54 protein-coding genes (2 of these 54 only partly in view) are annotated in these 56,119 nt (G+C 63.8%); 32 read left to right on the top strand and 22 right to left on the bottom strand.

The window, feature by feature from the left end:
* Positions 1–195, top strand: partial view of a type II secretion system inner membrane protein GspF gene (gspF, locus tag HDG39_RS02805; protein ID WP_184003034.1) — the 3' end only. The gene continues 1,023 nt to the left of window position 1, outside the view; 195 of the gene's 1,218 nt are visible here — the last part of the coding sequence; its start codon lies beyond the left edge, outside the window; it ends in the stop codon at positions 193–195.
* Positions 196–271: 76 nt separating this feature from the next.
* On the opposite strand, the gene HDG39_RS02800 is transcribed toward gspF, so the two are convergent.
* Positions 272–685 carry a type II secretion system protein N gene (locus HDG39_RS02800; protein WP_184003032.1) on the bottom strand — a complete coding sequence of 138 codons (414 nt, stop codon included), beginning with the start codon at positions 683–685 and terminating at the stop codon, positions 272–274.
* A gap of 135 nt (positions 686–820) precedes the next feature.
* Here HDG39_RS02800 and gspG point away from each other — a divergent pair, with 135 nt between their 5' ends.
* From gspG to HDG39_RS02760, 8 genes are all read left to right on the top strand, one after another.
* A complete protein-coding gene (gene gspG / locus HDG39_RS02795; protein ID WP_018418898.1) occupies positions 821–1,285 on the top strand; it encodes a type II secretion system major pseudopilin GspG in 465 nt (154 codons plus the stop codon).
* A 231-nt stretch (positions 1,286–1,516) separates the two neighbouring features.
* Entirely contained in the window at positions 1,517–2,002 is a 486-nt protein-coding gene (locus HDG39_RS02790; protein WP_260327490.1) for a GspH/FimT family pseudopilin, read from the top strand.
* Between the two features lie 52 nt (positions 2,003–2,054).
* Entirely contained in the window at positions 2,055–2,447 is a 393-nt protein-coding gene (gene gspI, locus HDG39_RS02785) for a type II secretion system minor pseudopilin GspI (RefSeq protein ID WP_184003227.1), read from the top strand.
* Complete coding sequence (locus HDG39_RS02780; RefSeq protein WP_184003028.1) at positions 2,425–3,099, top strand: PulJ/GspJ family protein; 675 nt, start codon at positions 2,425–2,427, stop codon at positions 3,097–3,099. Before gspI ends, HDG39_RS02780 begins: the two co-directional genes overlap by 23 nt.
* 1 nt (position 3,100) lies before the next feature.
* Positions 3,101–4,216: a type II secretion system minor pseudopilin GspK gene (gene gspK / locus HDG39_RS02775; RefSeq protein ID WP_184003026.1), complete on the top strand. Its 1,116-nt coding sequence runs from the start codon at positions 3,101–3,103 to the stop codon at positions 4,214–4,216.
* 28 nt (positions 4,217–4,244) lie between these two features.
* Positions 4,245–5,633 carry a type II secretion system protein GspL gene (gene gspL / locus HDG39_RS02770; RefSeq protein ID WP_184003024.1) on the top strand — a complete coding sequence of 463 codons (1,389 nt, stop codon included), beginning with the start codon at positions 4,245–4,247 and terminating at the stop codon, positions 5,631–5,633.
* A complete protein-coding gene (locus HDG39_RS02765) occupies positions 5,630–6,133 on the top strand; it encodes a type II secretion system protein M (protein WP_184003022.1) in 504 nt (167 codons plus the stop codon). The genes gspL and HDG39_RS02765 overlap by 4 nt, the downstream gene beginning before the upstream one ends.
* A gap of 28 nt (positions 6,134–6,161) precedes the next feature.
* A complete protein-coding gene (locus HDG39_RS02760) occupies positions 6,162–6,941 on the top strand; it encodes a type II secretion system protein N (protein ID WP_184003020.1) in 780 nt (259 codons plus the stop codon).
* A gap of 189 nt (positions 6,942–7,130) precedes the next feature.
* On the opposite strand, the gene HDG39_RS02755 is transcribed toward HDG39_RS02760, so the two are convergent.
* Positions 7,131–8,690, bottom strand: coding sequence for an efflux transporter outer membrane subunit (locus HDG39_RS02755; protein ID WP_184003018.1), 1,560 nt, complete (start codon positions 8,688–8,690; stop codon positions 7,131–7,133).
* A 782-nt stretch (positions 8,691–9,472) separates the two neighbouring features.
* Here HDG39_RS02755 and HDG39_RS02750 point away from each other — a divergent pair.
* Both HDG39_RS02750 and HDG39_RS02745 read left to right on the top strand, forming a co-directional pair.
* Positions 9,473–9,979, top strand: coding sequence for a MarR family winged helix-turn-helix transcriptional regulator (locus tag HDG39_RS02750; protein ID WP_184003016.1), 507 nt, complete (start codon positions 9,473–9,475; stop codon positions 9,977–9,979).
* A gap of 211 nt (positions 9,980–10,190) precedes the next feature.
* A complete protein-coding gene (locus HDG39_RS02745; RefSeq protein WP_184003014.1) occupies positions 10,191–11,753 on the top strand; it encodes a DHA2 family efflux MFS transporter permease subunit in 1,563 nt (520 codons plus the stop codon).
* Positions 11,754–11,804: 51 nt separating this feature from the next.
* Here the strand turns inward: HDG39_RS02745 and HDG39_RS02740 are convergent, their stop codons facing one another.
* The 4 genes from HDG39_RS02740 to ada form a co-directional block, all read right to left on the bottom strand.
* Complete coding sequence (locus tag HDG39_RS02740) at positions 11,805–12,320, bottom strand: hypothetical protein (protein ID WP_184003012.1); 516 nt, start codon at positions 12,318–12,320, stop codon at positions 11,805–11,807.
* Positions 12,321–12,543: 223 nt separating this feature from the next.
* Positions 12,544–14,160, bottom strand: coding sequence for a glutamate--cysteine ligase (gshA, locus tag HDG39_RS02735; protein WP_184003009.1), 1,617 nt, complete (start codon positions 14,158–14,160; stop codon positions 12,544–12,546).
* Between the two features lie 211 nt (positions 14,161–14,371).
* Positions 14,372–15,292: a DNA-3-methyladenine glycosylase family protein gene (locus tag HDG39_RS02730; RefSeq protein ID WP_184003007.1), complete on the bottom strand. Its 921-nt coding sequence runs from the start codon at positions 15,290–15,292 to the stop codon at positions 14,372–14,374.
* Positions 15,289–16,449: a bifunctional DNA-binding transcriptional regulator/O6-methylguanine-DNA methyltransferase Ada gene (ada, locus tag HDG39_RS02725; protein ID WP_184003225.1), complete on the bottom strand. Its 1,161-nt coding sequence runs from the start codon at positions 16,447–16,449 to the stop codon at positions 15,289–15,291. Before ada ends, HDG39_RS02730 begins: the two co-directional genes overlap by 4 nt.
* A 489-nt stretch (positions 16,450–16,938) precedes the next feature.
* On the opposite strand from ada, the gene HDG39_RS02720 reads away from it, so the two are divergent.
* Positions 16,939–17,364: a VOC family protein gene (locus HDG39_RS02720; RefSeq protein ID WP_184003005.1), complete on the top strand. Its 426-nt coding sequence runs from the start codon at positions 16,939–16,941 to the stop codon at positions 17,362–17,364.
* A 44-nt stretch (positions 17,365–17,408) separates the two neighbouring features.
* On the opposite strand, the gene HDG39_RS02715 is transcribed toward HDG39_RS02720, so the two are convergent.
* Together HDG39_RS02715 and HDG39_RS02710 are read right to left on the bottom strand one after the other, a co-directional pair.
* Positions 17,409–17,963 carry a YaeQ family protein gene (locus tag HDG39_RS02715; RefSeq protein ID WP_184003223.1) on the bottom strand — a complete coding sequence of 185 codons (555 nt, stop codon included), beginning with the start codon at positions 17,961–17,963 and terminating at the stop codon, positions 17,409–17,411.
* 142 nt (positions 17,964–18,105) lie between these two features.
* Positions 18,106–19,083: a LysR family transcriptional regulator gene (locus tag HDG39_RS02710; RefSeq protein ID WP_184003003.1), complete on the bottom strand. Its 978-nt coding sequence runs from the start codon at positions 19,081–19,083 to the stop codon at positions 18,106–18,108.
* A 173-nt stretch (positions 19,084–19,256) separates the two neighbouring features.
* Here HDG39_RS02710 and HDG39_RS02705 point away from each other — a divergent pair, with 173 nt between their 5' ends.
* The 5 genes from HDG39_RS02705 to HDG39_RS02685 all read left to right on the top strand — a co-directional run bounded on the left by HDG39_RS02705 (position 19,257) and on the right by HDG39_RS02685 (position 24,863).
* Complete coding sequence (locus tag HDG39_RS02705; protein WP_184003001.1) at positions 19,257–20,714, top strand: aldehyde dehydrogenase family protein; 1,458 nt, start codon at positions 19,257–19,259, stop codon at positions 20,712–20,714.
* 151 nt (positions 20,715–20,865) lie between these two features.
* Positions 20,866–21,870 carry an arabinose ABC transporter substrate-binding protein gene (locus HDG39_RS02700; protein ID WP_184002998.1) on the top strand — a complete coding sequence of 335 codons (1,005 nt, stop codon included), beginning with the start codon at positions 20,866–20,868 and terminating at the stop codon, positions 21,868–21,870.
* A gap of 91 nt (positions 21,871–21,961) precedes the next feature.
* The gene (gene araG, locus HDG39_RS02695; RefSeq protein WP_184002996.1) at positions 21,962–23,521 is read left to right on the top strand and encodes an L-arabinose ABC transporter ATP-binding protein AraG; all 1,560 of its coding nucleotides are present in this window, start codon (positions 21,962–21,964) and stop codon (positions 23,519–23,521) included.
* Between the two features lie 74 nt (positions 23,522–23,595).
* Positions 23,596–24,600, top strand: coding sequence for an L-arabinose ABC transporter permease AraH (gene araH, locus HDG39_RS02690; protein WP_184002994.1), 1,005 nt, complete (start codon positions 23,596–23,598; stop codon positions 24,598–24,600).
* A gap of 53 nt (positions 24,601–24,653) precedes the next feature.
* Positions 24,654–24,863: a hypothetical protein gene (locus HDG39_RS02685; protein ID WP_184002992.1), complete on the top strand. Its 210-nt coding sequence runs from the start codon at positions 24,654–24,656 to the stop codon at positions 24,861–24,863.
* On the opposite strand, the gene sap1 is transcribed toward HDG39_RS02685, so the two are convergent.
* The gene (gene sap1, locus HDG39_RS02680) at positions 24,853–25,191 is read right to left on the bottom strand and encodes a surface attachment protein Sap1 (RefSeq protein WP_018418921.1); all 339 of its coding nucleotides are present in this window, start codon (positions 25,189–25,191) and stop codon (positions 24,853–24,855) included. The two genes, HDG39_RS02685 and sap1, sit on opposite strands and share 11 nt — an antisense overlap.
* Positions 25,192–25,811: 620 nt before the next feature.
* Between sap1 and HDG39_RS02675 the strand changes: the two genes are divergently transcribed.
* A complete protein-coding gene (locus HDG39_RS02675) occupies positions 25,812–25,991 on the top strand; it encodes a hypothetical protein (protein ID WP_184002990.1) in 180 nt (59 codons plus the stop codon).
* Between the two features lie 204 nt (positions 25,992–26,195).
* Here HDG39_RS02675 and HDG39_RS02670 read toward each other — a convergent pair whose 3' ends face one another.
* A complete protein-coding gene (locus HDG39_RS02670; RefSeq protein ID WP_026225530.1) occupies positions 26,196–26,621 on the bottom strand; it encodes an HIT family protein in 426 nt (141 codons plus the stop codon).
* A 102-nt stretch (positions 26,622–26,723) separates the two neighbouring features.
* Positions 26,724–27,659: a GlxA family transcriptional regulator gene (locus HDG39_RS02665; protein WP_184002988.1), complete on the bottom strand. Its 936-nt coding sequence runs from the start codon at positions 27,657–27,659 to the stop codon at positions 26,724–26,726.
* A 175-nt stretch (positions 27,660–27,834) separates the two neighbouring features.
* Here HDG39_RS02665 and HDG39_RS02660 point away from each other — a divergent pair, with 175 nt between their 5' ends.
* The gene (locus HDG39_RS02660; protein WP_184002986.1) at positions 27,835–28,674 is read left to right on the top strand and encodes an SDR family NAD(P)-dependent oxidoreductase; all 840 of its coding nucleotides are present in this window, start codon (positions 27,835–27,837) and stop codon (positions 28,672–28,674) included.
* A 29-nt stretch (positions 28,675–28,703) separates the two neighbouring features.
* On the opposite strand, the gene HDG39_RS02655 is transcribed toward HDG39_RS02660, so the two are convergent.
* Complete coding sequence (locus tag HDG39_RS02655) at positions 28,704–29,819, bottom strand: GGDEF domain-containing response regulator (RefSeq protein WP_184002984.1); 1,116 nt, start codon at positions 29,817–29,819, stop codon at positions 28,704–28,706.
* A 285-nt stretch (positions 29,820–30,104) separates the two neighbouring features.
* Here HDG39_RS02655 and HDG39_RS02650 point away from each other — a divergent pair, with 285 nt between their 5' ends.
* On the top strand, positions 30,105–30,434 hold the full coding sequence (locus HDG39_RS02650; RefSeq protein ID WP_090802296.1) for an ecotin precursor: 330 nt from the start codon (positions 30,105–30,107) through the stop codon (positions 30,432–30,434).
* A 98-nt stretch (positions 30,435–30,532) separates the two neighbouring features.
* On the opposite strand, the gene HDG39_RS02645 is transcribed toward HDG39_RS02650, so the two are convergent.
* The 3 genes from HDG39_RS02645 to mnmE form a co-directional block, all read right to left on the bottom strand.
* Positions 30,533–30,694 carry a hypothetical protein gene (locus tag HDG39_RS02645; protein WP_184002982.1) on the bottom strand — a complete coding sequence of 54 codons (162 nt, stop codon included), beginning with the start codon at positions 30,692–30,694 and terminating at the stop codon, positions 30,533–30,535.
* A gap of 247 nt (positions 30,695–30,941) precedes the next feature.
* Entirely contained in the window at positions 30,942–32,132 is a 1,191-nt protein-coding gene (locus tag HDG39_RS02640) for a tyrosine-type recombinase/integrase (protein ID WP_184002980.1), read from the bottom strand.
* 181 nt (positions 32,133–32,313) lie between these two features.
* A complete protein-coding gene (mnmE, locus tag HDG39_RS02635; protein ID WP_184002978.1) occupies positions 32,314–33,708 on the bottom strand; it encodes a tRNA uridine-5-carboxymethylaminomethyl(34) synthesis GTPase MnmE in 1,395 nt (464 codons plus the stop codon).
* A gap of 383 nt (positions 33,709–34,091) precedes the next feature.
* Here mnmE and HDG39_RS02630 point away from each other — a divergent pair, with 383 nt between their 5' ends.
* On the top strand, positions 34,092–34,499 hold the full coding sequence (locus HDG39_RS02630; RefSeq protein WP_018418931.1) for a helix-turn-helix domain-containing protein: 408 nt from the start codon (positions 34,092–34,094) through the stop codon (positions 34,497–34,499).
* Positions 34,500–34,637: 138 nt separating this feature from the next.
* Here HDG39_RS02630 and yidC read toward each other — a convergent pair whose 3' ends face one another.
* The 4 genes from yidC to rpmH form a co-directional block, all read right to left on the bottom strand.
* A complete protein-coding gene (gene yidC, locus HDG39_RS02625) occupies positions 34,638–36,296 on the bottom strand; it encodes a membrane protein insertase YidC (protein ID WP_184002976.1) in 1,659 nt (552 codons plus the stop codon).
* A 30-nt stretch (positions 36,297–36,326) separates the two neighbouring features.
* Positions 36,327–36,557 carry a membrane protein insertion efficiency factor YidD gene (gene yidD / locus HDG39_RS02620; protein WP_167050029.1) on the bottom strand — a complete coding sequence of 77 codons (231 nt, stop codon included), beginning with the start codon at positions 36,555–36,557 and terminating at the stop codon, positions 36,327–36,329.
* Between the two features lie 112 nt (positions 36,558–36,669).
* The gene (gene rnpA / locus HDG39_RS02615; RefSeq protein WP_409259144.1) at positions 36,670–37,149 is read right to left on the bottom strand and encodes a ribonuclease P protein component; all 480 of its coding nucleotides are present in this window, start codon (positions 37,147–37,149) and stop codon (positions 36,670–36,672) included.
* A gap of 19 nt (positions 37,150–37,168) precedes the next feature.
* Positions 37,169–37,303: a 50S ribosomal protein L34 gene (gene rpmH, locus HDG39_RS02610; RefSeq protein WP_004198824.1), complete on the bottom strand. Its 135-nt coding sequence runs from the start codon at positions 37,301–37,303 to the stop codon at positions 37,169–37,171.
* Positions 37,304–37,686: 383 nt separating this feature from the next.
* On the opposite strand from rpmH, the gene dnaA reads away from it, so the two are divergent.
* From dnaA to HDG39_RS02590, 4 genes are all read left to right on the top strand, one after another.
* On the top strand, positions 37,687–39,285 hold the full coding sequence (gene dnaA, locus HDG39_RS02605; RefSeq protein ID WP_221305577.1) for a chromosomal replication initiator protein DnaA: 1,599 nt from the start codon (positions 37,687–37,689) through the stop codon (positions 39,283–39,285).
* Positions 39,286–39,816: 531 nt separating this feature from the next.
* A complete protein-coding gene (gene dnaN / locus HDG39_RS02600; protein ID WP_018418935.1) occupies positions 39,817–40,920 on the top strand; it encodes a DNA polymerase III subunit beta in 1,104 nt (367 codons plus the stop codon).
* Between the two features lie 114 nt (positions 40,921–41,034).
* A complete protein-coding gene (gyrB, locus tag HDG39_RS02595) occupies positions 41,035–43,506 on the top strand; it encodes a DNA topoisomerase (ATP-hydrolyzing) subunit B (protein ID WP_184002970.1) in 2,472 nt (823 codons plus the stop codon).
* Positions 43,507–44,024: 518 nt separating this feature from the next.
* Positions 44,025–45,020, top strand: a complete 996-nt coding sequence (locus tag HDG39_RS02590) for a dienelactone hydrolase family protein (RefSeq protein WP_018418937.1) — start codon at positions 44,025–44,027, stop codon at positions 45,018–45,020.
* Between the two features lie 698 nt (positions 45,021–45,718).
* Here HDG39_RS02590 and HDG39_RS35580 read toward each other — a convergent pair.
* Both HDG39_RS35580 and HDG39_RS35575 read right to left on the bottom strand, forming a co-directional pair.
* Entirely contained in the window at positions 45,719–46,069 is a 351-nt protein-coding gene (locus tag HDG39_RS35580) for an AraC family transcriptional regulator (protein ID WP_311664900.1), read from the bottom strand.
* Complete coding sequence (locus HDG39_RS35575) at positions 46,060–46,551, bottom strand: helix-turn-helix domain-containing protein (protein WP_311664898.1); 492 nt, start codon at positions 46,549–46,551, stop codon at positions 46,060–46,062. The genes HDG39_RS35580 and HDG39_RS35575 overlap by 10 nt, the downstream gene beginning before the upstream one ends.
* A gap of 366 nt (positions 46,552–46,917) precedes the next feature.
* Here HDG39_RS35575 and HDG39_RS02580 point away from each other — a divergent pair, with 366 nt between their 5' ends.
* Positions 46,918–48,312: an ethanolamine ammonia-lyase subunit EutB gene (locus HDG39_RS02580; protein WP_184002968.1), complete on the top strand. Its 1,395-nt coding sequence runs from the start codon at positions 46,918–46,920 to the stop codon at positions 48,310–48,312.
* Positions 48,309–49,100, top strand: a complete 792-nt coding sequence (eutC, locus tag HDG39_RS02575; RefSeq protein WP_184002966.1) for an ethanolamine ammonia-lyase subunit EutC — start codon at positions 48,309–48,311, stop codon at positions 49,098–49,100. Before HDG39_RS02580 ends, eutC begins: the two co-directional genes overlap by 4 nt.
* A gap of 31 nt (positions 49,101–49,131) precedes the next feature.
* On the opposite strand, the gene HDG39_RS02570 is transcribed toward eutC, so the two are convergent.
* Entirely contained in the window at positions 49,132–51,567 is a 2,436-nt protein-coding gene (locus HDG39_RS02570) for a heavy metal translocating P-type ATPase (protein WP_184002964.1), read from the bottom strand.
* Between the two features lie 81 nt (positions 51,568–51,648).
* Between HDG39_RS02570 and cadR the strand changes: the two genes are divergently transcribed.
* The 5 genes from cadR to HDG39_RS02545 all read left to right on the top strand — a co-directional run.
* Positions 51,649–52,080, top strand: coding sequence for a Cd(II)/Pb(II)-responsive transcriptional regulator (gene cadR, locus HDG39_RS02565; RefSeq protein WP_184002962.1), 432 nt, complete (start codon positions 51,649–51,651; stop codon positions 52,078–52,080).
* A 122-nt stretch (positions 52,081–52,202) separates the two neighbouring features.
* Positions 52,203–52,403, top strand: a complete 201-nt coding sequence (locus HDG39_RS02560; protein ID WP_018418946.1) for a hypothetical protein — start codon at positions 52,203–52,205, stop codon at positions 52,401–52,403.
* A 23-nt stretch (positions 52,404–52,426) separates the two neighbouring features.
* Complete coding sequence (gene dbpA, locus HDG39_RS02555; protein ID WP_184002960.1) at positions 52,427–53,830, top strand: ATP-dependent RNA helicase DbpA; 1,404 nt, start codon at positions 52,427–52,429, stop codon at positions 53,828–53,830.
* A 341-nt stretch (positions 53,831–54,171) separates the two neighbouring features.
* Positions 54,172–55,326 carry a pyridoxal phosphate-dependent aminotransferase gene (locus HDG39_RS02550; RefSeq protein WP_184002959.1) on the top strand — a complete coding sequence of 385 codons (1,155 nt, stop codon included), beginning with the start codon at positions 54,172–54,174 and terminating at the stop codon, positions 55,324–55,326.
* Positions 55,327–55,390: 64 nt separating this feature from the next.
* Positions 55,391–56,119: the 5' portion of an ABC transporter substrate-binding protein gene (locus tag HDG39_RS02545; protein ID WP_184002957.1), read on the top strand. The gene runs 66 nt beyond the window's last position; 729 of the gene's 795 nt are visible here — the first part of the coding sequence; the start codon lies at positions 55,391–55,393; the stop codon falls past the right edge of the window.

The following is a 56,119-nucleotide window of genomic DNA, read 5'->3' as shown; positions in this document are numbered from 1 at the left end:
GGCGAAGCGACCGGCGACGTGACGACGATGCTCGATCGCGCGGCCGATGGCGAAGCGCGCGAGCTGGAGCGTCGCACGATGTTCCTGACGAGCCTGCTGGAGCCGCTGCTGATTCTGGCGATGGGGGGCGTGGTGCTGGTGATCGTGCTCGCGGTGATGCTGCCGATCATCGAACTGAACAACCTCGTGCAGTAGTAGTCGTCGTAGCGCGAGGAAGGAAGAGAAAGGATTTGCGCGGCGTGCGGTATCAGCCGTGCAACCGCTTCGGGCTTCAGCGCACGTAAATGGTGGGACCGCTGGTGTTGGCGGGCAGGAAGATTTCCGAGTGGGCGCCGTTGCGGTCGATGATGATCGAGCGGGCGCGGACTTCGGAGAGCCTGGTGCCTTGCATCAGCGCGCTGCCGAGCGACACCGCGCGCGGCGGCTCGCCACCGACGCTGACGATCGCCGCGGCGCCTTCGCTCAACGCGAGGATGCCGAAGAGATGGATGTCCTGATTGACGTTGCGCGTGAGCTGTCCGCCGAACAGCGTCGCGGCCTGATCTGTCGAGACCTGCGCATGCGCTGCCGCAGCCGGCAACGGCGCGCCGGACATTGTGGTGAGCGTGATGACCCAGTAGGTCAGCGTCGCGCAGAAAGCGGCGAACAGCGCGAGCGACAGGAGGCGGATTTGGATGGCGTTCATGCGCACATTGTACGGACTATTGTGAAAATTGCGGTGGGTTGAAACCCTTCAACTGCATGACATTAAAATGACGGCCCGGTGTGTTCAATCTGATGACCCGGGCCGAAAATTTCACCTGAAAAGAGGTAGCAACCTATGCAACTGTCGACCATTCGCCGCGCTGACAACGCGGGTTCGCGCGGCCGTCGTCAACGCGGTTTCACGCTGATCGAAATCATGGTCGTGATCGCCATTCTCGGCATTCTCGCCGCGCTGATCGTGCCGAAGATCATGAGCCGTCCGGACGAAGCGCGGCGCGTCGCCGCGAAGCAGGACATCGGCACAGTGATGCAGGCGTTGAAGCTCTATCGCCTCGACAACGGCCGCTATCCGACCCAGGAGCAAGGCCTGCGCGCACTGATCGAAAAGCCGTCCACCGACCCGGTGCCGAACAACTGGAAGGACGGCGGCTATCTCGAGCGTCTGCCGAACGATCCGTGGGGCAATTCGTATCAGTACCTGAATCCGGGCGTGCACGGCGAGATCGATGTGTTCAGCTACGGCGCCGATGGCAAACCGGGCGGCGAAGGCAACGACTCCGACGTCGGGTCCTGGCAATGAACAGGCTGAACCTGGCATCCCGCCAGTCTCGATGATGTTCATGCACGCGCCCTCCTTGCCACCGGTTCGGCCGCTTGTTTCGCCAGGCGCCCTGCCCGCCACGCCGTTATGTTCGCGGCGCGTGCAAGTGTGCATGCTTCACCGATGCATTGCTGTATGAATTTCCGTTGATCGTCGATGGCCGGCACTATGCGCACGTCCGCTTGCAAGTCCCGTGTGGACACCCCGTGTATGGCTTCGCGGCCGCGCTCCCGACTGCTCCGCCGCCGCGCGGCAGGCTTCACGCTGCTCGAAATGATGGTCGTGCTCGTGATCGCGGGCCTGCTCGTGTCGCTGACCGCGGTCACGATGACCCGCAATCCGCGCACCGATCTGAACGAGGAAGCGCAGCGTCTCGCGCTGCTGTTCGAATCGGCTGGCGATGAAGCGCAGGTGCGCGCGCGGCCGATCGCGTGGCAGCCGTTCGAGGGCGGCTTCCGTTTCGATCAGCGCACCCAGGACGGCTGGCGTCCGCTGCGCGACGATCTGCTCGGACCGCGTCAGTGGGAAGGCGGCGTGACCAGTGTCGCGATCAGTTACCCGGGCTCGGATTCGCACGCCGATCGCATCGTGTTCGGTACCGAGGCGATCGACGTGCCGGTGCAGGTCACGTTGTTTTCGGCGGCCGGCCAGGCGACGATCGTCGGTACCGGCAATGGCCGCTACGAGGTGCGCTGAGATGCGGATGCTTCGCTATGGCAGGTCGGTCCGTGCCCCTTCCCTCTTCACGATGCGCGATGTCGGGTGCCGCAAGGAGCGCGGCTTCACGATGATCGAGGTGCTGGTCGCGCTCGCCATCATCGCGGTCGCGCTTGCCGCGTCGCTGCGCGCGGTCGGCAGTCTCGCGAGCGGCGAAGCCGATCTGCACCGGCGTCTGCTCGCCGGCTGGAGCGCGGACAACGCGCTCGCGGATCTTCATCTGAAGCATGCATGGCCCAACATCGGCTCAACGAGCTTCGATTGCTCGCAAGGCAATCTGCAACTGCGCTGTACCGAGCATGTGACGGCGACGCCGAATCCGGTGTTTCGCCGTGTCGAAGTGATGGTGACGATGCCTGGGCAGTCCGGCAATCTCGCGCAGATGGTCACGGTGGTCGCGAATGAAAACAACCGCTCGCTGTGAGCGCCGCCGCCGTTATGGCGAGCGCGGCTTCACGCTGATCGAACTGCTGGTCGCGATCGCGATCCTCGCGGTGATCGCCGTGCTGTCATGGCGCGGGCTCGATCAGATCATCCGCGGCCGCACGACGATCACGAACGCGATGGAAGACGAACGCGTGTTCGCGCAGCTGTTCGATCAGATGCGCATCGATGCGCGCCAGGCCGCCAGCGACGACGAATCCAGCCAGGCCGCGGTCTCGGTGTCCGGCAACGCGCTGCAGATCGTGCGGCACATGGTGCTGCCGGCCACCGCGCCGCGTCTGCAGGTGGTGCGCTATCAGATCTCGAACGGCCGCGTGGTGCGCTACGCGTCGCCGCCGCTCGGCAACGTCGGCGAATTGCGGCGCGCGTTGCACGGCAGCGACGAAGGCTGGAGCGCGGTGCCGCTGATGGCTGGCGTCGGCTCGATCTCGGCGCGCATGTACGTGCCGAAGCTCGGCTGGACCATACGGATGAACGACGTACAAACCGCGATGAACGAGGCCGTCAACAACCTGAAGGTGCCGCAGCTCGGCAACGCGCCGATGCCACGCTCGGTGACGGGGCTCGAGGTCAGCATCGGCGCAACATCGCTCGCGCGACCGGTCACGCGCGTTTTTCTGGTCGGAGAATGACATGACGTTCTCCTCGTCGTCGTCGAAAAAACCGGCATCCGTTTCGCGCGTGGCCGGCGCGCGGGAGCGCGGTGCGGCCATCATCAGCGCGCTGCTCGTGGTCGCGCTGTCGGCGATCCTCGTATCCGGCATGTTGTGGCGCCAGCAGGTACAAATCCGGCGCATCGAGAATCAGCGGCTGTTGTCGCAGGCGCAATGGGTCGCGCGTGGCGCGCTGGACTGGACCCGGCTGATTCTGCGCTCCGAAGGCGATACGTCGGCTGGCATCACGTATCTGGGAGGCTTGTGGGGCGTGCCGATCGCGAAAACCCGGCTGTCGGATTTTCTCGGCCAGATTGGCGAGGTACGCGCTGAACAAGGCGCGGCCACCTACCTGTCAGGCTCGATCGAGGACGCGCAGTCCCGATTCAATCTGCGCAATCTGGTCGCAAGTCCGGCGCCCGGCGTGACGCAAATCAGCGCCGAGCAGATGGCCGCGTATCAGCGCCTGCTGGTGTCGCTCGGCCTGAGCGGGCAGCTCGCCAAAGTGACCGCGCTGCACGTGCGCGCGGGGCTGTCGCAATCGGCGACGCGCTTTCAGACCGGGACGTCGATCAGCAGCACGCCGCAGGTGGGCGGCGGCGGCGGTATGACGGGCGGCAACTTCACGAACCAGCCCGGCATCGAGGACGGCGACGACAATGTGGCGGTCGCGCCGCTGCTGATGACGAGCGTCGATTCGCTGCTCGACATTCCGGGCTACACGCCGGAGATCGTCGCGAAGCTGCGGCCGTTCGTCACCGTGCTGCCTACGACCACCGCGATCAACATGAACACCGCGTCGGCCGAAGTGATCGCGGCGGTTGTGCCGGGCATGACCGTGTCGCAGGCGCAAGCACTCGTCGCGCGGCGCCAGACCGTGTTTTTCCGCAACGTCGGCGACGTGCAGCTCGCGCTGACCGCAGCCGGTGTGCAATCGGTGTCGATCGATCCGAATCAGTTCGACGTCAATTCGAGCTACTTTTTAGTCCACGGCAGTGTGCAGCACGAGCGCGCCGAAGTGGATCGCACGACGCTCGTCTATCGCGATCCACTGACTCACACCACGCGTATCGTGCGGGTACAAGACCAACTGTGAACAACGCAATCCATAGAGAGAGTGGCCTTTGAGCACGCTGATCGTCCTATTGCCGCCGCGTGATCCGGCGGTGCCCTCGCAGGAATGGCAACTGCCCGAGCTGCCGTTCGTGCTGCTCGACAAGACGGGGCGCACGCAGCGCGCCGGCCGCTCGGCGCTCGCGCTGCTGCCGCGCGCCGGCACGACGGTGCTGATGCTCGCCGCGCGCGACCTGCTGCTGATGCCCGCGACGCTGCCGCCGCTGCGTGGCCCGAAGCTGCGCCAGGCGCTGCCCAATATCGTCGAAGATCAACTGATTCAGGACCCGCAGACCTGCCATATCGCGGTCGATCCGCAGGGTCTTGGTGAGGGTCGGCACCTGCTCGCGGTCATTGATCGCGGCTGGTTCCGTTTCATCTATGAGGCGTTCACGGCGGCCGGTCATCGCAGTCTGCGCGCGGTGCCGGTCACGCGTTGCCTGCCGCTGGCGCCGGTGACCGAAATTGCCGCGAACGCCGATGAAACAGCCGAAGCGCGCGAGCCGGCGATGGCCGGCGCGGCGAGCGTCGCGCCGGTGGTCGCGCCCGTAGCGCCGTCCGTCGTGCCGATGGTGGCCGCGGTGCTCGGTGCGGTCGTGCAGACCGCACCCGCGCTGCTCATCGAAGGCGCGGTCGACAGCGGCGTGCCGCGCGTAGAACTGGCGATTGCACGCGGTGTCCAGGGCGAGGGTTTCGCGGCGCCGGCCGATGCGGTGAACGCGACGCTGTCCGCGCTAGCGGGTGCGGCGCCGGTGTCGCTGTACATGCTGACCGAGGTGCCCGGCAACGAGCCGAACCAATCCACGACGAGTCCCGCGCGGCTCGCCTCGCATATTCACGGCGCGAGTCCGCTGCCGTTCGAGCAGCTCGCGCGGCGCGCGCTCGAGTGCCGCTTCGACCTGTGCCAGTTCGAATTCGCGTCGCAGCCGTGGCGTCTCGATCGCGCGACGCTGCGGCGTCTGCGTCTGCCGATCGTGCTCGCGGTCGCCGCGCTCGTCGTCGCGATCATCGGCGCGAACGTGCAGTGGCTGATGCTTGCGCGTCAGCGAGACGCGATCAACACGCAGATGACGGAGCTGCTGCTCAACACGTTCCCGAAGACGACCGTCGTACTCGACGCGCCCGGTCAGATGGCGCGTCAAGTGCAACAGCTGCGCGTGGCGGCGGGCGAGCTGTCGCCGGAGGATTTCCTGTCGCTCGCCGACGGCCTCGCGCGCTCGCTGTCGCCGCTGCCGGTCAACGGCATTGCCGCGCTCGACTATCACGAGCACCGCCTGGACGTGACCTTCAAACCCGCGGTCAAGGTCGACCCCGACTTCGCCAAGCGCCTCGCGCGCAACGGCCTCACCGGCGCGATCGACAGCAGTACCGGCAAGTGGACCATCAGGAACGGACAATGAAAGCTGAACTCGCTCAAACATGGGCTGGCTTCTGGGACCAGCGCACCGATCGCGAAAAGGCGCTGCTGACGTGGGGCGGCGCCGCGCTCGCCGTGGCGATTGCCTGGTCGGTGCTGTGGGCGCCCGCGCAGGACGGCCGCGCGCACCTGCGTGAATCGCTGCCGAGCCTGCAGCGGCAGCTCGCGCAGATGACCGCGCAGTCGAACGAGGCGCGCTCGCTGTCGGCGGCCGCGCAAGGTGTCGCGCCGACCGGCGCGGCGCTGAAGGACGCGCTTTCCGCATCGCTCGGCGAACATGGCCTCGCCGCGACGCAGGTGCAGTTCGTCGGCAACGCGGTGCAGGTGCAAATGAAAAACGTGGCGTTTCCGGCCTGGACCGCGTGGGTCGATGACGTGCGCAAGCAGTTCAAGGTGCAGGTCTCCGAGGCGCACATCACCGCGTTGAAAGACGACGGCCAGGTCGATCTGACGGTCGCGCTGCAACCGTCGACCGCGAAATAGCAACGCCCCGCTCGCTACAGGATCTCGCATGAATTACTGGATGTGGCGCCTGCGTGCGGCGCTGCCGTGGCTGGTGGTCGCCGTTTTGTCGGTGGCGGCCGTGACGCTCGCGTTACTGCCGGCCGCCTGGATTACGCCGCAGTTCGCGCGGCAAACGCACGGGCACGTCAATCTCGTCGACGCCGAGGGCTCGCTGTGGCACGGCTCGGCGACCGTGATGCTGGCCGCCGGCGCCGATATGAGCGCGGCGACGCTGCTGCCTGGTCGGGTCGAATGGCGCACGGCGTTCTGGCCGCTTTTCACCGGACGCGTGCGCATGGTCATGCGCCATAGCGAGGCGATGCCCGACCCGGTCACGGTCGAAGCGACGCCGCGCGGCGCAACCGTCACGCCAGGCGTGCTCGCGGTGCCGGCGTCGCTGCTCGTGGGGCTTGGCGCGCCATTCAACACGCTCGATCTGCAGGGCAACGTGCAGCTGTCGTGGTCCGACTGGCGCAGTTTCAACGGCGAAGCGTTCGGCCAGCTGACGATGATGCTCGACGACGTCAGCTCGCGGGTGTCGCTCGTGAAGCCGCTCGGGTCGTACCGGGTCAGGTTTCAGGCGCAGGGTACGTCGTCGGCGCTCGATCTGAGCACGATCAAGGGTCCGTTGACGCTGACCGGCAGCGGCACGGTGTCGGCCGCATCGACGTCGTTTCGTGGCACGGCGAGCGCCGCGCCGGAACAGCACGATAACCTCGCCGGCCTGCTGAATCTGCTTGGCCGGCCTAGCGGGCCGGATACGGTGGCGCTGACGTTCGTGCACTGAGGTGTGGCTGACGTGCGCTGATGTGTGCCGAGGCGCGTGTTTCGCGCGCGTGGCGCGACGAAAAAAGAGGCATGGCCGCGAGTTGCGACCATGCCTCTTCTGTTTTGTGGCGTTGCTGCGCGGCGAGCGCAGCGGACATTATTTGCTCTGCACCCGCGCCTGCGGCGCGTCTGTGCCCGACGCGGTGCTCTATGCGATGGACGCCGCGCCGATTGACGTGGCCGCAGCCGTCGGCGCCGATGCGGGCAGCGGCGCGGGCGCCGCGGCATCGCCGGTCTCGCGATTCATCTGCGACGCGTCCCAGCCGCCGCCGAGCGCCTTCACGAGCCCCACCGACGACACCATCCGCTGCCCGGCGATATTCTCGAGCTTCTGTTCGGCCGTGAACGCCGTGGTCTGCGCGGTCAGCACATTGACGAAGCCGACCGTACCCGCCTTGTACTCGTTCGTCACGATGGCGAGCGCCTGGCGCGCCGAGTTGACCGCCTGCCGCTGCACGACGATTTCCTGTTCGAGGATGCGCAGCGATGCGAGGTTGTCCTCGACGTCCTGGAACGCGGCGAGCACCGTCTGCCGATAGGTCGCGACATCCGCGTCATAGGTGGCACGCGCGGCCTCGGTTTGCGCTTTGCGCAGGCCGGCGTCGAAGATCGTCCCGGCCAGTTGCGGGCCGAGCGTCCAGAAGCGCGACGGCAACGTCAACAATTGCGAGAACACCGAGTTCTCGAAGCCGCCGGTCGCCGACAGCGTCAGCGACGGGAAGAAGGCGGCGATCGCCACGCCGATCTGCTCGTTCGCCGCCGCGGCCTTGCGTTCCGCCGATGCGATATCCGGCCTGCGTTCGAGCAGCGCGGACGGCATCTGCGCAGGCACGGCGGGCGGTGTCGCGGTGAGCGGCATCGGCGGCAGGGAGAACATCGACGGGGGCACGCCGACCAGCACCGCGATAGCGTGCTCGTCCTGCGCGCGCTGGATGCCGTTGTCGATCGCGGCGGCCTGCGCCGATTGCAGCTGCGTTTGCGCCTGGATCACGTCCGAGCGCGCGGCGACGCCGGCCGCGTACTGATTCTGCGTGAGTTGCAGCGAGCGCTGATAGGCGATCACGGTGTCGTCGAGCAGCTTCTGCGTTGAGTCGAGCGCGCGCAGCAGGAAGTAGGTCTGCGCGAGCGTGGCCTGGGCGGACAGGCGCGCGTTCGCGAGGTCGGCGGCCGCGCCCTGCTGGCCGGCTTTCTGCGCATTGACCGAGCGCGTGACCGAGCCCCACAGGTCGGGCTCCCAGCTCGCCGTCATCTGGACGTTGAAGCTGTTGGTGATGCCCTCGCGACTGGTCGCCGTAGTCGCATTGCCACTGCTTTGCGTGCCGTTGCCCGAGCGCGTCGCGCCCGCCGAAGCACCGATCGTCGGGAAGTACGCTGCCCGCGCTTCGCCGACGAGCGCGCGCGCCTGCCGGTAGCTCGCGGCGAATTGCGCGATGGTCTGGTTCGCGGTGTTGAGCCTGTCTTCGAGTTCGTTGAGCTTCGGGTCTTCGTAGATCGCCCACCAGTCGCCGCGGTCGTGTTGATCGGCGGGTTCGGCGACCTTCCAGCCGGGTGCGGCTTCCTTGAACGACGCGGGGATCTCGGTGGCCGGCCGCTGATAGTTCGGGCCGACCGCGCAGGCGGCCAGGAGCGTCGCGCAGGCCGCGCTCACGGCAAGGGATAGGACGCGCGGCGCAAGCGCCCGCGCGCGCGAGATTCGATCAGACTGCATGCAATGAATTCCTTCTGGACGCCGCGGCGCGGCCGGGAATGGCGCCACCGGCCGGGCGAGATCGTGGTCTGCCGGAATGTTAGCGTATGAGCCCGCGCGAGCGCGGGAAACTGAAAGCCGAAAGGTTAATGCGAGGCGGTGCGCAGGTGTGTTACTTGCGGTGACGCGATGGTTACGCGTTGTTACCGGCGGCGCGAGGGGCTGCGGGTTCGCGCTGGTTCAGATGGCGAGACGAAGCGAAACTGTGTGCCGAAAAGCGCGCTGCGAATCGGTGCACCCTCAGAGTCGCGATTCCGTGGATTGGGGCTGCTGGCGTTGACGTTGACGCTGCCTTTCCTCGCCCGCTTCGTCCCCCCTTCGATGCGCGGCCCACGCGAGCAACGCGACACCAACCGACCCACCCGGCAGCACGAACAGTCCCGCAAACAGCGCGAGCTTCCACCAGCGATGCCGGCCCTGGAAGCCATGGAGTGCGGAATCAGTGAGCGGCTGAGGCCGCCAAGCGTGTTTTTGAGGTACAGCATCGGTGAAATCCTTTGGCGCGCGTCGCGAGGCGTGCGGCGTGCGGTCGATCGGTCAGAACATGGTCTCGAATGGCGCAGGATGCGCAAAACTCATTGCTTGTCATAATATTGACTATGCAATCAAATTTCAAGATACTGTGCGGCGCGGATGATTCGACTGTTGTATTTCGGTTGGCCTCGTTGCGCACCGCAAAATGCGGTTTGACTTGTCTGCTTAGGCAGCTAAACTTTGTCTTGCCTGGATGTTGCGGATACCCCATGACTGATGGCCCCTATAAAGCGGACGAGGTCGAGCTCACGAGCAGTCTCGGCTACTACCTGACGAAAGCGCGCAACGTGCTGGTCGAGCGCACGGACCGTGCGGTCAAGCCGCTCGGGCTCACCGCGCAGCAGATCGGCGTGATTCTGATGCTGTCGTCGCGGCGCGCGAGCACGCCATTCGAGCTCTCGCGCGCGATGTCGTACGACAGCGGCTCGATGACGCGTCTGCTCGACCGGCTGGAAAAGAAGGGCTTCGTCGTGCGCACGCGCAGCAGCGACGACCGACGCATGGTGAAACTTGAGCTGACGCCGCAGGGCCAGGAGGCCGCGCGCCAGTTGCCGAACCTCGGCGCAACTGTGCTGAACGACCAGTTGCGCGGCTTTACCGCCGAGGAGCACGCGACGCTGATTCACCTGCTCGCCCGTTTCATCGCAAACGGTCCCGAGGGAGATGCCGACGTGGGTTGCGGCCCGGCGCCACCGCCAGACGAGCCGCCGGGATGAGCCGAAGCATGTGTCAAACAACGGTCGTCGTCGGATGGCGACGGCGCGTCATCACGAAGTACTAGCAGGACAATCACGAGGCGCTTTTCCAAGGCGTCATTGTCATCAGATATCTGTCTGGGCAGAGGGTGATGCGGCATGCAAGCATCGTGTCTGAAACACGCGATAAGGCTGCCGTGACAAGCTTTCGCCGCCTGAGGAGAACAAACCTATGGATGCCACGGCTTCCAACGCCACGCTGCCCGCAGCAGAACTCGCCCCGCTCCAGGGCGGCACGCTCGCGCTGCTTACCGTCGGCCTTGCGCTCGGCACCTTCATGGAGGTGCTCGACACCTCGATCGCGAACGTCGCGGTGCCCACCATTTCCGGCAGCCTCGGCGTTGCCGCAAGCCAGGGTACCTGGGTGATCTCGTCGTACTCGGTCGCCTCGGCGATCGCCGTGCCGCTGACCGGCTGGCTCGCGCGACGCGTCGGCGAGGTACGACTCTTCACGCTGTCCGTGCTGCTGTTCACGATCGCGTCGGCGGCCTGCGGTTTCGCGCATAACTTCGAATCGCTGATCGCCTTCCGGCTCGTGCAAGGGCTCGTGTCCGGGCCGATGGTGCCGCTGTCGCAGACGATCCTGATGCGCTCCTACCCGCCCGCCAAACGTGGACTCGCGCTCGGCTTATGGGCGATGACCGTGATCTGCGCGCCGATCTTCGGCCCGGTGATGGGCGGCTACATCACCGATAACTTCACGTGGCCGTGGATCTTCTACATCAACGTGCCGATCGGCCTGTTCTCGGCATTCTGCGCGTATCTGCTGCTGCGTGGCCGCGAGACGCAGACGACGCGCCAGCGCATCGACGCGGTGGGTCTCGTGCTGCTCGTGACCGGCGTGTCGTGCCTGCAGATGATGCTCGACCTCGGCAAGGACCGCGACTGGTTCAACTCGACGTTCATCGTGGCGCTCGCCGTGATCGCGCTCGTGTCGATCGCGTTCCTGCTCGTGTGGGAGTTGACGGAGAAAGAGCCGATCGTCGACCTGTCGCTGTTCAAGGATCGCAACTTCGCGCTCGGCGTCGTGATCATCTCGTTCGGCTTCATGGCGTTCTTCGGCTCGGTGGTGATCTTCCCGCTATGGCTGCAAACGGTGATGGGCTACACGGCCGGCCTTGCGGGTCTCGCCACGGCACCGGTCGGATTGCTCGCGCTGTTTCTGTCGCCGATGATCGGCAAGAACATGCATCGGCTGAATCTGCGCATGGTCGCGAGCTTCGCGTTCATCGTTTTCGCGATCGTATCGATCTGGAACTCGACGTTCACGCTCGACGTACCGTTCGGCCACGTGATCCTGCCGCGGCTCGTGCAGGGGATCGGCGTCGCCTGCTTCTTCGTGCCGATGACGACGATCACGCTGTCGAGCGTGTCCGACGAGCGTCTTGCAAGCGCGTCGGGTTTGTCGAATTTTTTCCGCACGTTGTCGGGCGCGATCGGCACCGCGATCAGCACGACGTTCTGGGAAAACGACACGATCTATCACCACGCGATGCTTGCAGATACGGTCAACACGTATTCGGCGAACACCAACGCCTATACGAATGCGCTGGCGGGCGCCGGGCTGTCCGGCGACAGCCTGACCGCGCAGCTGAACCAGGTGGTGACGAGTCAGGCGTACATGATGGCCACCAACGACTTCTTCCGCATCTCGGGCGCGGCGTTTATCGTGCTGGCGGTGCTCGTGTGGATCACGAAGCCGCGCGAAGGCACCGGGCCTTCATTAGGACACTGAAGCAAATGCGCGGCAGCGGCGAATGCATCGCGGCTGCGGCCACCGCTCGATCTATTGCGACATCGCCTCGCCATTCGGCAGCCTGGTCGTGTTACGGGGCATCGTCTCCGGATGCGTCGCATCGGGCGCGTTCTGCGATGGCGTCGCGCTGCCTTGCGGCGCGCTGGCGCCTGTGCCCGCGGTGCCTCTCACATACTGCTTGAAATCCGCACCGGCTTCCCACGGATTCGGCTTGCAGCCGAGCGAGCTGTCGCAATGCGCCGAAAAGCCGATCGTGGTGGTGCCATCGGGACCTGCGGCGCGCGTGATCTGAAACGCGAGCGCGCGCGTGCCGCCGTCCGGGCCGGCGGTCTGGATCAGCGAGTCGTTAGCGGTCTCGATCTTGTACTTCGAATGACTCGCGACCCACGTTTGCGCTCGTTGCCACCAGAGGTCGCATTCGGCCTTGTTCGAACACGTCAACGGCCTGGTCGCGATCTGCATGACATCGGGATCGACCTGACCCTGGGTCGAGCATGCCGTCGCAGCCACGAGACAAAGCGCGGCCAACAGAGCTTTGTTCTTCACGTCGATACCTCCCCTGTGGAGCACGTCATAACATTTTGGACCACCCCATCGAAGCGGTGTTTCACCCAGATCAGAGAATCGCGACGTCGCGCGGAGTATTTGCCGATTCCGCGGACGCCTGAAGAGCTCAATCCGTAGAGGTTACCTGCGCGTTACTCGGGGCAAAGAAAAAGCGGCCACGCGGGCCGCTTGAAGCACTTCCGAAATGCTGTGGTCCGAACGCTCAGACGCTGAAGCGATTGAGCGTATAGGCCCGATACGCAGCGACGAACGCATCGAACGAACCAACCTCGTCGCGTTCGAGCTTCGCCTGTTCGTCGAGCGATCGCACCGCGAGGTCGGCAAACGCCTTGGACTGCGCGGCATCGAGCGGACGTGCACGGAAGTACGCGGCGTGCGCTTCGCTTTGCGCGAGGCCGAACGCGAGGAAGCTTTGCTGCTGGTCGCGCATCGTTTGCAGCACGCGCGCCGATGGCGTCAGCGACACGTCCGCGAGCTTCGCGCGTTGCGCGGCGACCGCACGCGCGTGTTCGTCGCCGCCCTTCAGGCTGTCGAGCACGGCCGCAGCGGCGTCGATTTTCACGAGCAGTTCGTCGGCCCAGTCGATCATCGCGACCGGCTTGCCGTCGCGAACCAGTTCGAGGCCTGGCTTGCGACCTTCCATCGTCACGCGGCCGAAGTTCTGGTTCGCTTCGGTGTACGCGGGCGGAGGCAGGGGCGCGCTGTCGTCGAGCGCGCACACGAGCAGGTACGCGTCGAGAAAGCGCGATGTTTCGAGCGAAATGCCGGTCGGCTCGAACGGATCGATGTCCATGCAACGCACTTCGACGTATTGCACGCCGCGCGCGGCGAGCGCGTGCAACGGCCGCTCACCCGGATACGTGACGCGCTTCGGACGAATCGTCGAATAGAACTCGTTTTCGATCTGCAGCACGTTGGTGTTGATCTGCACCCACTCGCCGTCGCGTTGCGTGCCGATCTGCTCGTAGGCGGGATACGGCTGGCTCACGGCTTTCGCGAGCGCGTCGAGATAGCCGGGCAGCGTGTCGTAGTCGGCGTGCAGCGCGGCTTGCGCGGTCGTGTTCGAATAGCCGAGATCGCTCATGCGCAGGCTGGTCGCATACGGGCGGTACAACGTGTCGGCGTCGAACGTGTCGAGCGTGTGTTTGCGATCGCGGAGAAAGCGCCGATCGAGCGCCGGCGACGCGCCGAACAGATACATCAGCAGCCAGTTCGTGCGGCGGAAATTGCGGATCAGCGCGAGGTAGCGGTCGGACTGGAAGTCGACGGCGTTCGCGGTGGATTGCTGATCGGCGTGCAGCAGGCGCCACACGTCTTCGCTCAGCGAATAGTTGTAGTGGATGCCCGCGATGCACTGCATCGTGCGGCCATAGCGCAGCGCGAGGCCGACGCGGTACACGTACTTCAGCTTGCCGATGTTCGAGGTGCCGTAGTGCGCGATCGGAATGCCATCGTCGGTGGCGGGCAACAGTCCCGGCATCGAGTTGTTCCACAGGATCTCGTCGCCGAGCTCCGCGTAGACGAAACGATGCAGCACGTCGAGTTGCGCGAGGGTTTCGGCGGCGTCCTGCTCAGCCGGCGTGATCAGCTCGAGCAGCGCCTCGGAGTAGTCGGTCGTCAGCGACGGGTGCGTGAGCGCCGAGCCGAGCGCGCGCGGATGCGGCGTCATCGCGAGCTGGCCATTGCGTGTCACGCGCAGGCTTTCCCTTTCGATGCCGCGCAGGCCGCGTATCAGCACATCGCGATGCGGGCTCGAGTCGAGCACGGACAGGCGGTGCGAAAGCGCGTCGGTCGTGCCGGAGGGTGTGGTGTTTGGCATTGATGCAAGTCGCGCGTTGCCGGTCGCCGTGTATCGCCGGACGATTCACAGACGGTATAGCGGCTGACAACGTTCGGCGGAATTTTCAGTAGCGGGCACTTTAACATCTCGCCGGAACCGCTGCTTGCGGCCGCTTCGCCGGAGTTTCAGCGGGCATGTCGAGGTCGCGCTGAACTACGCCATCCCCATCAGCACGTCGCGACGAATCAGTTCATCCCCCGCGCGCCGCGCCCGCCCGATCCGCCACCTCGTTCCACAGATGCATCGCGGCATACGCGCGATACGGCCGCCACGCGTCGGTACGGCTGCGCTGTTGCGCGGGCCGTACGAGCGAAGGATCGCGCGCGCAGATCGATTGCATCAGCACGAGATCCGACTCGGGCCATGCATCGGGATCGCGCCATGCACGCATCGCGACGTATTCGACGGTCCATGGGCCGATGCCCGCGAGCGCGAGCAATGCGGCGCGCAGGCTCGCGGCGTCGACGGTGTCGCTGCTGTCGAGCGGCACGTCGCCGCTCGCGACCGCACGCGCGAAGCCCTGCAACGCGGCGACGCGTTTGCCCGGCATGCCGATCTGCGCGAGATCGACTTCGGCGAGCGCGGCCGGCGTCGGAAAACGCCACGCGGTGTTTTCGTGCGGATGCCCGTCGATGCGTTCGCCCGCTCTTTGCACGAGCCGTCCGATGATGGTCGTCGCGGCCTTCACGCTGACCTGCTGACCGACGATCGCGCGCACCACCAGTTCGAAGCCGGACCACGCGCCCGGCACGCGCAGGCCGGGCACCGCGGCGACGAGCGGCGCGAGCCACGGGTCCGCCGCGAGTCCGGCGGCGATCTTCATTGGATCGGCACGCAGATCGAACATTCTTGCGATTGGCGCGGCGAGTGCATCGGCGTGGCGGCTCGCCGGCCCTTCGATGCTCGCGACGATGCAGCGCTTGCGCGGATGCAGCCGCACGCTGAGTGTGCCGCCGTCGCCGTTCCAGTCGATCGCGCGACGATACGCGCCGTCCTCGACGGCTTCGACGCCAGGCGTCGCGCGGCCGCTGAAAAAGCGCAGCAGCCGCGGCCAGTCGAATGGTGCCTTGAACGGTAATTCGAGAGTTGCAACCTCGTTAAGCGTGCTCAAGCGGCGTGATCCAGTTGGGAGTTGTGGGAGTCGGCATCTGTGCGGCTTGCGTCGCGGCGGGGCGCGTCGCTGGCTGAAACGCCGCCTGTGTGCTGCGCCTCATTGTCGAGCAACGCGGCCTTGCGCGACAGCCCCCAGCGATAGCCGGCGAGCGCCCCGCCCTTCTGCACGACGCGATGGCAAGGAATCGCGAGCGCGACCGGGTTGGTCGCGCACGCGCTCGCGACGGCGCGTACCGCCCGCGGCGAGCCGACCGCCTCGGCGATCTGCGAATAGCTGCGTGTCTCGCCGTACGGGATCCGCCGCAGCGCCTCCCACACGCGCTGCTTGAATGCGGTCGACGCGATATCGAGCGGCAACTCGAAGTCCTGGCGCGTGCCGCGCAGATACGCGTCGATCTGCGCGATGAACGGCGCGAGCCGGCCGGCGTCTTCGCGCAGCTCGGCATTCGCGAACTCGCCCCGCAATTCGTCGATCAGCAGCGCGGTGTCGTCGCCGAAACCGATCTTGCAGATGCCCTTGTCAGTCGCGGCGACCAGCACGAAGCCGAGCGAGGTCGGCGCGCTCGCATAGCGCACCGTCAGGCCCGCGCCCTTGCGGCGATACGCGGACGGCGCCATGCCGAGTTCGGCCGGCGCGCTGTCGTACATTCGCGACGGCGAGCCGAAACCGGCGTCGAGCGTCGCGCGCGTGACGTCGGCGCCGCCCTGCAGCGCATCGCGCAACGCGGCGCCGCGCTGCGCGGCCTGGTACTGACGCGGCGAGACGCCGACCACGCGCTTGAACAGGCGCTGCAAATGGAACGGGCTCACGTGCACGGCGTCGCTCAGTTGCGCGAGCGTGAGGCGCTGCTGCGGATCGGCGTCGAGCGCGGCGCACGCTCTGGCGACGATGTCGAGCTCGCGCGGCAGACCACCGGGCTGGCAGCGCTTGCAATCCCGAAAGCCCGCGGCGCGCGCGGCGGCGGCATCGGTGAAGAAGGCGACGTTTTCGCGGCGCGGCTGGCGCGACGCGCACGACGGCCGGCAGAACACGCCGGTCGTCCTGACCGCGTAGAAGAATGCGCCGTCGGCATCGCGGTCGCGGTGGATGACGGCGTCCCAGCGTTCGTCGTCGGTGCGCCACTGGGTGGCGTCGACGTCGGCGGCGGTGCGCATGAGGGCGGAACGGCGAGTGGAGGCGTTCATGATGTCCTGGGGCCCAGACGGGCAGGCAGTGTCGATGCTCATCAATTTAGGCCCGATCGCTACACAGTACGCGCCGGTTCTTGCTCTGTCATTCGGACGCGCTTGTCGTTACCCATGGTGGGGTCGAACCCGGCAAACCACAATCCGAAGCGCCTTTGAATGCCATGCGGCCGGACGTTTTGCCTCAAAGTGCGGCAATTTCGCACGATATCGGGTTTTCCCTTAAAAAGTTATTGCGTCGCACCAAGCCGATGTGTATATTAGTACCTGTCTCCTCCATGTCTCCTCCTGATATGGATTCAGCCCGCTCCACTTGAGCGGGCTTTTTTTTTGCCTGCGTTTTTTGTCCGCGCCGGGTCCGCATCCGGTCCGGTTCGCCCACGACTTCCCGCCGATCCACCCCCTCTCTTTCTCCTACACTTCCTAATCGGTTCTCCGAACTAGCGGGAGGCGTTCGACATGAAAATCCACATTCGCGAGATCGACCACGTCGTGATCCGGGCGACGCACGTCGAAACCCTCGCGCGCTTTTACTGCGACGTACTCGGTTGCAGCGTTGAAAAGGAGCAGCGCGAACTCGGCCTCACGCAACTGCGCGCGGGCCGATCGCTGATCGATCTGCTGCAGGTCGGCGCGAAGCTCGATCGCCCGGAAAACGGCGCGGCGGGCACGGGACGCAACATGGACCACTTGTGTCTGCGCGTCGAGTCGTTCGACGCCGACGCGCTGAAGGCGCATCTGAGCGCGCATGGTGCGCGGCTCGGCGAACAGGGAGTGCGTTATGGCGCGGACGGATTCGGGCCGTCGCTGTATCTGTTCGACCCGGAGGGCAATATGGTCGAACTGAAGGGGGCGCCGGAAGCGGCGCGGGTCACGTCGCTCTGAATGCGAGAACGAAGCGGCGCAAAGACCGGTTCAGACCGGAGCCATCACGCATCGGCTTGCGCCTTCAGTACGGACCAGTCGATCTTCACCGCATCGGCTTCGGCGCTGCCGAGCCATGCTTCGCCGTCCTGCACCGTGCATTGCAGCCGCATCGTGCGCTCGGCAAGCGAGCCGAGCGATGCAGCGACGTCTTCGCCGAGCGTCCAGACCGTCACGTTGCGCAGACGCTCGACCTTGTTGCGCACGCCCTGCCACCAGATTTCCGAAGTACGCCCGCCATACGCGATCACGATCACGTGATTCGCCCGCCCGCTCGCCTTGGCGATGCGGCGCTCATCGGGCTGGCCGACCTCGATCCACATGTCGATCGCGCCGGTCAGATCCTTCGCCCACAGATCCGGTTCGTCGACATCCGACAAACCTTTGCAGAACTCCAGCCGTTCCTGCGCGAACAGCGCGAACGCGGCGACGCGGACCATCATCCGTTCGTCGGTTTCGGAGGGGTGACGGGCGATCGTCAGCGAATGGTCGGCGTAATAGTGCCGGTCCATGTCAGCGATCTGCAGTTCCGCCTTGTATATCGTCGATTTGAGAGCCATGCCGTTGCTAAACCAGGCGCTGGCTCCACCGGAGCGCAGCGAAAATGAATCGTCGACGGCGCGTTGCCGTTTCTTGTGTTTGCTGTACATCGTACGTTCCTCCCGCGCCGTCAGCCGGTGCCGATGACACAGAAGGAAGCATTTACCGGGCCACCGCGGGTTCCGTGGCCGTGCCGTACACGTCGCGAGCCGCATCTCGCAGCGCCTCGAGCACGACGGCGGCCGCCGGCGACAACAGATGCGACTGGCGCGTGATGATACCGAATGTATCCATCCTGCAAGGCAAATCGATCGGGACGCGCTTCAATACCCCGTACTGTTGGTACTGACGCGCCACTTCATCGGGCAATACCGCCAACATGTCGCTTTGCAGCAGCAGGCTCGAAATCGCGAGAAAGTTGTTGGTATTGACGACGTTCTGCGGCGGATTCAGGCCGATCTGCGAAAACATCAGATCGAAGCGATGGCGCAGCACGCTGCCCGGCGGATGCAGCACCCAGCTCGCGTTGACGATGCCGCGCAGCGTCAATCCCGTTTCATTTTCGAGCGGATGGCCGGGACGCGCGACCACGCACAGCGGTTCGTCGGCGAGCGGTTCGTAGCGCACGTCGGTCTTGAACTGGTTCTGCCGTTCGAGCACGCGGCCGATCATGATGTCGAGATCGCCTTCGGCGAGCCGCGGCAGCATCACGTCGGAGGTCTCGACCTCGGTCCAGATCTGCAACTGCGGATAACGCTCCTTCACGCTCGCGATCGCGCGCGGCACCATCGTCGCGGCGGCCGCGGCGATCACGCCGATACGCACCTGACCCGCGAGCCCCGAGCGCAGCGCCGAGATTTCGTCGTGCGCCTGGCTCAGGTTCGACAGCACCATGCGCGCGTGGCGGATCATCACCTCGCCGTACAGCGTCGCGTGCATGCCGTGCGGCGTGCGGTCGAACAGGCTCACGCCGAGCATGTCCTCGAGCTCTTTCAACAGGCGCGACGCGGCCGGCTGCGTCATGCCGAGCACGTCGGCCGCGCGGCGCACGTTGCCCTCCTCCTCCATCGCGGCAAGCAGCAGCAACTGGCGCGTCTTTAGCCGCGCGCGCACGAACCAGTTCGAATAGCTACGCGTCATCGCAGGGTCTCCTGGGGTTTTACGAGCGATGTTTGTATGTTCTTCCTCTGAAGTTCCCATGATGCCATACCGAAACTGATATCGGAGAAGCCTAAAAAGGGATTGGAAAGTTATTGGCACCGCTCATACCATTCGTGGACTTTTGTGAACTTCCGGTGCGCCTTTTTCCGCCGATGAACCGCGATCCGCTCGTCCCCCTCGTTGCCAGCCCGTTTCGCCATTACATCAATGGCGGATGGGAGACCGGCGCGACCGCGGGCGTGTCGCTCAATCCGTCGGATCTCGACGAGCCGGTCGGCGAATACGTGCGCGCGGACGTGCGGCAGACCGACAGCGCGATCGAGGCCGCGCACGCGGCGTTTCGCGACTGGTCGCTCGCCTCCGCGCAGCGCCGCGCCGACGCGCTCGACGCGATCGGCAGCGAAATGCTCGCGCGCCGCGAGGAACTGGCCCGGTTGCTGGCGCGTGAAGTCGGCAAGGTATTGCCCGAGGCGCTCGCCGAAGCGACACGCGCGGGCCAACTGTTCAAGCTGTTCGCGGCCGAGGCGCTGCGCGCGTTCGTCGAGCCGCTCGCGTCGGCGCGTGCCGGCGTCGAAATCGACGTGACGCGCGAGCCGCTCGGAGTGGTCGGCATCATCGCGCCGTGGAGCGCGCCGCTCGCGATCGCTGCGGCGAAGATCGGCGCCGCGCTCGCGCACGGCAACTGCGTCGTCTACAAGCCGGCCGAATCGGCGCCGGCTTGCGCGGCGGCGCTCGCGTCGATCGTCAGTCGCGCGGGCTTGCCGGCCGGCGTGTTCAACCTCGTGATGGGCAGCGGACGCAAGGTCGGCGCGCGCATCGTCGCACATCCGCTCGTCGCCGCGATCAGCTTCACCGGTTCGTCCGATACCGGCACGCGCGTGCTGCAGGCCGCCGCGACGCGCCAGGCGCGCGTGCGGCTCGAGATGGGTGGCAAGAATTCGTTCGTCGTGCTGGCCGACGCCGATCTCGACGGCGCGCTCGACGCGGCGCTCACCGGTGCCTTCAGCGCGACCGGCCAGCGCAGCACGGCGGCCGCGCGGCTGATCGTCGAACGTGCGGTGTTCGCGCCGTTCGTCGACGCGTTGCAGGCGAAGCTCGCGAAACTCACCGTCGATCACGCGTTGAAGCACGGCACCGATATCGGCCCGGTGGCGAACGCCGCGCAGCTCGAACGCAACCTCGACTACGTGCGCGTCGGCGAGCAGGAAGGCGCGCAGTTGCTGCGCGGCGGGCGGCGACTGGAGCGCGCGACGCGCGGCTATTTTTTCGAGCCGGCGCTGTTTATCGGCGAATCGGAGCATCGCATCGCTCGTGAAGAGATTTTCGGGCCGCTCGCGGTCGTGCTGCGCGCGGACGATTACGAACACGCGCTACATCTCGCGAACGACACCGCCTACGGACTGTGCGCCGGCATCTGCACGCGCTCGCTCGAACGCGCGCGGCATTTTCGCCGCCACGTGCAGAGCGGTCTCGTCACGATCAATCTGCCGACCACGGCCGTCGAGCATCATGGACCCGGCGGCGGGCGCAAGGCGTCGGCCTATGGCGCGAGCGATGCCGCGTTCTGGACCGCCGCGAAAACGGCGTACCTCGCGAGCTACAGGCAATGAGCCGCGCCACCGTTTTCACCGCGACTTGCGCGAACCGCCCGGCGTGCCGCGCGCAGATCCGCCCCGATTCGCGCGACGGCTGACGCCGCCCGCGTTACCCCGCTGCGACTACACGACATCAATGCAGCTTTTAACCCTCAGGAGACAGTAGATGACCAGCAAGCTTCGCCGTTTGACCCTGACCGCGATGGCCGCCGCCGCCCTCGCCGCCCCGTTCGCCGCACAACTGTCCGCCCACGCGGATGAGCCGCTCAAAGTCGGCTTCCTCGTGAAGATGCCCGAACAGGCGTGGTTCATCAACGAACAGAAAGCCGCGACCGCGCTCGGTAAGAAGGACGGATTCTCGGTGGTGAACATCGGCACGCCCGACGGCGAAAAGGTGCTGGCCGCGATCGACAACCTCGGTGCGCAAGGCGCGAAGGGCTTCGTGATCTGCGCGCCCGACGTGCGTCTCGGACCGGCGATTCAGGCCCGCGCGAAGCGCTACAACATGAAGTTCGTGACCGTCGACGACCAACTGGTCGATTCGACCGGCAAGCCGCTTGCGAACGTGCCGCACCTCGGCATGTCGGCCTTCAAGATCGGCAACCAGGCGGGCCAGGCGATCGCCGACGAAATGAAGCGCCGCGGCTGGAAGCCTGAGGAAGTCGGCGCGCTGCGTATCACGGACTATGAGCTGCCGACCGCGAAGCTGCGCACCGACGGCGCGACGCAGTCGCTGCTCGCCGGCGGCTTCAAGAAGGAAAACGTCTTCGACGCGCCGCAGAAAACCACCGACGACGAAGGCGGCTTCAACGCGGTGTCGCCGGTGCTCGCGCAGCATCCGAACATCAAGAAGTGGGTGATCTTCGCGCTCAACGAGGAAAGCGTGCTTGGCGGCGTGCGCGCGACCGAACAGCTGCATATTCCGGCCGCGGACGTGATCGGCGTCGGCATCAACGGCGCGGGCGAGGCGTTCGCCGAGTTCCAGAAGAAGGAACCGACGGGCTTCTACGGCACGATCGCGGTCAGCTCGACGAACCACGGCAAGGAAAGCACCGAGAACCTTATCGAGTGGATCAAGGACGGCAAGCAGCCGCCCGCCGACACGCAAACCACCGGCAAGCTGATGGTGCGCGGCAACTGGCAGGACGTGCGCAAGGAACTGGGTATTTAAGCGAGTTCTCGCAGCAGACGGCGGGCCGCCTCGTGCCTCGCGTTTAGCGCGAGCGCGGCCCGCTCAGGTTTCATCCGTTCGAGGTTTATCGATGACGTCCTTATTCACCGGGTCTCAGGCCAGCGAGGCGGCGCTCGCGCCCTCGCCTGCATCGACGCCCGCATCCGACGCCCCCTATCTCCGGCTCGACGGCATCACCGTGCGCTTTCCGGGCGTGCTCGCGCTCGACCAGGTCTCGCTCGAAGTGCGCCGCGGCGAGGTGCACGGCCTGATGGGCGAAAACGGCGCCGGCAAATCGACGCTGCTGAAGGTGCTGTCCGGCGTCAATCATCCTGTCTCGGGCACGTTGTCGCTCGACGGCGTCGAGCAGCAGTTCGCGACGACCAAGGCGGCGATCGCCGCGGGCATCGCGATCATCTATCAGGAACTGCATCTGGTGCCGGAGCTGACCGTCGCCGAGAATCTGATGCTCGGCGCCCTGCCGAATCGCTTCGGCGTACTGGACGAAAAGGCTTTGGTCGCGCGTGCGATGCGCGAGCTCGAACGGCTCGGTGAAAAGCTCGATCCGTCGCAGCAGGTCAAGCATCTGTCGATCGGTCAGCGGCAGATGATCGAAATCGGCAAGGCGCTGATGCGCGACGCGCGCGTGATCGCGTTCGACGAACCGACCAGCTCGCTGTCGTCGCGCGAAACCACGCAACTGTTCCGCATCATCCGCGCGCTGAAGGCCGAAGGCCGCGCGATCGTCTACGTCACGCACCGGATGGATGAAGTCTACGAACTGTGCGATCGCGTCACCGTGTTTCGCGACGGCCGCCGCATCGACACTTTCGAGGCCGGCGCGGGACTCGATCGCGATCGGCTGATCAGCTGCATGGTGGGCCGCTCGATCACCGATGTGTACGGCTATCGCGCGCGCGAGCACGGCGACGTGCAGCTTCAGGTCGACGGCCTGATGGGACCGGGCCTGCGCGAACCGGCATCGTTTTCGGCGCGCAAGGGCGAGATCGTCGGCTTCTTCGGGCTCGTCGGCGCGGGCCGCTCCGAATTGATGAAGCTGATCTACGGCGCGGTCAAGCCGAGCGCCGGCGAGGTCGCGCTGAAGGGCAAGCGCGTGCAGTTCGCCACGCCGCGCGACGCGGTGCGCGCCGGTGTCGCGCTGTGTCCCGAGGATCGTAAGCAGGAAGGCATCGTGTCGATCGCGTCGGTGTCGGACAACCTGAACATCAGCTGCCGCCGCCACTTCAGCCGCTTCAACGTGCTCAACGGCCGCAAGGAAGCGCAGACCACGCGTGAGTTCATCGGCAAGCTCGCGATCAAGACGCGCAACGGCGACACGCCGATCGGCACGCTGTCCGGCGGCAATCAGCAGAAGGTGATCCTGTCGCGCTGGCTCGCCGAAGAGATCGACGTGTTCCTGATGGACGAGCCGACGCGCGGCATCGACGTCGGGGCGCGTAGCGAGATCTATGGACTGCTGTATGGGCTCGCCGAGGCAGGCCGCACGGTCATCGTGGTGTCGAGCGATCTCGCCGAGGTGATCGGCGTGACCGATCGCGTGATCGTGATGAAGGAAGGCCGCATTGTCGGCGATCTGCCGAAGGCGCAGGCCACGCCGGATGCGCTGATCAAGCTGGCATTGCCGCGCTGATCGCACAGCGGATCGCGCCACCAGACCTCTTACCGAATACCGCAACGAAAACGGCATTGAATGGAACAGACATCATGAATACACCTTCCACCGATTCCTCGACCCCCGCCGTCGCCTCCGTGGGCTTGACCGCGCGCGCCGCGCGCACCTGGGACCTGATCAACAAATCCGGCATCGTGATGGTGTTCGTCATCCTGTTCGCGGTGCTGTCGTTCACGGTCCCAGACTTTCTGAGCACGCGCAATATCCAGGGCCTGCTGCTGTCGGTCACGCTGATCGGCTCGATCTCCGTCACGATGATGTTCGTGCTCGCGCTCGGCGAGGTGGACCTGTCGGTGGCGTCGATCGTCGCGTTTTCGGGCGTGGTGGCTTCCGTGCTAATCACCGCGACGCACAGCGTGTTAGTCGGCATCACGGCCGGCGTGCTCGCGGGCGGCGCGGTCGGGCTCGTCAACGGCACGCTGGTGGCACGCTACAAGATCAACTCGCTGATCGTCACGCTCGCGATGATGGAGGTCGTGCGCGGCCTCGCGTACATCACGTCGAACGGCGACGCGGTGATGATCTCCGAAGAGCGCTTCTTCGACCTCGGCGGCGGCTCGTTCCTCGGCATTTCTTATCCGATCTGGAGCAACATCGTCGGCTTCGTTCTGTTCGGCTTCCTGCTGAAAAAGACCGTGTTCGGCAAGAACGTGCTGGCCGTCGGCGGCAATAGCGAAGCGGCTGTGCTCGCGGGGCTGCCCGTCACGCGGATCAAGATCACCGTGTTCGTGCTGCAAGGCCTCGTGACCGGCTTCGCGGGCGTGATGCTCGCATCGCGCATGAGCCTCGGCGATCCGAAGACGTCGGTCGGGCTCGAGCTCGGCGTGATTTCCGCGTGCGTGCTCGGTGGTGTATCGCTGACGGGCGGTGTCGCGACGATCTCCGGCGTGCTGGTCGGCGTGCTGATCATGGGCTCCGTGCAGGACGCCATGAGCCTGCTGAACGTGCCGACCTTCTATCAGTATCTGATTCGCGGCGGCATCCTGCTGCTCGCGGTTCTCTTCGACCAGTTCCGCCGCAGCAAGCGCGTGCACTGACGCGCCGTTGCTCGTGGCCGGTTTCCTGCGCTTTGCGAGAAGGCGTACTGCCGATGCGGGTCGATAAAACCCGCATCGGCTTTTTTATTGCAGGTAAAGCCTGGCAAGTATCAAAAGCAATAAAAAACGGCTTGGCATCGGAATGCCCAAGCCGTCTCTTTCAGCTCACGCGTTCACGCCTGCGGCTTTTAAAGCCGCAGCGGATACGCATGCGACCGTATTCCGGCTTTTGCCGGAATACCGGTGTTGTACTTATTGCTTGATGAATCGGTCGTTCGCCCAGAGCCCCTCGGTATCGCTATTGGCTGAATTCACGAACTCGACGTCGTGGCCGACCACGCGCACCACGCGGAAACTCGAGTCGGTCGGAGTCGACACGCATTGATATCCGGAGAAGAATTCCTGCATCTGCTGCTGTTCACCGGCTTGCGCGTGGTGATCGGCGGCATCGAGCTTGTCCTTCGATACGCAGCCATAGGCATTGGCCTTGAACTGGATCGTTTGCTGCGGCTTGATCACGACGTCTTGCGCCTGAACGCTAGCGGCAGCCAAACCCGCGATGGCGAAAACAACGGCAATTCGAGTTTTCATTCGTTCCTCCGGGCGGGCCGAAAAAAATCTCGGTTAGCTATGTATTTAACTTTAACGGTGGACCCGCATCTCGCACTCTAGGAGAACCGATGAGAACGACAAGCACATCTTGTGTGCGGTCGCAACAGTGGCGAATTGTCGCACCTGCTGTCGAAGCTGATTAAAGCTTGAGCACGCGCCTGATCGAATGGCAATGAAACGAATAACTAAAAAGCCGCTCCTTGCACGGCTTTAGCTGGTAAAGCTTTGCGCGCGCATTCACGTAAACACGTAGCGTCAATTAAGAAATTTAATACAATTTAATCAATGATTTGTGCATCGCACACAAAGTCAATCGGCAGGCAAAAACTGCGATGCGCAATAACGCGGCAAGTGCAGAAAATAAACAGTGCCAGCCGCCTATCACGAGTTTCGGTGAAACGCTTGCAACGCGCCATTGCCGAAAACGCACGAAAAAAGCCGCGCGGCGCAAAGTCACATGGACAGGCGAGGGGGGCGCGATCGCAGTGCGATGTACCCTTCGCGTGCCGCCTGAATCCAGGTCGATCTTCGTCGAGCCGACATGCGGGTACAGGCGGTGCTCTACAATAAAAACGAATCTCCTGCACCCGGAGGCTATCGTGAACGAGCACGTAATACTCGGGATCTTTCTGGTCGTTCCGCTGCTGATCGTCATGTTTCTTTTTTCCGACGAACTGTGGCAGGAGCATCGAGACCTGCACGACGGACGGCCCTTGCCCGCGCGTCCCCGACGCATCGACTGGCGGCATCCGCTACGCCGTTTGCGCAAGCGGCTCTGAGATTGCGAAGCGGGTCCCCAAAGAAAAAAAGCCTGCCACAGGGGCAGGCTGAAAAAAGAGATCCACACTCAATGCCTTGAACACAAGGCCATTGCAGTCTAGTCGCGACGCGCCGATCGGTGGTTTCAACGGCTTTTACAGTTGTTACCGGGCGTGACCGTAATGCGGGGCGCGACGTTGCGTCGGCAGCCCTCGCGTCGCGCGTCAATGGGCGCGCCAGTGCGCGCGAATCCGCTTGGCGAGCGCTTCGAGCGTGTCCGGATCGGCGACCTCGCGCGCATGCAGTTTCAGCGGTTGGCCTTCCCAGCGCGGAATCACGTGGAAATGGACGTGCGGCACTGTCTGTCCCGCCGCCGCGCCGTTGAACTGGCCGATGAACACGCCGTCAGGACGCAGTGCCGCGCGCACCGCGATCGCAAGCCTTTGAGCCATGCGCGTCGACGCGACGAGCGCCGCATCCGACAGATCGAAAATTTCCGCGACCGCTTCCTTCGGCACGACGAGCAGATGGCCGTCGGCTTGCGGCATCAAGTCCATGAAAGCCAGCGCCTGGTCGTTTTCGGCCACCTTGATGCACGGTAGTTCGCCGCGCAAGATTTTGGCGAACGGGTTGCTGTCGTTGTAGCTCATCGCGTTTCCTTTCATTTGGGCTGGGTTCGATTTACGGGTCGAGCGGGATACTGTTTTTTGCGTAGCTTCGCACCGCGGGTTTCCTATTCTCTCCCCGAACGCTTACGCCACGCGTGCGGCACGCCGGATCGCTTGAGGCGGCTGGCCGAACGCGCGCAAAAACGCGCGCCGCATCCGCTCGGGGTCGATGAAGCCAGTGTCGGCTGCGACGGTTTCGATCGAATGACGGCCGGTTTCGAGCATTGTGCGAGCCGCTTCGACACGTAGCGCTTCGATCGCGCGGGCCGGCGACTGGCGCGTCTCGTCGCGAAACGCGCGGCTGAACTGGCGCGGGCTTAGATGCGCGACGTCGGCGAGCTGCTCGACGGTCAGCGGCTCGCGCAGATGGCTCTTCGCATACGACAGCGCGTTCTGGATCCGATCGGATTTCGGCTCGAGATCGAGCATCGCGGAGTACTGCGATTGCCCGCCGGTGCGCCGGTGATAGACCACGAGCTTCTTCGCGATCGCGCGCGAACCCGCGACGCCGAGGTCGTTCTCGACGAGCGCGAGGCACAGATCGATACACGCGGTCATGCCGGCCGACGTCCACACCGAGCCGTCGACGATGAAGATGCGGTCCTCGTCGACCCGCGCGCGCGGAAAGCGCCGTTGCAAATCGCGCGCATGCGCCCAGTGCGTAGTCGCGTGGCGGCCGTCGAGGATGCCCGCTTCGGCGAGCACGAACGCGCCGGTGCAGATGCTCGCGGTGCGGCGCGAGGCCGCGAGGGCGTCGTTCAGAAACGCGAGCAGCCCCGGCGACGACGGGGCGATCTCCATCGCGCCGGTGACGATCACCGTGTCGTAGGCGGGATCGCCGAACGGCCGCGTCGCGACCTCGACGCCCGCCGAGCTGCGCACCATGCCGCCGTGCTCGGAGATCACCGCGATGTCGTACTCGGGCTCGTCGGTGTCCTGATTGGCGAGTTCGAAAATCGATACCGCGACCATGTCGAGGATCTGAAAGCCCGGAAAGACCACCACGCCGATGCGTTTCATTTGCGATGTCCTTAAACGAGGGAAATATGACATTTGAGACAAAACGGTACGCGCCTAAACTCAGCTCGTCAACCCCGCCATATCAGCGCAAAAGCCGCCAGGCGGCGAGTTCACGGATGGTCCCATTCACCGCACAGGGCGGCCGCATCATGCGCAGCCCGCAAGGAGAGCTTCGATGGCAACGCAGGCAGACAAGGGCGTACAAGGCAATTCGAACGAAGGCAAGGGTACGGCGGTGGTCACGGGCGCATCGTCGGGTATCGGCGCGGTCTACGCGGACCGGCTCGCGCGACGCGGCTACGACCTGCGGCTGATCGCACGCGACGGCGCGCGCCTCACCAGCCTCGCCGACCGGCTGACGAAGGAAACCGGCCGCCGCGTGAGCACCGTCAGCGCCGATCTGACCGACAAGGCCGACGTGCGCCGCATCGAGAACCAGTTGCGCGCCGAGCGCGGCATCACGATGCTGGTCAACAACGCGGGCGTCGGCGCGACCGCGACGCTGATCGACTCCGACATCGATGAACTCGAGCAGATGATCGAGCTGAACGTGACCTCGCTCACGCGCCTGACGTCGGCAGTGTTGCCGGGCTTCATCGCGTGCGGCGCCGGTACGGTGATCAATATCTCGTCGATCGTCGCGCTGGCGCCGGAATTGTTGAACGGCACCTATAGCGGCACCAAGGCGTACGTGTTGAACCTCACACAGTCGCTGCATCACGAGTTGGGCGACAAGGGCGTGCGGCTTCAAGCGGTGCTGCCGGGCGCGACGAGCACCGCATTCTGGGATCGCGCGGGTCTCGCGGTCGAGAACCTGCCTGCGCAGATCGTGATGAGCGCGGAGGACATGGTCGACGCGGCGCTTGCCGGTCTCGACCAGGGCGAGCTGGTGACGATCCCGTCGTTGCCCGATGCCGCCGACTGGGAGCGTCTGAACAGCGCGCGTTTGCATCTGCAGCCGAATCTGTCGCGCAGCGCGCCGGCCGAGCGCTATATGCGCGCCGTGGCGGCGTAAACCGAAGGTTGAGGAGGGCGGCGCCAGACTCAGCCGCTCACGGCCACCTGATTCTTGCCGTCGCGTTTCGCGCGATACAGGCCGACGCCGGCGGCCTCGATCAGCGTCGTGACCGGTTCGGCGGCCGACGGCACCACCATCGCCGCGCCGATGCTGATCGTGACGACGCCCTCTGCCGAGCCCGCATGGGTGATCGCGCGGTCTTCGACCGCGATGCGGATTTTCTCCGCGAGCAGGCGCAAGCCGCCCGCCGACGTGTCCGGAACGACCACCGCGAACTCCTCGCCGCCGAAGCGCGCGGCGAGATCCAGTGAATGGCCGAGGCACGCTTCGATCGTATGCGCGACGCTCTTCAGCACTTCGTCGCCGGCGACGTGCCCATAGGTGTCGTTGTAGGCCTTTAAGTGATCGACGTCGATCATCAGGAGGCCGAGGCCGGTCTTGTCGCGGGTGCCGCGGTGCCATTCGGCGGCCAGATACTGGTCGAGGTAGCGGCGGTTCGACAGGCCGGTCAGACCGTCCAGATGCGTGAGCCGCTGCAACTCCAGATTCGTCGCCAGCAGTTGCCGCTGAGATTGCCGCAGCGCGCGATACGCTTCGTCGCGTTGCAGCAGGTGTAGATACGAGCGCGAGTGATAGCGGATGCGCGCTATCAGCTCGATGCGGTCGGGCAGCTTCACGAGGTAGTCGCTCGAACCGGCCGCGAACGCCGCGCTTTTGACAAGCGGCTCTTCGTCGGTCGACAGCACGACGATCGGGATGTCGCGAGTGGCGGGATTCAGCTGGTATTGCCGCACTAGCGTCAGACCGTCGCCGTCCGGCATCACGAGATCTTGCAGGATCACCGTCGCGCGCGTTTCCTCCGCGCAGCGCACCGCGTCCTCCCATGACGCGCAGTAGCGAAAGTCGATGCCCGGCTCGTCGGCGAGCGCCTCGCGCACCCCCTCGGCGATGACCGCCTGGTCGCCGACCAGCAGCACCGTGATCGGGCACTCGGCCGCCGGCGGGTCGGCGAGGATGCGCGCGAGCGCGTCGTCGCTGGCGAGCCTGGGCGCATCCTCCCCGGCGAGCGCGTGCGCCTGCGGGTTCACGTCGTCTGCGGGATGCAGCGTTGCGGCGTTCTGGGGCGGTTTAGAGGTGTCCATGTGGCTCGGCCAGAATGAAGTTCAGGAAGGGCACGTCAGCTTGCGGGTAGGCGAGGCGCTCGTTGACCACTGCCATTGATCAGATAATAGTCGGCGCCCGCATCAAGGCCAGCGCGGCGATCTTCCCCGCGATGCCTGGACGAAAAGCAGCGCAATGCCCTGCGTGGGTTAACGCGTGCAACGTTATGCATCTGTTACAGAGTTAATGTCCGGTTACCAACTGCAGCATCTATTTCCGCGCGCGCCGGCGACAATTCGTCCATGCCTGAACGGCGGGAGCTCAATATGAAAAAGATCGCAGTGGCGTTGGTGATGGCGGGTAGTTTGACGGTGGCGGGCCAGGCGTCCGCGCACGGACACGGCGGTGATGTGGTGGGTGCGCTGATTGGCGGCGCGGTGCTGGGCGCGGTGGTCACCTCGGCGTTGACGCCGGCGCCGGTGGTCGCGTATCCGCAGCCGGTCTATGCCGAGCCCGCGTATCAGCCCGCGCCGGCCTACGTGGCACCGCCTCCCGGATATTGCTACGACCAGTATCAGCGCGCCTATGTCGCGTGCGGCGCACCGCCGCCCGGACAGTACGGCTATGCGCAACCGCAACCCGAGCCGCAGTGGTGAGCGCGGCAAGGCTCTGATGCGCGGATGATTCAGCCGAACAACGCGCAGACGAAAAGGCCGTCGCCCAATGCGACGGCCTTTTCCATTTGAGGCACGGCTTAATGCTTGTGATGCAGCCACTCCGCGTAATGCGTGTCGAGCCAGCGCTCGAGCCTGGGCGGCCTGGACGGGTCGCGGTGACGCGACATCATCCAGATGGCAAAGCCGACCACCAGCATGACGGCGGGCCCCATCAGATAGGCGAGCATTGATTCAGGCATCGGAACCTCCGTATCGGCTTGCATCCATCTCTCAGTGTAGGCGAAGGAAGCGGGGAAAGAACGACGATGTCAAACGGTCCAGAGAAGCGAAAAAAGGCACATTTGCGCCTAGTTTGGAAACCTGTTTTTTTTGATGATTTTTCCTTTATTTGCTTAGGGTCTGGGCGAGCTCGCATTAGCCTGTGTACCATTCTGTTACCGGCCTGACTGCGAGCGTCACATGGCGCCAAAACCCATGACAATGCCGTCAAGCCGTCCCGTTCGCCGTCTGCCGCGCGACTTCCATCCGGCTATCGACAAAGTCCGCCCAACTCTGAAGCATGCGACGCTGCCACGCCGCTTCGTCGGTTGCTTCACGCTTCGCGATATCGCCCCCCGCGGCTGATTGCTGTTCCATCTCGCGCAGATGCGACGACGCGGTGCGACGAAAGTCATGCAGCAGGAAATGCTCCACGTCGAGCCCAAATGCCTTGACTGCCTGGTTCAGCGTGCTTTTCGCGATCGGCCGATCGTCGCCCCTGACGCTCGGGAACACGAACGTCTCGCTGGTGCGCCCGCGCTGCAGCTCGCGCAGCAGCGCAACCGCCTGACGCGGCAGATGGACGACGCGGTCCTCGCGCGCGTTCAGGCGCGCGGCGGGGATCGTCCACAGCGCGTTGTCGAGATCGAACTCGGCCCATGTCGATTCGACGAGGTCCGCTTTGCGCGCCATCGTCAGCACCAGCAGATGCAGCGCGAGCTTCAGCGGACGGCGGATATTGGATGTGTCGATCGTGCGCAGCATGACCCCGATCTCGGCGCCGGACAGCACGCGGGTGCGGCTGTCGAAGGTCGCGATCGAGCGCGCCGGTACGACTTCCGCGGGATTGCTGGTCGCGAGCTGGCGCCCGATCAGGTATGCGTACAGGCGCTTCACGACGTTGCGCGTGTGCAGCGCCATTTTCGGCGAGCCGCGGCTTTTGATGCGCTCGCAGATCGCGACGACGTCGTCAGCGGTGACCGCGCCGATCGGCTTGTTGCCGATCGCGGGCAGCACGTCCTTGTCGAGCGCGCGCCGCGTGGTGCGGCGATATTCATCCGACTTGCCGGCCAGCGCCGTCGCGAGATAAAGCTCGGCCGCTTCGCGCAGCACGTCGGCCTTGCTCTCGGCACCGCGATCGCGCCGCGCGGTGGCGACCGGCGAGATGCCCTGCGCGACGAGCGCCGCGTACCTCTGCGCCTTCGCGCGCGCGACGCGCAGCGAAATCATCCGGTAATCGCCGATGGTCGCGAGCGGCTGACGCTTGCCGTTCAACGTATAGCGGAAGCGCCAGACCTTGGTGCCGGTCGTCATGACCTCGATCACGAGGCCGTTGCCGTCGGCGACGCAGTAACGGGTCGCGCGCGGTTCGAGCGCGCGGATCTCGGATTCGGTGAGCGGGGTGGCGAGGCGGGGCATGCTTTGGGGACGCTGTACGTTCAGGCTCGGACAGCGTGGATTTTAAACCTTTGCCCGGTTGTGTACCAAAAATCCGGTGGGTTTTTGGTCGACGGAGTGCGATTTTCGCGTGTGCAGCGGCGCCGATTCGGCCACGAGAGGCTATATGACGGCCCGATTGCGCCGACGCACAAGGTCGGCGTTACTTGCCGATACAGAATCGGCTGAAAATCACGCCGAGCAGATCGTCCGAACTGAACTCACCGGTGATCGAGTTCAGTTGATCCTGCGCGAGCCGCAATTCCTCGGCGAACAGATCGAGCGCCTGCGCGTTCTGTTCCGCATGCGCGGCGGCGGTCGCCAGATGCTCGTCGGCCTCGCGCAACGCGATCAGGTGCCGCTCGCGCGCGAGATAGACGCTCTCCGCGCCCGCCTGCCAGCCGGCAATCCGCAGCAGTTCGTCGCGCAGCAGCGCGACGCCGTCACCCTTCTTCGCCGACAGCCGCACCTCGCTAAGTTCGAGGTCGGCGTCGAGCGCCTGCATCGCGGGCGCGAGCCCTGTCAGGTCGGTCTTGTTCAGCACGCGGACGACGGGCACGCCGCGCGGAAAGCGTCCGGCGATCGTTTTGTCGTCGGCCGTCATTCCGGCGCGCGCGTCGAGCAGATGCAGTACCACGTCCGCACGCTCGATCTCCCCCCAGGTGCGCTCGATGCCGATCTTCTCGACCTCGTCCTCGGTCTCGCGCAGGCCGGCCGTGTCGATCACGTGCAGCGGGATGCCTTCGATCTGGATCGTCTGCGCGACCTTGTCGCGCGTCGTGCCGGCGATCGGCGTGACGATCGCGAGTTCGGCGCCGGCGAGCGCGTTCAGCAGCGACGACTTGCCGACGTTCGGCTGCCCCGCCAGCACGACCGACAAACCCTCGCGCAGCAACGCGCCCTGGCGCGCCTCGCTCAGCACGTGCGCGAGACGCTCGCGTATGCGCGCGAGCTTGCCGCGCGCGTCGGCGGCTTCGAGGAAGTCGATTTCCTCTTCCGGGAAGTCGAGCGTCGCTTCGACCAGCATCCGCAGCGTGATCACCTCTTCGACCAGCGCGTGGATGTCGCGCGAGAACGCGCCGTCGAGCGAGCGGCCGGCCGAACGCGCGGCGGCCTCGGTGCTCGCCTCGATCAGATCGGCGACGGCCTCGGCCTGCGCGAGGTCGAGCTTGTCGTTCAGAAACGCGCGACGCGTGAATTCGCCGGGCTCGGCGAGCCGTAGACCGAACGCGCGGCCGGCGTCGATGCAGCGCTGCAGGACCAATTGCAGCACGACCGGGCCGCCATGGCCTTGCAGTTCGAGCACGTGCTCGCCGGTGTACGAGTGCGGCGCCGGAAAGTACAGCGCGATGCCGCGATCGAGCGGATTGCCGCTCGCGTCGAGAAACGGCACGTAGCTCGCGTGACGCGCCGCGAGCGTCTGGCCGGTGAGGGCCTGCATCAACGGCTGGGCCGCCGCCGCGCCAGCGCGGCCGAACGAAATCCGCACGACGCCGATGCCTCCCCGGCCGGGCGCGGTAGCAATGGCAACGATGGGATCGGAGTCGGTCGTGAGCATGTGAAGTCGGGCGAAACGGGAGGGGGAAGGGCGGGGCCGCGTCGGTCGAGCCGGCGCGAGGCATTGTAACGCGCGCGCCTCGCACGGAAGGGCTGGCGACCAGGACGCGAAGCGGATGACATGCCCGTTTGCACCTTTCGTTTGAACAACTCGGATTTATCCCAATTAAGCTAGGATCATTACCGCCCTACTTAGGAATATTTGAGACTCGGCAGGAACTGCAGTTCAGGCAAAGCCAAGCCTGGCAATCGAGAGATGAAAAAAATCAAATTCGTGCAACGCGTTATGGGGCGCGCGCCGCAAGCTAAAACTATCTCAAATAAGAGAAAGCAAAGCTTGATCGGTTGTCAACTGGCTGAACTCTGAATTGCACAATCTGGCCCATGCCGACCGACAAAGAAAAAGCCGCCTTCGCCAAGAGGCTGAAGGATCTGCTCGAGCCGCTGAAAATCCGCGGCGGGACCAAACTCGCCGAGCAATTCAATCTTCGCTATTACGGCGAGCGGCCCGTGACGCCCCAGACCGCACACAAATGGCTGACGGGCACGACGATTCCGAAGCCGGACAAGTTGCGGACCCTCGCCGAATGGTTGAACGTCAAGGAGCACTGGCTCCATTACGGACCACCGCCCGGCGCCAGCGCACGACCGATGGCACGTGGCGAAAAATATCCACCGACACCCGAAACGATCGAACTCGCTTCGAAGATCGCATCGTTGACCCCGAAGGACCGGAATCTGGTCGAGGAAATGATCGTGCGTTTTTACGGCGAAGATTCTGACGAAGAGTGAACGACGAAAACTCAAGCGCAGCCGCCCGCCGCATTTCTTTCAACCGCACCATAAAAAAAGCCGCCCGGTTCGCACCGGGCGGCTTTTCGTTTTCAGCTTGCGTCAAGGCGGCCCTGCGGGCCGCCGCCGGACGGAACATCAGGCCGGCTTCGCCTTCGAGCTGCCCATCATCCGCGTGATGTAGTACTGCTGCGCGATCGACAGCACGTTGTTCACGACGTAGTACAACACGAGACCTGCGGGGAAGAAGAAGAACATCACCGAGAACGCGATCGGCATGAACATCATCATCTTCGCCTGAACTGGGTCCGGCGGAGTCGGGTTCAAGCGGGTCTGCAGGAACATCGACACGGCCATCAGGACCGGCAGGATGAAATACGGATCCTGCTGCGACAGATCCTGAATCCATAGAATCCACGGCGCACCGCGCATTTCCACCGACGACAGCAACACCCAGTACAGCGAGATGAACACCGGAATCTGGATCACGACCGGCAGACAGCCGCCGAACGGATTGACCTTCTCGGTCTTGTACAGCTCCATCAGCGCCGCGTTCATCTTCTGCGGATCGCCCTTGAAACGCTCGCGCAGCGCCTGCATGCGCGGCGTGATCGCCTTCATGCGTGCCATCGACTTGTAGCTCGCGGCCGACAGCGGGAAGAACACCGCCTTGATCAGCACCGTGAGCAGCACGATCGACCAGCCCCAGTTGCCGACATAGCTGTGGATCTTCGACAGCAGCCAGAACAGCGGCTTCGCGATAATCGTGACCCAGCCGTAGTCCTTCACCAGATCGAGACCCGGCGCGATACCTGCGAGCATCTTTTCTTCTTCCGGACCGGCGAACAGACGCGCGGACACGCTGACGGTCTGGCCCGGCTGGATGGTCGGCATCGCCTGCTTTATGCCGACGCGATACAGCGACGGATCGATCTTCTCGGCGTAGAACTCGCGCTTCACGCCTTCCTGCGGAATCCAGGCCGACGCGAAGTAGTGCTGGACCATCGCGACCCAGCCGTCGTTGGCCGACGTCGCGAAGTCTTGCTTGTTCTTGTCGAGATCGCTGAACGTCATCTTCTGGAAGTGATGCTCGTTCGTGTAGACAGCCGGTCCGATGAACGTGTGCGAGAAGCGCGGCGTTTCGACCGGCTGGTCGTCGCGCACGAGCTCCATATAGACCTGCGGCGTCACCGGCGTGGTGCCGACGTTCTGGACCTTCGTCTCGACGCCGATCACGTAGCTGCCGCGCGTGAACGTATACGTCTTGATGACCCGGAGGCCGCCCTTTTCCGGCGACTCGAAGCTCATCTGGAACGAGTTCTGGCCGTCGGCTAGCTGGGTCGGCTGATTCGGCATCAGCGTAAAGACGTCGTTGTGATTCGGGAAGTCACCGCCGAGCAGGCCGGTGCGCGCCAGATACGTGTGATTGTTCGTCTTGTCGAACAGCGTGATCACGAGATCCGGCTGCTTGCCGTCGCCCTGCTTGACGAGCGACAGGCGCGACAATGTGCCACCGCGGGTGTCGATTTCGCCGCTATAGACGTCGGTGCCGAACTTCACGAGGTGCGATTGCTCGGCCGCTGGCGCGTTGCCCGGCGCGGCCGCGTTGGTGGCCGGCAGATCGGCCGGCTGGGTGCCCGGTGTGGTGGTGCCCGGCGCGGCGCTGCCGGCGGTCTGGGTCGACGTCGTGCTCGGGAAGAACATCGACGGGCGTCCGTGGTCGCGTTGCCAGTTGTCGAACAGCATGACAGCTGACATGAAAAAGATGACCCATAGGACGGTGCGTTTGATATCCATGCGTTGTCTCAGTGTCGATGGAACGGCGCGTCAGCGCTTTTCAGAAGTGGGTGGCGGGACGAGATCGATGCCGCCCGCGGAAAACGGGTGGCAGCGGCAAACACGCCTCACGGCGAGATAAGTCCCGCGCGCGGCGCCATGATACTGGATTGCCTCGCGCGCGTAATCAGAGCAGGAAGGGTAAAAACGGCACCGGTTGCCGAGCATGGGGCTCACGGCAAGCTTGTAAAAGCGCAATAAAGCGAAGAGAACCGTTTGCATGACTGGTGCGGCGGTATGGCGCCGCGCAACGTGAAGTACAGGACGACGCCCGCGCTCTGAAGCTGCCGGCGCAACGCCCGTTGCGGCGACCGTGGTGCGGGCGGTCACTGCGTCATTCCGTCCTGGGCGCCTCCGCGGGCGGCGCCTGACGACGGGTAATTTCGCGCGCTGCCTTGTCGAGGAGCGCCTCGATTTCGCTGCGGCACAGCGCCTTCAACGGCGACGACGACGCGCTCGGCAAAGCTTTTTTGTCGAAACGCGTGTGTAGACGCAGCAGCACATCCCAACCGCCGAATTCCGCGCGACGCAGCCGGAAGGCTTCGCGCGCGATCCGGCGCACCAGATTCCGCGTGGCCGCGCGCGGCGCATACTTCTTACCGATCACGAGGCCAAGACGCGCCTCGTTGCCGGTGGGCCGGCCGTACACGACGAAGTGCGCGGTACGGCGCCACGGCCGCAAACGAAAAACGGATGAAAATTCATCCGTTTTTAGCAGCCTTGCGGCTTTGGGGAAGGCGGCTTGCGCTCGCAACGGAACCGAGCCCGGTTGCTGCGCCCCGGCCGCTCCCGCTTCGCCGCGGGCTTCGGTCACAGCGCGCAATCCGCTTGCCTTAGATCGCGAGGCGTTTGCGGCCCTTCGCGCGACGTGCGTTGATGACCTTGCGGCCGCCAGCGGTCTTCATGCGAACGCGGAAGCCATGGGTGCGCTTGCGACGGGTAACGGAAGGCTGGTAAGTACGTTTCATGTTGCTCTCACTTGATCGAAAAAAACCGCGCGATCATCGCTGAAAGCGCAATGGCCGGTGGTTTGCTGAAATTGGTTTTCGCGGAACCCGCTATTTAAACCGGTTTTCCGTTGGCCGTCAATAGTTTAGCCGTCGTCCGGCGCAGCCGGGGTTTGCCGGACCAGGCGATCGGTCCCTGTGGATAACTCACTTTCGGGTCCGTTTTGGCGTTAGAATCTCGCCTTACTTCCCAAAAATGTTGCACGCCGCTCCGGCACGCTTGTCCCGCAGACCCTTGTGGCACAGGCGCCTGGGGCCGTTACGCCTGGCTGCTCAGGGCCTTGTTGCGCGCGCGCGACTGGGGCAGCGGCGACCGCCGTGCACACCATAACGATAGCAACTTGATGAACGAATTCTGGCAACACTGTTCCGCATTGCTGGAGCGTGAGCTTACGCCCCAGCAGTACGTGACGTGGATCAAACCCTTGGCCCCGGTCGCCTTCGACGCCGATGCGAACACGTTGAGCATTGCCGCGCCGAACCGCTTCAAGCTCGACTGGGTCAAGAGCCAGTTCTCCGGCCGCATCGCGGATATGGCCCGCGATTTCTGGCATGCGCCGGTGGACGTGCAATTCGTATTGGATCCGAAGGCCGGCATGCGTGACCCAGCGGCCGGGGCGCCGGCTCCGTCGTCGGCACGCCCGACTTCGGCCGCGCCGCAGGGCGGTAATGCCGGCGGCGTCGCGGCCGTCGATGCGGCTGTCGGCGCCGTGCAGGCCGCGCATGCCGCGCGCGCGAATCCCGCAGCCGCGGCTGCGGCGCTCGCAGCGCAAAACGCGAATTCGCGCAACGCCGCCGAAGACGCCGCAGACCTCGATTTGCCGAGCCTGGACGCGAACGAAGCCGCCGCCGGACGCCGCACGTGGCGCCCAGGCCAAGGCGTGGGCGCGGTGGCATCCGGTGAGAGCGACTCGATGTACGAGCGCTCGAAGCTGAACCCCGTGCTGACCTTCGACAACTTCGTGACCGGTAAGGCGAATCAGCTCGCGCGCGCCGCGGCGATCCAGGTCGCCGACAACCCCGGCATTTCGTATAACCCGCTGTTCCTGTACGGTGGCGTGGGCCTCGGCAAGACTCACCTGATCCACGCTATCGGAAATCAGTTGCTGATGGACAAACCCGGCGCGCGGATTCGCTACATCCACGCGGAACAGTACGTGTCCGATGTGGTGAAGGCGTACCAGCGCAAGGCGTTCGACGACTTCAAGCGCTACTACCACTCGCTCGACCTGCTGCTGATCGACGATATCCAGTTCTTTTCGGGCAAGTCGCGCACGCAAGAGGAATTCTTCTACGCTTTTGAGGCGCTGGTCGCCAACAAGGCGCAAGTGATCATCACGAGCGATACGTATCCGAAGGAAATTTCGGGTATCGACGATCGCCTGATCTCGCGCTTCGACTCCGGGCTGACGGTGGCGATCGAGCCGCCCGAACTCGAAATGCGCGTCGCGATTCTGATGCGCAAGGCGCAATCGGAGTTCGTGAGCCTGAATGAGGACGTCGCGTTCTTTGTCGCGAAGCATCTCCGCTCGAACGTGCGCGAGCTTGAGGGCGCGCTGCGCAAGATCCTCGCGTACTCGAAGTTCCACGGCCGCGAAATCACGATCGAACTGACCAAGGAAGCGCTGAAAGACCTGCTGACGGTGCAGAACCGGCAGATTTCAGTGGAAAACATCCAGAAAACGGTCGCCGACTTTTACAGCATCAAGGTCGCGGACATGTATTCGAAGAAGCGTCCGGCGAACATCGCGCGGCCGAGGCAGATCGCGATGTACCTCGCGAAGGAGTTGACGCAGAAGAGCCTGCCGGAAATCGGCGAGCTTTTCGGCGGGCGCGACCACACGACGGTGCTGCACGCGGTGCGCAAGATCGCCGACGAGCGCAGCAAGGACGCGCAGCTGAATCACGAATTGCATGTGCTGGAGCAGACGCTGAAAGGCTAAACGGGCTGGCGGCACGCGACCGTGAAATGGACGTCGGCGGCAGGAAACGCTGGAAGCGGCTACGCAGCGGTTTGAATGAGGCCGCGAAAAGGCTGTGAAATAGAGAAACGGGCAGGGGACCCACAACCCCGCGCCGCTGTCGGGTCCGAAGGGGAAAGGACAAGGAACGCGACGGTAAGCGTGCAGAAGCGACGTAAAAGGCGCTGCAAACCCGTGACGAATTTGCGGCGCAACCGGCCAGAAGTGGCGGAAAAACGAGCCTGCGAACCGGTAGCGCCGCGCAGCGGCGCGACAAACCGGCGGGAACCCGTACCACGCCCTACAAAATCGACCTGTTTATTCCCGAACTCGCCCCCATTTTAGTGAGGCGGTCCCGTTTTCAGGCACAATACAGGTTTAACCGCCCGGCGGCGACGGGCGGATTTCACGCCGTGTCGGGCGCTTTTCAGGGCGCCGGCGGGGAGCCGTGGCTGCACGCTGAAAAGCTTGTCCCGTAAGGCGTGCAGGCCGTTATATCAACGAAGGAACCCTATGCAACTGGTCAAGACCGAACGCGATAACCTCCTCAGGCCGCTGCAAACCGTGAGCGGCATCGTCGAACGCCGCCATACGTTGCCGATCCTCGCCAATTTGCTGATCACCAAGAACGGTCCTGAGGTATCGTTCCTGTCGACCGACCTGGAGTTGCAGATCACCACGCGCGCCGATTTCGGTGTGGGCGGCGATTCGGTCGCGACCACGGTGGCGGCGCGCAAGCTCCTCGACATTCTGCGTGCGATGCCCGACGGCCAGGTCACGCTGACGCTGAACGACAAGCGCCTGACCGTGCAATCCGGCAAGAGCCGCTTTGCACTGCAAACGCTCGCCGCGGACGAATTTCCGACCGTCGCTCAGGCCAAAGACTACGGCGCGAGCCTGGTGGTTCCTCAAAAGACGTTCCGCCAGCTCCTCGGCATGGTCCATTTCTCGATGGCTCAGCAGGACATCCGCTACTACCTGAACGGCATGCTGCTGGTGGTGGACGGCGACCAGTTGATGGCGGTCGCGACCGACGGTCACCGTCTCGCGTTCTCGTCTATGAAGATCGAGGGCTCGTTCGCGCGCCAGGAAGTGATCATTCCGCGCAAGACGATTCTCGAACTGCAGCGCCTGCTCGAAGACATCGACGATACGCTGAAGATCGACATCGCGCAGACGCAGGTCAAGTTCACGTTCGGTCAGGTTGAACTCGTATCGAAGCTCGTGGAAGGCAAGTTCCCCGACTTCCAGCGCGTGATTCCGAAGTCGCATAAGAACAAATTCCAGATTGGCCGCGAAGAACTGCAGCGTTCGCTGCAACGCGCGGCGATTCTGACGTCGGATAAGTTCAAGGGCGTGCGCTGCATCGTCGAGCCGGGCCAGTTGAAGATCATGTCGACCAACGCCGATCAGGAAGAGGCGCAGGAAGAACTTGAAATCGCTTACGACGGCGACAGCGTCGATATCGGGTTCAACGTCACGTATCTGCTCGACGTGCTAGCGAATCTGAAGGTCGACATGCTGCAGGTGAGCCTGGGTGATGCCAGCTCCAGCGCGTTGATCACGATTCCCGAGAACGACGAATTCAAGTACGTGGTGATGCCGATGCGCATCTGACACGTCCAACATCAAGAAAAACACCAAGGGGCGCAGCGCCCCTTTGGCGTTTTTATGGCGTTTTGAAAAGTACAGAGCAGCAACCTTGCAGTAGCGCAGAACCGGAAAAAATCCATGACTGAAACGAACAATACGCAGCCCGATAACAGCTACGGCGCCTCGTCCATCCAGATCCTCGAAGGTCTGGACGCCGTGCGCAAGCGGCCTGGGATGTACATCGGGGATACATCGGATGGCACCGGTTTGCACCACCTCGTGTTCGAAGTGCTCGACAACTCGATCGACGAAGCGCTCGCCGGGCATTGCAACGACATCCAGGTGATCATCCACGCGGACAACTCGATCTCGATCACCGACAACGGCCGCGGCGTGCCGACCGGCCTGAAGATGGACGACAAGCACGATCCGAAGCGCAGCGCCGCCGAAATCGTGATGACCGAGCTGCACGCCGGCGGCAAGTTCGACCAGAACAGCTACAAGGTGTCGGGCGGCCTGCACGGCGTGGGCGTGTCGTGCGTGAACGCGCTGTCGCGATGGCTGCGCCTCACCGTGCGCCGCGACGGCAAGAAGCACTTCATGGAATTCCACCATGGCGTGCCGCAGAACCGCGTGCTCGAAGAAATCGACGGCGTGACCGTCTCGCCGATACAGGTGATCGGCGACACCGAAAACCGCGGCACCGAAGTGCATTTCATGGCCGATGAAACGATTTTCGGCAACGTCGAATATCACTACGACATTCTCGCGAAGCGGATTCGCGAACTGTCGTTCCTCAATAATGGCGTGCGCATTCGTTTGACGGATCAGCGCTCTGGCAAGGAAGAGGATTTTGCATTCGTCGGCGGCGTGAAGGGTTTTGTCGAGTACATCAACAAGAACAAGTCCGTGCTGCATCCGAACATCTTCCACATCATGGGCGAGAAGGATGGCGTCGGCGTCGAAGTGGCCATGCAGTGGAACGACAGCTACAACGAAAACGTGCTGTGCTTCACGAACAACATTCCGCAGCGCGACGGCGGCACGCACCTGACAGGTTTGCGCGCGGCGATGACGCGTGTGTTGAACAAGTACATTGCCGATCATGAGGTCGCGAAGAAGGCGAAGGTCGAAACGTCGGGCGATGACATGCGTGAAGGGCTGTCGTGTGTGCTCTCGGTGAAGGTGCCGGAGCCGAAGTTCAGCTCGCAGACGAAGGACAAGCTGGTGTCGTCGGAAGTGCGCGCGCCGGTCGAAGAAGTGGTCGCAAAGGCGCTCGAGGAATTCCTGCTCGAGACGCCGGGCGACGCGAAGATCATCTGCGGCAAGATCGTCGATGCGGCGCGTGCGCGCGATGCGGCGCGCAAGGCGCGTGAGATGACGCGCCGTAAGGGCGTGCTCGACGGCGTCGGTTTGCCCGGGAAGCTCGCCGATTGCCAGGAGAAGGATCCGGCGAAGTCGGAGATTTATATCGTCGAGGGTGACTCGGCGGGTGGGTCGGCGAAGCAGGGGCGTGATCGGAAGTTCCAGGCTATCTTGCCGCTGCGCGGGAAGGTGCTGAACGTCGAGAAGGCGCGTTACGACAAGCTGCTTTCTTCCGAGCAGATCGTTACGCTGATTACCGCGCTTGGGTGCGGGATCGGTAAGGAAGACTACAACCTCGACAAGCTGCGCTATCACCGCATCATCATCATGACCGATGCGGACGTCGATGGCGCGCACATCCGCACACTGTTGCTGACGTTCTTCTACCGGCAGATGCCGGAGATGATCGAGCGCGGGTATATCTATATCGCGCAGCCGCCGCTTTACAAGATCAAGGCGGGTAAAGATGAGCGGTATCTGAAGGATGAGTCGGAAGTGAACGCTCATATTCTTCGGCTCGCGTTGCAAGGGTCGGAGTTGCTTGCTGCTGAAGGCGCGACTCCGATTACTGGGGATGCGTTGGGTGAGTTGGCGCGGGCTTATCTGTTGGCGCAGGCGGTGGTTAATCGACTCAGCCGTCTGTATGACGCTGGTGCGCTTGAGGCGGTGATGGATGGCGTTGTTATCGATCTCTCCAGCGAGCAGGCGGCCGAGACATCGGCTCGCGCGCTCGAAACGAAGCTGCGCGATGATGCGCTGAAGCCTGAGGTGAAGGTGACCACGATGTATGACCCGGTGCGGGAGTTGCGCTCGCTGCGCGTCGCGCGGACGCATCATGGAAATCAGAAGATCTCCGTGCTCGATGAAGAGTTTCAGCTGACCGCGGATTATCAGCAGCTTGTGAATACCGCTAATACGTTCAAGGGGTTGATTGGCACTGGCGCTGTGATCAAGCGTGGGGAGCGGAGTATGGCTGTCACCGACTTTAAGAGTGCGATGAAGTGGCTGCTGGCTGATGCTGAGAGGAATATGTCCAAGCAGCGCTATAAAGGCCTCGGGGAGATGAATCCGGAGCAGCTTTGGGAGACGACTATGGATCCTGCGGTGCGGCGTCTTCTTCGGGTGCAGATTGAGGATGCTATTGCCGCTGATGGCATCTTTACTACGCTCATGGGGGATGATGTGGAGCCGCGCAGGGCCTTTATTGAGTCGAATGCGTTGAGGGCGGGGAATATCGACGTTTGAGGGTTGTTGTAGGTAGACGCATAACCTGAGAAAAACGGGCCCATAAGTTGAGAAACTTATGGGTCTTTTTATTAATAGTCAGGCTGATGAACAATACGTCGACGTGCTGATACTGCTGTATTCATCTGCCACGGTCGGTTTATCGATAGAGCAGCGACCTCGCGCGGAGGGTGCGACGATATGAACGCGACGAGCCGACGCAAACCCGAATGCGATTTTTCCGAAAGGGAGGCGGGGCGGCTGACGCCGGTCAAATGCCGTGCGTGATTCAGATAGTAGTTTGGCCACGCTGCGCGTCATCAGGTCGCGCGCCTATCCGGCTTCGGCAACCCAGCCCTACCGGAAGGCGGCGCGCCGACCGCGCTCGGCGACTCCGGACGGCTAAAAGCCGTCTGCCGTCTGCCGTCTGCCGTCACCGTCTGTCATATCACGACAATTCCGTCATTTGCATTGCATTCCTGCCCGGACCGCCTATAACGCTGCATAAATAACTCTGTCCGTGCTCAAGGGAGACGGCCATGTTCGCAAGTGTGAAAGGCTTGCCGTTCCTTTTGCTAGTCCTCGTGCTCCTTTGCATTCCGCGCGTCCCCTACGCGCAGGTGGCGCGAATGGAAGTCATTCCATTCGAGTCGATGACGCTCACAGACGAGCAATTTCTGGCCGGAAGCGAAGACGGCAAGCGCGTGACGATAGCCGGTGAATTGCGGCTGCCTCGACCCGGGACCGACAGGCTGCCCGCCGTCATACTGCTGCACCCGTCTGGGGGTATCGGCGGCCAGATAGCGGACTGGGAGCAGTGGTTCCTGTCGTTGGGCGTTGCCACTTTCGTTGTCGACAGTTTCACGAGCCGAGGCATAGAAAACACAATTAATGACCAGAGTCAGCTTGGCAGACTTGCCCAGACAGAAGACGCGTATCGCGCGCTCAGCCTTATTTCCAAAAACCCTCATGTCGACGCGAGCCGCGTGATGCTAATGGGCTTTTCCCGTGGAGGACAAGACACGCTCTACGCGAGCATGGTGCGCTTCCAGAAAGCGCATGCCGATGCGTCCACTCCAGGATTTGCAGCCTATGTTCCGCTTTACCCAGACTGCAGTGCCCACTACCTCGATGACGACAACGTATCAAAGGCTCCCATTCGCATATTCCATGGAAGCGCAGACAACTACGACCCGGTCGCGCCCTGCAAGGCCTATGTGGAACGGCTGAAAGCCAAGGGGGCGGACGTAGAGCTGACCGAGTTTGCCGGGGTTAATCATATTTTCGATGCGCGCGCCTTCGCACATCCAACCCCCCTGCCGAAAGCGCAAACAGTGCGCAATTGTGCATGGGAAGAACACAGCGTGGGACAATTGCTTAACGTCAAAAGCAACCTGCCGTTCTCATATGCGGACCCCTGTGTCGAACGGGGCGTGACAATCGGGTACGACGAAAGCGCGACGGAGCAAACGAAGAAGGCAATAGCCAACCTGGTTACCACTACGCTTAAGCCGACACCGACACGTGCTCCGTAATTCCATTGAGACTGGCGGGAACAGCATTGCTTTGGGCTGTTACGAAAAACGCGCGGAGATTTGCTTTCTGCGCTTCGAATGAGCCCCGCTGCGCTCAGGTGTTCATCAACACGTTAAGTGAAGGGCTGGGCTTGCTGCTCCCGGCTGGTGGTAAGTGTCGATTGCGCAACACAGCGTCGATTGAGTCTTGTCAAAAAGCCATATCGCAACGCAGTTGCAACGCCCCTCATGGAGAAATTCCGGTTTGCGAGTCTCGACTTTGGATAGTCTGCCGTTGGAGATCCGCGGGTCGCCGCTATTCAGTTGCCGCTAACGAGATCTTCAAATAATGGCCTTTCACTCGAGGCTACTTATCCACATCCCCCTTTGGACAACTTTTGTAAAAACAGCCGAACACATTGTGGGCGAAATCTTGATAAATGCGCCGCGTTAACCGGTCGGCTAAAACTTCTCCTTGGCTCCGTTATCCTGTCCGCCCGCGCTCCCAAGGGTTATCGATTCTGCAGCGCGTTGATCCGTAAACGAACTTCCAGGTTATCCACAGCCGAACGCCCCACTTGTTAACTATTACTACGTATACATATACAAAGACTATAAAAACCGGAGAAGCACGCCGAACACGCGCAACGTATACGCACACAACAACAGCAACATCGCAGGACGCAGAATCAGCGAGCACCAACCCAGCGACCCACACCTCACCCCAACGGCAAACCAATCTCCGTAACCAACTCCCCAGGCGCAGTCTCCTTGGGACTATTCAAATACTCCTCAAACACCGGCGCATCCGCTGCCTCCCTCCCAGACTGCACCAGCCAGGTCCCGTACAACCACTCATGAGCCGTTCGCATATCGCTATACTGCCCAACATGCCGCAACACCGCATATTCCCCGCCGCGTATACGCGTGACAGAAACCGCCCCACCAATCCCAACAGCCGAAGCCACTTCAGCCATCACAGGCCCCGGCAACAACACACCCGCCTTCGACCGCAACGCCTTCTCCTCGACCACTCCCGGATCATCGAAGTAAACCCCGATCATCCGCATCTGCGCCTCGAGCAGATCATGTTTCGCAAGCCACCCAAACAAAGCATCAAAGTCCTTCCGATCTGCATATAAGGTCCGACATGATCGACCGACAGAATCTCCATCGGCTCCGCACAACGAATCACGACCTCACGAATCATCGTCATCTGATCGTCTCCTGAAAGAGCCGGCCGAAACCGGCTATGCCTGCCTTGCCTGCGATACTGCGCCGACGGCACACCAAACACCGCGCGGAACGTCCGCGAGAAAGACTGCAAACTGCTATACCCCGAATGCTCGGCAATCTGAGCAATCGGCATCGAACTACTCGCAAGAAAACCCGCTGCGCGATGCAACCGTAAACGCCGCACGGTCGTCGCGACCGTCTCGCCATACATCGCCTGATAAATCCGGTGCCAGTGATACGGCGACAGACACGCAATCTCCGCAAGCCGTCCGATGTCGAGTGGTTCGTCGAGGTGATCGTAGATATGGTCGAGCACGCGTGCGAGTCGCGTCTCGTATCGAGCCCGATGGTCTGATTCGTTCGTGACTGGACCGCAGAAAATTGGCGCGAGAGGATGCGAACAAAGTATCACGTCAGCGAGTGTCGACCGTTTACCAAATCCTGCGGATATCAAGCGGTGCGCACAAAGCGAATTAAGCGCCTGTTGACCGCGCCCCGTGGACGCGAGCAGGAGCGCCAAACACAGCATCGGCAAACAGCCCCAATTTCCGCAACGTGACGCTGCCGCCGTTTGGCGCTATCGTGTGGTGCGCAGCACCAGCACCGGCAGCCAGCAACCTGCAGCATGTAACCGCCGGTCCCATTCCTACCCGCGTTCGCGCGAGGCGATGGAGCCGCAAACATGAGCTACACCGAGTCGATCGGCAGTCGCACGTACCGCTTCGCCGACCTGAAGACCCTGCTCGCGAAAGCGAGCCCGCAACGCTCGGGCGACGAACTCGCAAGCATCGCGGCAGCGAGCGAAGAAGAGCGAGTCGCCGCCAGAATGGCGCTCGCCGAGGTGCCGCTACGCACGTTCCTGAACGAACCGCTGATCCCCTACGAAACCGACGAAGTCACCCGCCTGATCATCGACGATCACTCACCCCAAGCCTTCGCCGAAATCTCCCATCTGACAGTAGGCGACTTCCGCAATTGGCTACTCAGCACCACAACCGATACCGACGCACTCGCCCGCATCACCCAAGGTCTCACGCCAGAAATGGTCGCCGCAGTCTCAAAGCTGATGCGCAACCAGGACCTGATCACCGCCGCCCGTAAACGCCCGGTCATCACCCGCTTTCGCAACACGGTCGGTTTACCTGGCCGCATGTCCGTACGCCTGCAACCGAACCACCCAACCGACGACGTCAAAGGCATCGCCGCCTCGATGCTCGATGGCCTGATGTACGGCTGCGGCGACGCGCTGATCGGCATCAACCCCGCGAGCGACAACCTCGCCGCGATCACGAAGCTGCTGCAGATGATCGACGACTTCCGCCAGCGCTATCAGGTACCGACGCAGTCGTGCGTACTCACGCACGTGACGAGCACGATCGCCGCGATAGAAAAAGGCGCGCCGGTCGATCTCGTATTCCAGTCGATCGCCGGTACCGAAAAAGCGAACGCGAGCTTCGGCATTTCGCTCGCGCTGCTGCAGGAAGCGTACGAGGCGGGGCTGTCGCTCCAACGCGGCACCGTCGGCAGCAATCTGATGTACTTCGAAACGGGGCAGGGCAGCGCGTTGTCGGCGGATGCGCATTTCGGCGTTGACCAGCAGACCTGCGAGGCGCGCGCCTATGCGGTCGCGCGCAAGTTCAAGCCGTTTCTGGTGAACACGGTAGTCGGTTTCATCGGCCCCGAGTATTTGTACGATGGCAAGCAGATCACGCGCGCGGGTCTCGAGGATCACTTTTGCGGCAAGCTGCTCGGCGTGCCGATGGGTTGCGACATCTGCTACACCAACCACGCCGAAGCGGACCAGGACGACATGGACAATCTGCTGACGCTGCTCGGCGTAGCGGGCATAAATTTCATCATGGGCGTACCTGGCGCGGACGACGTGATGCTCAACTATCAGAGCACGTCCTTTCACGACGCACTGTACGTGCGCGACGTGCTCGGGTTACGGCGCGCGCCGGAATTCGAGGAATGGCTGGAGTCGATGCAGATCATCGACGCACGCGGCGCGTTGATCGGCGCATCGGCGCGGCAACCGCTGCTCGAACGCGCGCGCGACTGGACGGGGATCGCATGACCGAGAACGACGCACTCGACAAGGACCCGTGGAGCGCACTGCGTCGGTTTACGCAGGCGCGCATCGCGTTGGGCCGCGCGGGCCACAGCCTGCCGACCGCGCCATTGCTCGCGTTCAATCTCGCGCATGCGCAGGCGCGCGACGCCGTGCACCATCCGCTCGACGTGGACCCGCTGCACGCACAACTGCGCGCGCAAGGTTTCAATACGCTCGACGTGCATAGCGCCGCGCCGGATCGCGAGCAATATTTGAGGTGCCCTGATCTTGGGCGGCGGCTGTCGGAGGAGAGTCGCGCGACGCTTGCCCGACTGCCATCGCAATCAAGCGATGTGCTGTTTGTGATCGGCGATGGTCTATCGGCGTTCGCCGCATCGAAGCAGGCTGTACCGTTGCTGCAAGCTATACATCCAAAGCTCGCGGGTTGGACCATCGGTCCCGTAGTGGTCGCGCGTCAGGCACGCGTCGCACTCGGCGACGAGATCGGCGAATTGTTCGACGCGAAGATCGTCGTGATGCTGATCGGCGAGCGACCGGGTTTGAGTTCGCCGGATAGCCTCGGCATCTACGTCACGTACGCGCCGAAAACGGGGTGCAGCGACGCCCAGCGCAACTGCATTTCCAACGTGCGCCCGCAAGGCCTCGACTATCCGCAGGCCGCGCACAAGCTGCACTACCTGCTCACGCAGGCGAGGAAGCTGAGACTTACAGGGGTGGGCTTGAAAGACGACAGCGATGAGCTGCTAGCCAGCACTCCGACGCATCCTGCCGTGAACGACGGTTCAGAGTAGGACGAAACGAGCGTAAACCTCGCACGCCCACTCACTTGCGCAACAACCTCAACCCATTCCCCACTACCAGCAAACTCGCACCGACATCTGCGAACACCGCCATCCACATCGTGCCGAAGCCCATCAACGTCAGCACGAGGAACACGCTCTTGATGCCAAGCGCGAGCGCGATATTCTGCACCAGCACCCCGTACGTCGCCTTCGACAAGCGGATAAACGCCGGAATCTTCCGCAGATCGTCATCCATCAACGCGACGTCGGCGGTTTCGATCGCGGTGTCGGTACCCATCGCACCCATCGCGAAGCCGATGTCGGCGCGCGCGAGCGCGGGCGCATCGTTGATGCCGTCGCCGACCATGCCGACCGTCGCGCCATCGCTCGACCATTGTGCGACCGCGTCGAGCTTGTCCTCGGGCAACTGATCGCCGCGCGCTTCATCGACGCCGACCTGCTGCGCGATCGCCTCGGCGGTATGACGGTTGTCGCCGGTCAGCATCGCAGTGCCGACGCCGAGCCGCCGCAATTCGGCGACGGCGTCGCGACTCGTTTCCTTCACTGTGTCAGCGACCGCAAACAGCGCGAGCACGCGCTGCGCATCGGCGAGCATCACGACGGTTTTGCCGTGCTCTTCGAGCGCATCGAGACGCGCTTCGAGTTGCGGCGAGCAGCGGCCGAGTTCCTCGACCAAGCGATGATTGCCGAGCCAGTACGCGATACCGTCGATATCGCCGCGCACGCCGCGTCCAGCGATCGCTTGGAATGCATCGACATGCAGGTGTTCGACGCCGTCGTCATTGGCGGCAGCAGCAATCGCCATCGAAACAGGGTGGTCGGAGCGGCCCGCGAGGCTTGCCGCGAGCGTGCGGTATCGGAACGTTTCACCCGCGTCACCGACCACCTCGAACTCCGTCTGCACCGGCTTCCCGTGCGTAATCGTCCCGGTCTTATCGAGTGCCAACCGGGTCAGCTTGCGACCCTGTTCGAGATAAACGCCACCCTTGATCAGAATCCCCTTGTGCGCCGCGGCCGCGAGCCCGCTGACGATCGTCACCGGCGTCGAAATCACGAGCGCGCATGGACACGCGATCACGAGCAGCACCAGCGCCTTGTACACCCACGCGTGCCACGCTCCACCGAACACGAGTGGTGGGACCAGAGCGACGGCGAGCGCAATCGCGAACACGATCGGCGTATAAACGCGCGCGAATTCATCGACGAAGCGCTGTGTCGGCGCCTTCGTGCCCTGCGCCTCCTCGACCGCGTGGACGATCCGCGCGAGCATCGTGTTGCCGGCGGCCGCCGTCACTTGATAATCGAACGAGCCCGCCTGGTTGATCGTGCCGGCGAAAACGGCGTCGCCGATCGCCTTGTCGACGGGCAGGCTCTCGCCGGTGATCGGCGCCTGATCGACGCTCGAGCGGCCCGCGACGATTTCGCCATCGAGCGCGATCCGCTCGCCCGGCTTCACGCGCACGAGCGTCCCGGGCACGATCGCGTCGACGCGGACGGGCTGCCACGCTCCATCGGGCTGCTGCACGCTGGCCTGTTCGGGCGTGAGCCGCATGAGTCCTTCGATCGCGTTGCGTGCGCGGTCGAGCGAGCGCACCTCGATCAGCTCGGCGATCGTGAAGAGCACCATCACCATTGCGGCTTCGGGCCACTGGCCGAGCAGCGCCGCGCCGGTCACGGCGATGCTCATCAGCGCGTTGATGTTCAAGTTGCCGTTGCGCAGCGCGACCCAGCCCTTGCGATATGTCGTGAGGCCACAGGAGGCAATCGCGACGATCGCCATACCCGCCACCACCCAGACCGGCGCGCCGAGCCAGCTCGCTGCTTCTGAGGCTCCCGCGACGATGCCGGCGAGGATCAGGGGCCACCACGGCTTGCGCATTGCGTCAGTGGCTGCTTGGGGCACCGCGTCGGCGTTCCCACCCTTTCCGGCGTCGCTTGCCAGTTCGGGCGTGAAGTCGAGCGAGCGCAGGGCGGCGAGCACCGACTCGAGCGCCTCCGGCGCGTGGACGACAGTCAGCACGCGCTGTATCAGGTTGAAGTCCATGCTACGCACGACCGGCATACGGCCGAGCTTCTTGCGGATCAGCGCTTCCTCGGTCGGGCAGTCCATCTGCAGGATGCGGATTGCGGTGCGAAGGTCGTCGCCGACGGCTTCGGACGGAGGCAGGCGCAGCGACGCAGGCGCAAAAGCGCTAGCGACGCAGCAAGCGACAGCAGCGTGATCATGGGCGTGGCCGTGATCATGACCGTCCTGATGGTCGTGCCCTTCATGCCGATCACCGTCGCCCACGTCGGCGCCACAAGCATGTTCACCGCCATGCGAATGCCCGCATCCCTCACCCGTGCCCCTGCCATGAGCATCGCCGCGCCGCGCATCAACGTCGCCGCAACCCCCGTGCGTACAGGCTTCGTCCCGTTCCGGACAATCGGTGGCAATACGGCTGGTGTCAGGCATTGGTGGCTTCCTCGTGCGATTTGTGGTCTAGTAAACACCCTGAAGCCACTACAAGGTCAAGGCCGCGTGGAGGAAGGGTCCATGAAAATCGGCGAACTGGCGAAAATCGCCCATTGCACGACGGAAACCATCCGTTTCTACGAAAAAGAGCGCCTGCTGCCCGAGGCGGAGCGCACCGAAGCCAATTACCGCAGTTACACGGCAAAGCATGTCGAGCGCCTGCGCTTCATCCGCAATTGCCGCGCGCTCGACATGACTCACGACGAAATCCGCGCATTGCTGCGTCTGACCGACGCGCCGGCGAACGGCTGCGGCGGCATGCATACGCTGGTCGACGAGCACATCGCGCACGTCGACACGCGTATCGAAGAACTGCAGCAGCTGAAGGCGCAACTGACAACGCTGCGCGACCAATGCCACGGCGAGCATCCGGTCGAAGACTGCGGCATCGTGCACGGCCTGACCGACATGGATGTGGCCGTGCCGTCTCCGCGGCATACGCATCTCGGCTGACGCCATGCTTGACGTCGAGCGCTATCGCGTCACGACGCAGCGCCGGCGCGGCAACCCCATACACGGCAAGGCCGCGCGTGCGACCTTGCCGATCGATCATCGAATCCAGTTGGAGAATCAACGTGTTCACCTGTAGAAACCAGTCCTGCGGCGCGCAGTGGGAGCAATCCGACGTCGTCATCAAGAACGAAGGCCAGGGGCTGCTGTTCCGCTGCCCGCTGTGCGGCGCGCGCAACTATGTCGAGCGTTTCGACGGCGACGACGGCGAGGTGGTGTACGAGCAGTTGCCGGGCCGCCCCGATCAGGGCCCGATGGCCGAGTAATCGCGATTCCTACAGACGATCCTATGAACAGTCCCACCCCCGCCGGCGCCGCATTCAGCGAGCTGCCGCTACCGCCCGCTACGCTCGCGAACCTGACGCAGCTCGGCTACGTCGAGATGACGCCGATCCAGGCCGCGAGCCTGCCGATCGCGCTCGCCGGTCAAGATCTGATCGCTCAGGCGAAAACCGGCAGCGGCAAGACCGCGGCGTTTTCGCTGGCGCTGCTCGCCCGCCTCGATGTACGCAAATTCGGCACGCAGGCAATGGTGCTGTGCCCGACGCGCGAACTCGCCGACCAGGTCACGCAGGAAATCCGCCGTCTCGCGCGCGCGGAAGAAAACATCAAGGTGCTGACCTTGTGCGGCGGCACGCCGATGCGTCCGCAGACGGCGAGTCTCGAGCACGGCGCGCACGTCGTGGTCGGCACGCCGGGCCGCATCATGGATCACCTCGAACGCGGCAGCCTCGATCTGCAATCGCTGAACACGCTCGTGCTCGACGAAGCCGACCGCATGCTCGACATGGGTTTCTTCGACGACATCGCGAAGGTCGCAAGGCAATGCCCGAAAGAGCGCCAAACGCTGCTGTTTTCGGCGACGTACCCCGAGGGCATCGCGAAGCTGAGCCAGCAATTCCTGCGAAACCCGAAGGAAGTCAAACTCGCCGAGCGGCACGGCGACAGCAAGATCCGTCAGCGCTTCTACGAAGTGACCGAAGACGAGCGTCTGCACGCGGTCGGTCTGCTGTTGAATCACTATCGTCCGGTCAGCACGATCGCGTTCTGCAATACGAAGCAGCAGTGCCGCGATCTGCTCGACGTGCTGCGCGCGCAAGGCTTCCATGCGCTTGCGCTGCACGGCGAACTCGATCAGCGCGAGCGCGATCAGGTGCTGATCCAGTTCGCGAACCGCAGCTGCTCGGTGCTCGTCGCGACCGACGTCGCCGCGCGCGGCCTCGACATCGCGCAACTCGAAGCGGTGATCAACGTCGACGTGACGCCGGACCCGGAAGTGCACACGCATCGCATCGGCCGCACGGGCCGCGCCGATCAGGAAGGCTGGGCGTTGAGTCTCGCGAGCATGGACGAGATGGGGCGCGTCGGTGGAATCGAGCAGGCGCGCAAGCGCGACGTCGAATGGCATAAGCTGGCCGAGCTGAAGGCAGCGAGCAACGACCCGCTGTTGCCGCCGATGGAAACGCTGCAGATCCTCGGTGGCCGCAAGGACAAGATCCGTCCCGGCGACGTGCTCGGCGCACTGACCGGCGACGCCGGCTTCGCGGGCTCGCAGATCGGCAAGATCAACGTGACCGACATGTCGACCTATGTCGCGGTGGAGCGCAGCATCGCGCGCGAGGCGGTGCGCCGGCTCAGCGCGGGCAAGCTGAAGGGACGCAAGGTCAAGGTTCGTTTGATGGACGAAGCCTGATTCAACCGAAGCTCCGGCTTTCCTTGAAAGTCCAATAACCCGAAAAACGGCCGCGTCAGCGGCCGTTTTCGCAACCGCGCCGCTCAGCATCACATTCCTTCATACCTACGCAGTTACCCGCATTCCCCGAAATCCACACCGCGTCCCCGCAAACCATGAACCCGCCAGCTTAGGCCTGCGTCGAGCGGCTTCGCGCAAGCCATGAAGAAAACGCATGCCGCGCATGACAAAGTTTCGATTGTGAGCGTTCTTTGACTGATGCCTAATCACCCCACCGGAAGGAACGCCCCGCCGCCGCCATTCGCGCGGCCGCCGGCGGGTGTAGAAAGGGAGAAAGTCTTATGCAGAGCGCCATGCAAGCCCGCTCGAAACTGCCGGACGTCGGCACCACCATTTTTACCGTGATCGGCCAACTGGCCGCGCAACACGATGCGTTGAATCTGTCGCAGGGCGCGCCGAATTTCGCGCCGGACCCGAAGCTCGTCGACGGCGTCGCGCAGGCGATGCGTGCCGGCCACAACCAGTACGCGCCGATGGCCGGCATCGGTGCGCTGCGCGAAGCGCTCGCCGACAAGGTCGAAACGCTGTACGGCGTGCGCTACGACCCCGCCAGCGAGGTGACCGTGCTCGCGAGCGCGAGCGAAGGTCTTTATTCGACGATCAGCGCGCTCGTGCATCCGCGCGACGAAGTGATCTACTTCGAGCCGTCGTTCGACAGCTACGGCCCGATCGTGCGCCTGCAGGGCGCGAAGCCGGTCGCGATCAAGCTGTCGCTCGATCACTTCCGCGTGAACTGGGATGAAGTCGCCGCCGCGATCACGCCGAAGACGCGCATGATCATCGTCAACACACCGCACAATCCGACCGCGACGATTTTTAGCGACGCCGATATCGAGCGGCTGAAGGCGCTCACGCGCAACACCGACATCGTGATTCTGTCCGACGAGGTCTACGAACACGTCGTGTTCGACGGCGCGAAGCATCAGAGCATGGCGCGCCATCAGGAACTCGCCGAGCGCAGCGTGATCGTGTCGTCGTTCGGCAAGTCGTACCACGTGACCGGCTGGCGCGTCGGCTATTGCCTCGCGCCCGCCGCGCTGATGGACGAGATCCGCAAGGTCCATCAGTTCATGGTGTTCTCCGCCGATACGCCGATGCAACACGCGTTCGTCGACGCGCTCGCCAATCGCGACAGCTACCTCGGCCTGTCCGACTTCTATCAGAAGAAACGCGATCTGCTCGCGCATGCGCTGCGCGAATCGCGCTTCGAGCTGTTGCCGAGTGAAGGCAGTTTCTTTATGCTCGCCCGGTTCCGCGGCTTCTCCGATGAAAGCGACAGCGATTTCGTGCTGCGCCTGATCCGCGATGCGCGCGTCGCGACGATTCCGTTGTCGGCGTTCTACACCGACGGCACGGATTCGGGACTGATTCGCCTGAGTTTCTCGAAGGACGACGCGACGCTGCTCGAAGGCGCGCGGCGTTTGTGTGAAATCTGAGCGCGCGAGAGCACACTCGAAGTATCGAAGTCGTCAAAGTATTCGAAGTATGAAGGGAGATGTTATGAAGTTGCTCAAGTGCTTGTTGGCGCTGGCCTGTGCCGGCGCGTCGCTCGCAACATCGTCGGCCGCAAGCGCCGCCGATACCGCGACGCTGCGTTTCGGCCTCGAAGCGCAGTACCCGCCGTTCGAGTCGAAAGGACCGAACGGCGAACTGCAAGGGCTCGATATCGACGTGGGCAACGCGGTCTGCGCGGCCGCGCACATGACGTGCAAGTGGGTCGAAACCTCGTTCGACGGCCTGATTCCGGCCCTGCAAGGCCGCAAGTTCGACGCGATCAATTCAGCGATGAATGCGACCGAGCAGCGCCGCCAGGCGATCGATTTCACGACCGTCGTCTATCGCGTGCCGTCGCAGCTGATCGCGCGCAGCGACAGCGGTTTGCAGCCGACGCCTGAATCGCTGAAGGGCAAGCGCATCGGCGTACTGCAAGGCTCGATTCAGGAGACCTTCGCTAAGGTGCATTGGGAACCGGCCGGCGTGATCGTGCTGCCGTATCAGGATCAGAACCAGGTCTATGCCGATCTGACGGCTGGCCGTCTCGACGGCACGCTCGTGCTCGCACCGGCCGGACAAACGGGCTTTCTGTCGAAGCCCGAAGGTAAGGGCTATGCGTTCGTCGGTCAGCCTGTGTGTGACGACAAGATTCTCGGCAGCGGCATCGCATACGGCATTCGCAAGGGCGATACCGCGCTGCGCGATCAGTTGAACGCCGCGATCGCGAAGGTGCAA

Origin of the sequence: Paraburkholderia lebeckiae (assembly GCF_014201005.1) — a bacterium.
Taxonomy (GTDB): Bacteria; Pseudomonadota; Gammaproteobacteria; order Burkholderiales; family Burkholderiaceae; genus Paraburkholderia; species Paraburkholderia tuberum.
Note: the sequence above shows the minus strand (reverse complement) of the source record. Positions and strands in the feature narration are given on the sequence as shown.

Bases quoted from the DNA above. Each gene is read 5' to 3' on its own strand.
- HDG39_RS02665 (WP_184002988.1), bottom strand. From the start codon at position 27,659: ATGAAACGCATCGGCGTGGTGGTCTTTCCGGGCTTTCAGATCCTCGAC.
- gspG (WP_018418898.1), top strand. From the start codon at position 821: ATGCAACTGTCGACCATTCGCCGCGCTGACAACGCGGGTTCGCGCGGC.
- HDG39_RS02670 (WP_026225530.1), bottom strand. From the start codon at position 26,621: ATGAGCTACAACGACAGCAACCCGTTCGCCAAAATCTTGCGCGGCGAA.
- dnaN (WP_018418935.1), top strand. From the start codon at position 39,817: ATGCAACTGGTCAAGACCGAACGCGATAACCTCCTCAGGCCGCTGCAA.
- HDG39_RS35580 (WP_311664900.1), bottom strand. From the start codon at position 46,069: ATGCGGATGATCGGGGTTTACTTCGATGATCCGGGAGTGGTCGAGGAG.
- HDG39_RS02630 (WP_018418931.1), top strand. From the start codon at position 34,092: ATGCCGACCGACAAAGAAAAAGCCGCCTTCGCCAAGAGGCTGAAGGAT.
- HDG39_RS02650 (WP_090802296.1), top strand. From the start codon at position 30,105: ATGAAAAAGATCGCAGTGGCGTTGGTGATGGCGGGTAGTTTGACGGTG.
- araH (WP_184002994.1), top strand. From the start codon at position 23,596: ATGAATACACCTTCCACCGATTCCTCGACCCCCGCCGTCGCCTCCGTG.
- mnmE (WP_184002978.1), bottom strand. From the start codon at position 33,708: ATGCTCACGACCGACTCCGATCCCATCGTTGCCATTGCTACCGCGCCC.
- HDG39_RS02640 (WP_184002980.1), bottom strand. From the start codon at position 32,132: ATGCCCCGCCTCGCCACCCCGCTCACCGAATCCGAGATCCGCGCGCTC.
- HDG39_RS02755 (WP_184003018.1), bottom strand. From the start codon at position 8,690: ATGCAGTCTGATCGAATCTCGCGCGCGCGGGCGCTTGCGCCGCGCGTC.
- HDG39_RS02660 (WP_184002986.1), top strand. From the start codon at position 27,835: ATGGCAACGCAGGCAGACAAGGGCGTACAAGGCAATTCGAACGAAGGC.
- araG (WP_184002996.1), top strand. From the start codon at position 21,962: ATGACGTCCTTATTCACCGGGTCTCAGGCCAGCGAGGCGGCGCTCGCG.
- HDG39_RS02655 (WP_184002984.1), bottom strand. From the start codon at position 29,819: ATGGACACCTCTAAACCGCCCCAGAACGCCGCAACGCTGCATCCCGCA.
- HDG39_RS02710 (WP_184003003.1), bottom strand. From the start codon at position 19,083: ATGACGCGTAGCTATTCGAACTGGTTCGTGCGCGCGCGGCTAAAGACG.
- HDG39_RS02765 (WP_184003022.1), top strand. From the start codon at position 5,630: ATGAAAGCTGAACTCGCTCAAACATGGGCTGGCTTCTGGGACCAGCGC.
- HDG39_RS02700 (WP_184002998.1), top strand. From the start codon at position 20,866: ATGACCAGCAAGCTTCGCCGTTTGACCCTGACCGCGATGGCCGCCGCC.
- HDG39_RS02550 (WP_184002959.1), top strand. From the start codon at position 54,172: ATGCAGAGCGCCATGCAAGCCCGCTCGAAACTGCCGGACGTCGGCACC.
- HDG39_RS02645 (WP_184002982.1), bottom strand. From the start codon at position 30,694: ATGCCTGAATCAATGCTCGCCTATCTGATGGGGCCCGCCGTCATGCTG.
- dnaA (WP_221305577.1), top strand. From the start codon at position 37,687: ATGAACGAATTCTGGCAACACTGTTCCGCATTGCTGGAGCGTGAGCTT.
- gyrB (WP_184002970.1), top strand. From the start codon at position 41,035: ATGACTGAAACGAACAATACGCAGCCCGATAACAGCTACGGCGCCTCG.
- dbpA (WP_184002960.1), top strand. From the start codon at position 52,427: ATGAACAGTCCCACCCCCGCCGGCGCCGCATTCAGCGAGCTGCCGCTA.
- cadR (WP_184002962.1), top strand. From the start codon at position 51,649: ATGAAAATCGGCGAACTGGCGAAAATCGCCCATTGCACGACGGAAACC.
- HDG39_RS02750 (WP_184003016.1), top strand. From the start codon at position 9,473: ATGACTGATGGCCCCTATAAAGCGGACGAGGTCGAGCTCACGAGCAGT.
- HDG39_RS02590 (WP_018418937.1), top strand. From the start codon at position 44,025: ATGTTCGCAAGTGTGAAAGGCTTGCCGTTCCTTTTGCTAGTCCTCGTG.
- HDG39_RS02570 (WP_184002964.1), bottom strand. From the start codon at position 51,567: ATGCCTGACACCAGCCGTATTGCCACCGATTGTCCGGAACGGGACGAA.
- sap1 (WP_018418921.1), bottom strand. From the start codon at position 25,191: ATGAAAACTCGAATTGCCGTTGTTTTCGCCATCGCGGGTTTGGCTGCC.
- yidD (WP_167050029.1), bottom strand. From the start codon at position 36,557: ATGCAAACGGTTCTCTTCGCTTTATTGCGCTTTTACAAGCTTGCCGTG.
- HDG39_RS02685 (WP_184002992.1), top strand. From the start codon at position 24,654: ATGCGGGTCGATAAAACCCGCATCGGCTTTTTTATTGCAGGTAAAGCC.
- eutC (WP_184002966.1), top strand. From the start codon at position 48,309: ATGACCGAGAACGACGCACTCGACAAGGACCCGTGGAGCGCACTGCGT.
- HDG39_RS02780 (WP_184003028.1), top strand. From the start codon at position 2,425: ATGAAAACAACCGCTCGCTGTGAGCGCCGCCGCCGTTATGGCGAGCGC.
- gshA (WP_184003009.1), bottom strand. From the start codon at position 14,160: ATGCCAAACACCACACCCTCCGGCACGACCGACGCGCTTTCGCACCGC.
- HDG39_RS02800 (WP_184003032.1), bottom strand. From the start codon at position 685: ATGAACGCCATCCAAATCCGCCTCCTGTCGCTCGCGCTGTTCGCCGCT.
- HDG39_RS02715 (WP_184003223.1), bottom strand. From the start codon at position 17,963: ATGGCTCTCAAATCGACGATATACAAGGCGGAACTGCAGATCGCTGAC.
- HDG39_RS02705 (WP_184003001.1), top strand. From the start codon at position 19,257: ATGAACCGCGATCCGCTCGTCCCCCTCGTTGCCAGCCCGTTTCGCCAT.
- HDG39_RS02790 (WP_260327490.1), top strand. From the start codon at position 1,517: ATGGCTTCGCGGCCGCGCTCCCGACTGCTCCGCCGCCGCGCGGCAGGC.
- HDG39_RS02745 (WP_184003014.1), top strand. From the start codon at position 10,191: ATGGATGCCACGGCTTCCAACGCCACGCTGCCCGCAGCAGAACTCGCC.
- HDG39_RS02720 (WP_184003005.1), top strand. From the start codon at position 16,939: ATGAAAATCCACATTCGCGAGATCGACCACGTCGTGATCCGGGCGACG.
- yidC (WP_184002976.1), bottom strand. From the start codon at position 36,296: ATGGATATCAAACGCACCGTCCTATGGGTCATCTTTTTCATGTCAGCT.
- HDG39_RS02580 (WP_184002968.1), top strand. From the start codon at position 46,918: ATGAGCTACACCGAGTCGATCGGCAGTCGCACGTACCGCTTCGCCGAC.
- HDG39_RS02760 (WP_184003020.1), top strand. From the start codon at position 6,162: ATGAATTACTGGATGTGGCGCCTGCGTGCGGCGCTGCCGTGGCTGGTG.
- rpmH (WP_004198824.1), bottom strand. From the start codon at position 37,303: ATGAAACGTACTTACCAGCCTTCCGTTACCCGTCGCAAGCGCACCCAT.
- gspK (WP_184003026.1), top strand. From the start codon at position 3,101: ATGACGTTCTCCTCGTCGTCGTCGAAAAAACCGGCATCCGTTTCGCGC.
- ada (WP_184003225.1), bottom strand. From the start codon at position 16,449: ATGCGCACCGCCGCCGACGTCGACGCCACCCAGTGGCGCACCGACGAC.
- gspI (WP_184003227.1), top strand. From the start codon at position 2,055: ATGCGCGATGTCGGGTGCCGCAAGGAGCGCGGCTTCACGATGATCGAG.